Annotated in this window: 70 protein-coding genes and 1 pseudogene (1 of these 71 running past the window's edge); 49 read left to right on the forward strand and 22 right to left on the reverse strand. The window is 24.8% G+C overall.

What is annotated here, in order from left to right:
• Positions 1–75: 75 nt before the first annotated feature.
• The 10 genes and pseudogenes from AACL22_RS13295 (at position 76) to AACL22_RS13355 (ending at position 10024) form a co-directional block, all read left to right on the forward strand.
• Positions 76–789: an IS3 family transposase gene (locus AACL22_RS13295; protein ID WP_338992935.1), complete on the forward strand. Its 714-nt coding sequence runs from the start codon at positions 76–78 to the stop codon at positions 787–789.
• A 393-nt stretch (positions 790–1182) separates the two neighbouring features.
• Entirely contained in the window at positions 1183–1326 is a 144-nt protein-coding gene (locus AACL22_RS13300; protein ID WP_338992879.1) for a hypothetical protein, read from the forward strand.
• Between the two features lie 337 nt (positions 1327–1663).
• Positions 1664–2920, forward strand: a complete 1257-nt coding sequence (gene hisS, locus AACL22_RS13305; RefSeq protein ID WP_338992880.1) for a histidine--tRNA ligase — start codon at positions 1664–1666, stop codon at positions 2918–2920.
• Positions 2920–4653, forward strand: coding sequence for an aspartate--tRNA ligase (aspS, locus tag AACL22_RS13310; protein ID WP_338992882.1), 1734 nt, complete (start codon positions 2920–2922; stop codon positions 4651–4653). The genes hisS and aspS overlap by 1 nt, the downstream gene beginning before the upstream one ends.
• A gap of 535 nt (positions 4654–5188) precedes the next feature.
• Positions 5189–5479: a hypothetical protein gene (locus tag AACL22_RS13315; RefSeq protein WP_338992884.1), complete on the forward strand. Its 291-nt coding sequence runs from the start codon at positions 5189–5191 to the stop codon at positions 5477–5479.
• Between the two features lie 59 nt (positions 5480–5538).
• Positions 5539–5808 (forward strand): HNH endonuclease, encoded by a 270-nt coding sequence (locus tag AACL22_RS13320; protein WP_338992885.1) that lies wholly within the window; start codon positions 5539–5541, stop codon positions 5806–5808.
• Between the two features lie 95 nt (positions 5809–5903).
• Positions 5904–6119, forward strand: coding sequence for a YneF family protein (locus AACL22_RS13325; protein WP_114564239.1), 216 nt, complete (start codon positions 5904–5906; stop codon positions 6117–6119).
• Positions 6120–6357: 238 nt separating this feature from the next.
• A pseudogene (locus tag AACL22_RS13980) lies at positions 6358–8126 on the forward strand (PTS sugar transporter subunit IIC).
• A 7-nt stretch (positions 8127–8133) separates the two neighbouring features.
• Positions 8134–8616, forward strand: coding sequence for a ribulose-phosphate 3-epimerase (locus AACL22_RS13350; RefSeq protein ID WP_338992894.1), 483 nt, complete (start codon positions 8134–8136; stop codon positions 8614–8616).
• A 724-nt stretch (positions 8617–9340) separates the two neighbouring features.
• Entirely contained in the window at positions 9341–10024 is a 684-nt protein-coding gene (locus tag AACL22_RS13355) for a hypothetical protein (protein WP_338992895.1), read from the forward strand.
• Between the two features lie 268 nt (positions 10025–10292).
• Here the strand turns inward: AACL22_RS13355 and AACL22_RS13360 are convergent, their stop codons facing one another.
• A complete protein-coding gene (locus tag AACL22_RS13360) occupies positions 10293–10562 on the reverse strand; it encodes a hypothetical protein (RefSeq protein ID WP_338992896.1) in 270 nt (89 codons plus the stop codon).
• 324 nt (positions 10563–10886) lie between these two features.
• Here AACL22_RS13360 and AACL22_RS13365 point away from each other — a divergent pair, with 324 nt between their 5' ends.
• From AACL22_RS13365 to AACL22_RS13390, 6 genes are all read left to right on the forward strand, one after another.
• Complete coding sequence (locus tag AACL22_RS13365; protein WP_338992897.1) at positions 10887–11921, forward strand: hypothetical protein; 1035 nt, start codon at positions 10887–10889, stop codon at positions 11919–11921.
• A gap of 120 nt (positions 11922–12041) precedes the next feature.
• Positions 12042–12830, forward strand: coding sequence for a hypothetical protein (locus AACL22_RS13370; protein ID WP_338992898.1), 789 nt, complete (start codon positions 12042–12044; stop codon positions 12828–12830).
• 20 nt (positions 12831–12850) lie between these two features.
• Positions 12851–14122 carry a DNA polymerase IV gene (dinB, locus tag AACL22_RS13375; RefSeq protein ID WP_338992899.1) on the forward strand — a complete coding sequence of 424 codons (1272 nt, stop codon included), beginning with the start codon at positions 12851–12853 and terminating at the stop codon, positions 14120–14122.
• A gap of 50 nt (positions 14123–14172) precedes the next feature.
• Positions 14173–14334 (forward strand): hypothetical protein, encoded by a 162-nt coding sequence (locus AACL22_RS13380; RefSeq protein ID WP_338992900.1) that lies wholly within the window; start codon positions 14173–14175, stop codon positions 14332–14334.
• Complete coding sequence (locus AACL22_RS13385; protein ID WP_338992901.1) at positions 14307–14435, forward strand: hypothetical protein; 129 nt, start codon at positions 14307–14309, stop codon at positions 14433–14435. Before AACL22_RS13380 ends, AACL22_RS13385 begins: the two co-directional genes overlap by 28 nt.
• Before the next feature lie 140 nt (positions 14436–14575).
• The gene (locus AACL22_RS13390) at positions 14576–15250 is read left to right on the forward strand and encodes a DDE-type integrase/transposase/recombinase (protein WP_338993130.1); all 675 of its coding nucleotides are present in this window, start codon (positions 14576–14578) and stop codon (positions 15248–15250) included.
• A gap of 17 nt (positions 15251–15267) precedes the next feature.
• On the opposite strand, the gene AACL22_RS13395 is transcribed toward AACL22_RS13390, so the two are convergent.
• Positions 15268–16044, reverse strand: coding sequence for a hypothetical protein (locus AACL22_RS13395; protein ID WP_338992902.1), 777 nt, complete (start codon positions 16042–16044; stop codon positions 15268–15270).
• A 144-nt stretch (positions 16045–16188) separates the two neighbouring features.
• Here AACL22_RS13395 and AACL22_RS13400 point away from each other — a divergent pair, with 144 nt between their 5' ends.
• From AACL22_RS13400 to AACL22_RS13450, 11 genes are all read left to right on the forward strand, one after another.
• Positions 16189–17049 (forward strand): deoxyribodipyrimidine photo-lyase, encoded by an 861-nt coding sequence (locus tag AACL22_RS13400; protein ID WP_338992903.1) that lies wholly within the window; start codon positions 16189–16191, stop codon positions 17047–17049.
• 326 nt (positions 17050–17375) lie between these two features.
• The gene (locus AACL22_RS13405; protein WP_338991075.1) at positions 17376–17615 is read left to right on the forward strand and encodes a hypothetical protein; all 240 of its coding nucleotides are present in this window, start codon (positions 17376–17378) and stop codon (positions 17613–17615) included.
• Positions 17616–18131: 516 nt separating this feature from the next.
• Complete coding sequence (locus tag AACL22_RS13410) at positions 18132–18416, forward strand: hypothetical protein (protein ID WP_338991147.1); 285 nt, start codon at positions 18132–18134, stop codon at positions 18414–18416.
• Between the two features lie 9 nt (positions 18417–18425).
• Positions 18426–18593, forward strand: coding sequence for a hypothetical protein (locus tag AACL22_RS13415; RefSeq protein ID WP_338991069.1), 168 nt, complete (start codon positions 18426–18428; stop codon positions 18591–18593).
• A 13-nt stretch (positions 18594–18606) separates the two neighbouring features.
• Entirely contained in the window at positions 18607–18780 is a 174-nt protein-coding gene (locus AACL22_RS13420) for a hypothetical protein (RefSeq protein WP_338988935.1), read from the forward strand.
• A 1-nt stretch (position 18781) separates the two neighbouring features.
• Complete coding sequence (locus AACL22_RS13425; protein ID WP_338988699.1) at positions 18782–18919, forward strand: hypothetical protein; 138 nt, start codon at positions 18782–18784, stop codon at positions 18917–18919.
• Positions 18920–18921: 2 nt separating this feature from the next.
• The gene (locus AACL22_RS13430; protein ID WP_338988701.1) at positions 18922–19338 is read left to right on the forward strand and encodes a single-stranded DNA-binding protein; all 417 of its coding nucleotides are present in this window, start codon (positions 18922–18924) and stop codon (positions 19336–19338) included.
• Positions 19329–19982: a hypothetical protein gene (locus AACL22_RS13435; protein ID WP_338991149.1), complete on the forward strand. Its 654-nt coding sequence runs from the start codon at positions 19329–19331 to the stop codon at positions 19980–19982. The genes AACL22_RS13430 and AACL22_RS13435 overlap by 10 nt, the downstream gene beginning before the upstream one ends.
• Positions 19966–20634 (forward strand): ERF family protein, encoded by a 669-nt coding sequence (locus AACL22_RS13440; protein ID WP_338991151.1) that lies wholly within the window; start codon positions 19966–19968, stop codon positions 20632–20634. Before AACL22_RS13435 ends, AACL22_RS13440 begins: the two co-directional genes overlap by 17 nt.
• Positions 20634–21107 carry a hypothetical protein gene (locus tag AACL22_RS13445; protein ID WP_338988706.1) on the forward strand — a complete coding sequence of 158 codons (474 nt, stop codon included), beginning with the start codon at positions 20634–20636 and terminating at the stop codon, positions 21105–21107. The genes AACL22_RS13440 and AACL22_RS13445 overlap by 1 nt, the downstream gene beginning before the upstream one ends.
• Positions 21108–21113: 6 nt before the next feature.
• On the forward strand, positions 21114–21290 hold the full coding sequence (locus AACL22_RS13450) for a hypothetical protein (protein ID WP_338988709.1): 177 nt from the start codon (positions 21114–21116) through the stop codon (positions 21288–21290).
• Positions 21291–21315: 25 nt separating this feature from the next.
• Here the strand turns inward: AACL22_RS13450 and AACL22_RS13455 are convergent, their stop codons facing one another.
• The 6 genes from AACL22_RS13455 to AACL22_RS13480 form a co-directional block, all read right to left on the reverse strand.
• A complete protein-coding gene (locus tag AACL22_RS13455) occupies positions 21316–21651 on the reverse strand; it encodes a hypothetical protein (RefSeq protein ID WP_338989736.1) in 336 nt (111 codons plus the stop codon).
• A gap of 94 nt (positions 21652–21745) precedes the next feature.
• Positions 21746–22381 (reverse strand): hypothetical protein, encoded by a 636-nt coding sequence (locus tag AACL22_RS13460; protein ID WP_338988713.1) that lies wholly within the window; start codon positions 22379–22381, stop codon positions 21746–21748.
• Between the two features lie 23 nt (positions 22382–22404).
• Complete coding sequence (locus AACL22_RS13465; protein WP_338991062.1) at positions 22405–23865, reverse strand: hypothetical protein; 1461 nt, start codon at positions 23863–23865, stop codon at positions 22405–22407.
• Between the two features lie 34 nt (positions 23866–23899).
• Positions 23900–24793 carry a hypothetical protein gene (locus tag AACL22_RS13470; RefSeq protein WP_338991059.1) on the reverse strand — a complete coding sequence of 298 codons (894 nt, stop codon included), beginning with the start codon at positions 24791–24793 and terminating at the stop codon, positions 23900–23902.
• Between the two features lie 6 nt (positions 24794–24799).
• The gene (locus tag AACL22_RS13475) at positions 24800–25900 is read right to left on the reverse strand and encodes a hypothetical protein (RefSeq protein ID WP_338988719.1); all 1101 of its coding nucleotides are present in this window, start codon (positions 25898–25900) and stop codon (positions 24800–24802) included.
• A gap of 17 nt (positions 25901–25917) precedes the next feature.
• Entirely contained in the window at positions 25918–26379 is a 462-nt protein-coding gene (locus tag AACL22_RS13480) for a hypothetical protein (protein ID WP_338991158.1), read from the reverse strand.
• A 345-nt stretch (positions 26380–26724) separates the two neighbouring features.
• On the opposite strand from AACL22_RS13480, the gene AACL22_RS13485 reads away from it, so the two are divergent.
• The 5 genes from AACL22_RS13485 to AACL22_RS13505 all read left to right on the forward strand — a co-directional run bounded on the left by AACL22_RS13485 (position 26725) and on the right by AACL22_RS13505 (position 29560).
• Positions 26725–27093, forward strand: a complete 369-nt coding sequence (locus AACL22_RS13485) for a hypothetical protein (RefSeq protein ID WP_338992905.1) — start codon at positions 26725–26727, stop codon at positions 27091–27093.
• A gap of 68 nt (positions 27094–27161) precedes the next feature.
• Entirely contained in the window at positions 27162–27641 is a 480-nt protein-coding gene (locus AACL22_RS13490) for a hypothetical protein (protein WP_338992906.1), read from the forward strand.
• A gap of 7 nt (positions 27642–27648) precedes the next feature.
• Positions 27649–28203 (forward strand): lipoprotein, encoded by a 555-nt coding sequence (locus AACL22_RS13495; RefSeq protein WP_338992907.1) that lies wholly within the window; start codon positions 27649–27651, stop codon positions 28201–28203.
• 86 nt (positions 28204–28289) lie between these two features.
• Entirely contained in the window at positions 28290–28553 is a 264-nt protein-coding gene (locus AACL22_RS13500; RefSeq protein ID WP_338992908.1) for a hypothetical protein, read from the forward strand.
• Entirely contained in the window at positions 28544–29560 is a 1017-nt protein-coding gene (locus AACL22_RS13505; protein WP_338992909.1) for a DDE-type integrase/transposase/recombinase, read from the forward strand. Before AACL22_RS13500 ends, AACL22_RS13505 begins: the two co-directional genes overlap by 10 nt.
• Before the next feature lie 3084 nt (positions 29561–32644).
• On the opposite strand, the gene AACL22_RS13510 is transcribed toward AACL22_RS13505, so the two are convergent.
• From AACL22_RS13510 to AACL22_RS13525, 4 genes are read right to left on the reverse strand one after another with little or no spacing between them, the layout of a single operon-like run.
• Positions 32645–34036: a hypothetical protein gene (locus AACL22_RS13510; protein ID WP_338992910.1), complete on the reverse strand. Its 1392-nt coding sequence runs from the start codon at positions 34034–34036 to the stop codon at positions 32645–32647.
• Positions 34029–34307, reverse strand: a complete 279-nt coding sequence (locus tag AACL22_RS13515; protein WP_338991181.1) for a hypothetical protein — start codon at positions 34305–34307, stop codon at positions 34029–34031. Before AACL22_RS13515 ends, AACL22_RS13510 begins: the two co-directional genes overlap by 8 nt.
• Positions 34307–35767 (reverse strand): PBSX family phage terminase large subunit, encoded by a 1461-nt coding sequence (locus tag AACL22_RS13520; protein WP_338992912.1) that lies wholly within the window; start codon positions 35765–35767, stop codon positions 34307–34309. The genes AACL22_RS13515 and AACL22_RS13520 overlap by 1 nt, the downstream gene beginning before the upstream one ends.
• Positions 35760–36158: a hypothetical protein gene (locus AACL22_RS13525; protein WP_338991023.1), complete on the reverse strand. Its 399-nt coding sequence runs from the start codon at positions 36156–36158 to the stop codon at positions 35760–35762. Before AACL22_RS13525 ends, AACL22_RS13520 begins: the two co-directional genes overlap by 8 nt.
• A 265-nt stretch (positions 36159–36423) precedes the next feature.
• Here AACL22_RS13525 and AACL22_RS13530 point away from each other — a divergent pair, with 265 nt between their 5' ends.
• The 11 genes from AACL22_RS13530 to AACL22_RS13580 all read left to right on the forward strand — a co-directional run bounded on the left by AACL22_RS13530 (position 36424) and on the right by AACL22_RS13580 (position 42191).
• The gene (locus AACL22_RS13530) at positions 36424–37764 is read left to right on the forward strand and encodes an Mbov_0401 family ICE element transposase-like protein (RefSeq protein WP_338992913.1); all 1341 of its coding nucleotides are present in this window, start codon (positions 36424–36426) and stop codon (positions 37762–37764) included.
• Between the two features lie 512 nt (positions 37765–38276).
• On the forward strand, positions 38277–38516 hold the full coding sequence (locus tag AACL22_RS13535) for a hypothetical protein (protein ID WP_338991075.1): 240 nt from the start codon (positions 38277–38279) through the stop codon (positions 38514–38516).
• A gap of 516 nt (positions 38517–39032) precedes the next feature.
• Positions 39033–39317: a hypothetical protein gene (locus tag AACL22_RS13540; RefSeq protein ID WP_338991147.1), complete on the forward strand. Its 285-nt coding sequence runs from the start codon at positions 39033–39035 to the stop codon at positions 39315–39317.
• Between the two features lie 9 nt (positions 39318–39326).
• Complete coding sequence (locus AACL22_RS13545; protein WP_338991069.1) at positions 39327–39494, forward strand: hypothetical protein; 168 nt, start codon at positions 39327–39329, stop codon at positions 39492–39494.
• 13 nt (positions 39495–39507) lie between these two features.
• Positions 39508–39681: a hypothetical protein gene (locus tag AACL22_RS13550; protein WP_338988935.1), complete on the forward strand. Its 174-nt coding sequence runs from the start codon at positions 39508–39510 to the stop codon at positions 39679–39681.
• A gap of 1 nt (position 39682) precedes the next feature.
• On the forward strand, positions 39683–39820 hold the full coding sequence (locus AACL22_RS13555; RefSeq protein WP_338988699.1) for a hypothetical protein: 138 nt from the start codon (positions 39683–39685) through the stop codon (positions 39818–39820).
• A 2-nt stretch (positions 39821–39822) separates the two neighbouring features.
• Positions 39823–40239 (forward strand): single-stranded DNA-binding protein, encoded by a 417-nt coding sequence (locus tag AACL22_RS13560; RefSeq protein WP_338988701.1) that lies wholly within the window; start codon positions 39823–39825, stop codon positions 40237–40239.
• On the forward strand, positions 40230–40883 hold the full coding sequence (locus AACL22_RS13565) for a hypothetical protein (RefSeq protein ID WP_338991149.1): 654 nt from the start codon (positions 40230–40232) through the stop codon (positions 40881–40883). The genes AACL22_RS13560 and AACL22_RS13565 overlap by 10 nt, the downstream gene beginning before the upstream one ends.
• The gene (locus AACL22_RS13570) at positions 40867–41535 is read left to right on the forward strand and encodes an ERF family protein (protein ID WP_338991151.1); all 669 of its coding nucleotides are present in this window, start codon (positions 40867–40869) and stop codon (positions 41533–41535) included. The genes AACL22_RS13565 and AACL22_RS13570 overlap by 17 nt, the downstream gene beginning before the upstream one ends.
• On the forward strand, positions 41535–42008 hold the full coding sequence (locus AACL22_RS13575) for a hypothetical protein (RefSeq protein ID WP_338988706.1): 474 nt from the start codon (positions 41535–41537) through the stop codon (positions 42006–42008). The genes AACL22_RS13570 and AACL22_RS13575 overlap by 1 nt, the downstream gene beginning before the upstream one ends.
• A gap of 6 nt (positions 42009–42014) precedes the next feature.
• Positions 42015–42191 carry a hypothetical protein gene (locus AACL22_RS13580; RefSeq protein ID WP_338988709.1) on the forward strand — a complete coding sequence of 59 codons (177 nt, stop codon included), beginning with the start codon at positions 42015–42017 and terminating at the stop codon, positions 42189–42191.
• Between the two features lie 25 nt (positions 42192–42216).
• Here AACL22_RS13580 and AACL22_RS13585 read toward each other — a convergent pair whose 3' ends face one another.
• The 6 genes from AACL22_RS13585 to AACL22_RS13610 form a co-directional block, all read right to left on the reverse strand.
• Positions 42217–42552 (reverse strand): hypothetical protein, encoded by a 336-nt coding sequence (locus tag AACL22_RS13585; protein ID WP_338992914.1) that lies wholly within the window; start codon positions 42550–42552, stop codon positions 42217–42219.
• Between the two features lie 94 nt (positions 42553–42646).
• Positions 42647–43282, reverse strand: a complete 636-nt coding sequence (locus AACL22_RS13590; protein WP_338988713.1) for a hypothetical protein — start codon at positions 43280–43282, stop codon at positions 42647–42649.
• A 23-nt stretch (positions 43283–43305) separates the two neighbouring features.
• The gene (locus AACL22_RS13595; RefSeq protein ID WP_338992915.1) at positions 43306–44766 is read right to left on the reverse strand and encodes a hypothetical protein; all 1461 of its coding nucleotides are present in this window, start codon (positions 44764–44766) and stop codon (positions 43306–43308) included.
• A complete protein-coding gene (locus tag AACL22_RS13600; protein ID WP_338992916.1) occupies positions 44756–45694 on the reverse strand; it encodes a hypothetical protein in 939 nt (312 codons plus the stop codon). The genes AACL22_RS13595 and AACL22_RS13600 overlap by 11 nt, the downstream gene beginning before the upstream one ends.
• Before the next feature lie 6 nt (positions 45695–45700).
• Positions 45701–46801: a hypothetical protein gene (locus AACL22_RS13605; protein ID WP_338992917.1), complete on the reverse strand. Its 1101-nt coding sequence runs from the start codon at positions 46799–46801 to the stop codon at positions 45701–45703.
• A gap of 17 nt (positions 46802–46818) precedes the next feature.
• On the reverse strand, positions 46819–47280 hold the full coding sequence (locus tag AACL22_RS13610; protein WP_338992919.1) for a hypothetical protein: 462 nt from the start codon (positions 47278–47280) through the stop codon (positions 46819–46821).
• Positions 47281–47595: 315 nt separating this feature from the next.
• Here AACL22_RS13610 and AACL22_RS13615 point away from each other — a divergent pair, with 315 nt between their 5' ends.
• From AACL22_RS13615 to AACL22_RS13635, 5 genes are all read left to right on the forward strand, one after another.
• Positions 47596–47964 (forward strand): hypothetical protein, encoded by a 369-nt coding sequence (locus tag AACL22_RS13615; RefSeq protein ID WP_338992905.1) that lies wholly within the window; start codon positions 47596–47598, stop codon positions 47962–47964.
• 68 nt (positions 47965–48032) lie between these two features.
• Positions 48033–48512, forward strand: a complete 480-nt coding sequence (locus AACL22_RS13620; RefSeq protein WP_338992906.1) for a hypothetical protein — start codon at positions 48033–48035, stop codon at positions 48510–48512.
• Between the two features lie 7 nt (positions 48513–48519).
• A complete protein-coding gene (locus AACL22_RS13625; RefSeq protein WP_338992907.1) occupies positions 48520–49074 on the forward strand; it encodes a lipoprotein in 555 nt (184 codons plus the stop codon).
• A gap of 86 nt (positions 49075–49160) precedes the next feature.
• Complete coding sequence (locus AACL22_RS13630) at positions 49161–49424, forward strand: hypothetical protein (protein ID WP_338992908.1); 264 nt, start codon at positions 49161–49163, stop codon at positions 49422–49424.
• Positions 49415–50431, forward strand: a complete 1017-nt coding sequence (locus tag AACL22_RS13635; protein ID WP_338992909.1) for a DDE-type integrase/transposase/recombinase — start codon at positions 49415–49417, stop codon at positions 50429–50431. Before AACL22_RS13630 ends, AACL22_RS13635 begins: the two co-directional genes overlap by 10 nt.
• 3084 nt (positions 50432–53515) lie before the next feature.
• Here AACL22_RS13635 and AACL22_RS13640 read toward each other — a convergent pair.
• The 4 genes from AACL22_RS13640 to AACL22_RS13655 are packed head-to-tail and all read right to left on the reverse strand — an operon-like array spanning position 53516 to position 57029.
• Positions 53516–54907 (reverse strand): hypothetical protein, encoded by a 1392-nt coding sequence (locus tag AACL22_RS13640; protein WP_338992910.1) that lies wholly within the window; start codon positions 54905–54907, stop codon positions 53516–53518.
• On the reverse strand, positions 54900–55178 hold the full coding sequence (locus tag AACL22_RS13645) for a hypothetical protein (RefSeq protein WP_338991181.1): 279 nt from the start codon (positions 55176–55178) through the stop codon (positions 54900–54902). The genes AACL22_RS13640 and AACL22_RS13645 overlap by 8 nt, the downstream gene beginning before the upstream one ends.
• A complete protein-coding gene (locus AACL22_RS13650) occupies positions 55178–56638 on the reverse strand; it encodes a PBSX family phage terminase large subunit (protein WP_338992912.1) in 1461 nt (486 codons plus the stop codon). The genes AACL22_RS13645 and AACL22_RS13650 overlap by 1 nt, the downstream gene beginning before the upstream one ends.
• Positions 56631–57029 (reverse strand): hypothetical protein, encoded by a 399-nt coding sequence (locus AACL22_RS13655; RefSeq protein ID WP_338991023.1) that lies wholly within the window; start codon positions 57027–57029, stop codon positions 56631–56633. Before AACL22_RS13655 ends, AACL22_RS13650 begins: the two co-directional genes overlap by 8 nt.
• Positions 57030–57294: 265 nt before the next feature.
• On the opposite strand from AACL22_RS13655, the gene AACL22_RS13660 reads away from it, so the two are divergent.
• Positions 57295–57671, forward strand: the start of a protein-coding gene (locus AACL22_RS13660) for an Mbov_0401 family ICE element transposase-like protein (protein ID WP_338992913.1). Its footprint extends 964 nt past the window's final position; only the first 377 of its 1341 coding nucleotides appear in the window; it begins with the start codon at positions 57295–57297; its stop codon lies off the right edge, out of view.

The following is a 57671-nucleotide window of genomic DNA, read 5'->3' on the forward strand; positions in this document are numbered from 1 at the left end:
GAAGTAACAGGGTTAAAACGTAGTTATTGAGATAAATATAAAAATTATGACAGTAGCAAAAAAGATAAAAAAGCAATAAATGATATTGTAAAAGTCTATGAAGAAAATTTAAAACAATTTGGTTATCGAAGAATTACTAAATATTTAAAGGAAGATTATGGTATAAAATATAATTCAAAAAAAGTTTTAAGAATTATGCGTGATAATCAAATACAATCTGAATATGTAAGAAAAATGAGAAGAAAAATGAAATATAAACAGAATAAAGAAAAAAGCTTATTGCAATATCCTGATTTAATTAATCGTAAATTCAATGATATAAAAACAAGGTTTTCAGTACTATATACTGATGTAACATATTTAATTTGAAAAGGAGAAAGATATTATCAATCAACAATTATTGATGGATATACTAAAGAAATAGTTGATGTAAAGTGATCTAAATATAATGACAATAAATTAGTAATGGATAATTTAAATGATGCAATTAATAAAATAAAATTAATAAAAAAAGATCTGAATGGAATAATAATTCACTCAGATCACGGATATCAATATACATCCACTATTTATCACGATAAATGTTTATCTAACGGTATTACAATTTCAATGGGAAAAAATTACCACTGTGCAGATAATATTGTTATAGAAAGTTTTCATTCATTACTTAAGAAAGCTACAATCCATAATAAAATATATAATTCACATGAAGAATATATACAAGATGTTATAAAATGAAATACATGATATTCAAATCGTAAAGAAAAAGATATAATTAAAAAAAAGTAAATACTTTTTATTAGTACTTACTAAAATGGGTGCACTCTACCTCTTATCTTTTTTTTATTAAAAAATAGAATTTTGTTTAATATATATAATATATTAACTTTAAATATTATTGGATTTGTTTTGTTTAAAAAAAATAAGAAAAAATCAAAGTAATAATTTTTTAGATTTAAACGGTAGTTTTGTTTGTAATCCAATAACTAAAAGAAAGCTTATAATTCAATTAATTTTTACAATATTAAATATTTTTTTACTTTTTTTTGCATTTGCTTATATATGGTCATATAAATATTTCAAATATACATTAGTAGTAAAAAATGAATTAATATATTTATCTAATTATAATAAAATTTTATTTTGATATATATAATTAATATTTTAAAAATTCAATTTATTTTGATTGAATGATTAATTACGTTTAAATTATATAACGCAAAAGAACAAGTTTGATGGAGAGAAATAATGCTAAAAGATAGAAAAATAACAATTAAAGAGTTACAAACATTAGTATTAGGTGAATTGTATCAACGTGGGATTTAAAATTAACTAAGGGGAATAAAAACCAGAAATATTTTTAAAAGTCTATCAGGTCTTAAATATGAATGGTTTTTACAAGATAAATTGCTAATTTATTTTACTTTTCTAAAAAAATAGGTATAATTTTAATTGAAAGAAATTATTGTTGACAATAATTGAACAGAGAAATAGTGGCTGGTGGAAACTATTGGAATTTTAAAGCGTGATGACAACATGAAGATAAAATTTAATAGATTTTGACAAGTAAGCGCATTAACTAAAAGATAATGAAATAAGATGGCACAGCGATTTTTCGTTCCTAAACAATCTTTTAGTTTTTTATTTAGAAGGGAAGAAAGTTATGAATATCCAAAAACCACGAGGAACTGAAGATCTTTATTATGAAAAAGCAAGTGAATTAAGTGCCCTAGAATTAATGCTGCGTAGTCTTGCTATGCAATATAACTATCATGAAATTAGAACTCCAATTTTTGAAGCAAAAGATTTATTTGTGCGTTCAGTAGGAGCAGAAACCGATATTGTTAGCAAAGAAATGTTTGAATTATTAGATAAAAAAGAGCGAGCATTTGTTTTACGTCCAGAAGGAACCGCACCTGTTATTCGCAGTATTATTGAAGATAAACTATATGGGAAATATGAATTACCATTAAAATTATTTTACCTTGGGAATATGTTTCGTTATGAACGACCTCAACATGGTCGTTTACGTCAATTTAATCAGTTTGGAGTTGAAGTGGTCGGAGCTAAGAATTATTTATTAGATGTTGAAGTTATTTTACTTGGTTTTAATTTATTAAAAACACTTGGATTAACAAACTTAACATTAAAACTAAATTATTTAACAATTGGTGCAGCACGAACAAAGTATCTTGGTGTGTTAACAGCTTTCTTCCAAGAACAAACATTATGTGCTGATTGTCAAATTCGGGTACAAAAGAATCCATTACGAGTATTAGATTGTAGAATTGATCATGATAAATTTAGTAATGCACCAAAGATTTATGATTATTTAACCCCAACAGAAAATGAAGAATTTGTGGCAATTCAAAAGTTGTTAACTAAATTAGGAATTCCTTTTACCTTAGATGCACAATTAGTACGAGGATTAGATTATTATACTGGCGTTGTTTTTGAAATTGTGATTGAGGAAGTAGAACGAGAATTAACTTTACTAGGTGGTGGACGGTATGACCAATTAGTGCACACCTTTGAACCAAGTTTAGATTATCCAGCGGTAGGCTTTGCCTTAGGATTAGAACGATTGTTATTAACTTTAGCTGCGAATGATATTGCCCTAGCTGATGAGGCTTATCTTGATGCTTATTTAATTTGTTTATCTGATCATGCGCGTTATTTTGCTGCTTCGTTGTTGTTATTACTTCGAGCAAGTGGTTTTCGTGTTGATTGTAATTATTTAACACGTAGTGTTAAAGCTCAGTTTAAATCATTAGAGCGTTTGAAAGCAAAGAATGCTATTATTATTGGTGATGAAGAATTGAAAAAAAATGTTGTAAAAATTAAGAACCAACAAACAGGAAAAGAACAAGAAGTTAAGTTTGACAAGATTATTACAGTTTTAAGTAAGGAGAAGAAATAATGAAGAGAACACATACTTGTGGTGAATTAACATTAAAAAATGTTAAAGCAAAGGTTGTTTTAAGTGGTTGAGTGGCAAAGAATCGTCGGTTAGGGGGGATTATTTTCTTAGATTTACGTGATCGAACAGGGATTGCACAAGTTGTTGTCCAACCAGTGCATCCCCAATATGCGATGATTAATACAATTCGAAATGAATTTGTTATTAGTGTTGAAGGTGTTGTAATTGAACGAAAAAGTAAGAATTTAAAATTACCAACCGGGGCAATTGAAATTGCAGCTAAACAAGTCACAATTTTATCAAAAGCCGAAACGCTGCCATTAATTATTAATGATGTCACTGATGCGTTAGAAGATGTTCGAATGAAATATCGTTATTTAGATTTACGTCGACCAATAATGCAACAAAAAATTATGTTACGAAATCAATTAGTGCAAACAATTCGGCAATTTTGCCATGCTCATCAATTTATTGATATTGAAACACCAATTTTAAACAAATCAACACCAGAAGGTGCCCGTGATTTCTTAGTTCCCTCGCGTTTAAATCTCCATAATTTTTATGCGTTACCACAATCACCGCAATTGTTTAAACAGTTATTAATGTTAGCCGGATTTGATAAATATTTTCAAATTGCAAAGTGTTTTCGCGATGAAGACTTACGAAGTGATCGTCAACCAGAATTTACGCAATTAGATTTAGAAATGAGTTTTGTTGAGCGCGATGATATTATCCATTTTGTTGAAACATTATTTCAAACAATTATGCAAGATGTGATGAAAGTTAAAATTAAAACGCCCTTTCTTCGGATGGATTATAATGAAGCAATTGAAAAATATGGCACTGATAAACCAGATACGCGTTATGATTTACAGTTATTTGATGCAAAAGATATTTTTGCGAAAACTGAATTTAGAGTCTTTGCAACAGCGTTAAAAAAGGAGTTGAGTTTAAAAGGGATTTTTCTTCCCCAATTAGTCAGCAAAAAACAAGTTGAAGAATTAACGCGGATTGCCCAACAAAATAAAGCACAAGGGTTAGTATGAGTTAAACAAGAAAAGAATAATTGAGAAGGACCACTTGCAAAAGTACTTAGTGATGCTGAAAAAGCAAAATTATTACAAAAATGTAATAAACAAGCTGGAACATTCTTCTTTGTTAGTGATGAAAAAGCAGTTACTTGCCAAGCTTTAGGAGCAGTCCGAGTAGCATTAGCTAAAATGTTTGCTTTAATTCCATTGAATGAATATCACTTCTTATGAATTGTTAATTGACCATTATATGAATGATCAGATGAAAATCAACGTTATGAAGCAGCTCATCATCCTTTTACCGCGTCAACTAGTGAATTTATTGATAATTTTGAGCAGAAAATGGCAACTGCGCGTGCTGATGCTTATGACTTAGTTTTAAATGGTTATGAAATTGGGGGAGGAAGCATTCGTATTCACCAAAGTAAAGTTCAAACCCGAATGTTTAAATCATTACAATTATCAAACCAAGAAATTGAGAACAAATTTGGTTGATTTTTAAATGCTTTTAATTATGGTGTTCCACCCCATGGCGGAATTGCATTTGGACTTGATCGGTTAGCAATGATTTTAACGAATAGTGAATCAATTCGGGATGTGATTGCTTTTCCGAAGAATACAACAGGAACTGATCCAATGACAGCTTCGCCAAGTCCAGTTGAGGACAAACAGTTGGATGAATTAGGGATTAAGTTAAAATAATAAATATATAACAATAACTAACAATATGATTTTTATGAAATATTAAAACTATAGCAAAGGTAATATTCTTTATTGCCTTTTTTTATTTTGAGTGAAGAGATTTATTTTGTTTTTGATTATGGATATTTTTATATATAATTAAATTAAGAAAATAACTAGAAAAAGATATTAAATTATTGATTTAAGAAAAGGAAATAAATAATTTATAATTATGAGTGGATAAAGAACATTGATTAGGCAAATACAAGCAAATAATCAAAGATGAAGAAGAATAGAAAAACAAAAGTATCTTTTAAACAACAGCAAAAAATTTGTAAAAAAATCGAAGTTTAATATATAAATTAAAATGTTAAATAGGTAATAAGTGTGGAAAAATATGGAGCAAAAAATATTTCAAATTATATATTGAAATATTTTTATGATAAAGAATGTACAACTGATGAATTTGCAATGTTTTTATTAGAAATTAATAATTTAAAAATGCAAAAAATATTATATTTTTTTAACATGACAGTAATAAGGAGGATAATAACCTATGGCAAAAGTAGGTGGAAAATCAAGTATTGCATTACCAACAGTTTTTCAAGTTGGTGGTAATACTGCAACAGAAAAAGCAATTGGAGATGTTGCTGTTTTACAAATTAAAAAGATTTTAGAAGCAGATAGTGAATATATTGATGCTACTGAAATGATGATGTTAACTGCTCAACAAGTGTCTATGGCAGAAGGTTTTGAAGCAGGACAATATGTATTCCCAGAGCGTATAGTTTGAGGTAATGATTATGATAAAGATTCTGGAATGGAACAACAATCCGTTTATTACTAGAATTTATCAATATGAGCAGTGAACTTAAGTTTTATGAAAAAAAGGAGGTTTAATGAATTATGAATTTAGATGATAAAGCTATTATTGCATGAAATAATGCTGAGAACTGCAATTGTGATATTCAAGATTGTGCAGAAAATCATAAAATTTGTTATTTATGTGGTGATACAATAATATATGGTGCTTATGAAAGTGTAAAAAGTCAACGAAACAGCAAATTCAAATGGAATATTGATCATATTATACCTAAATCACAAGGTGGAACAAATTCAAATAATAATATCATTGTTGTCCATGTTAAATGTAATCGAAGAAAAGCAGATTCTTAAAAACCAGGAAAATAAGACTTATTTTTAAAAATATGTTAAAATATTATAGGAATTATGCTAATAATTACTTATTACAAAAAAGGAGGACAACAAGAATGCCTTGATGAGGAGGACTTATTATTGGGATTGGTTGTTTAGTTATTGGTGGGGTTTTAGGATTTTTAATTACCAAAAAAATTGTGCAAAAACAATTACGTGATAATCCCCCAATTACTGAAAAACAAATTCGGGCAATGTATATGCAAATGGGACGCAAACCGTCGGAAGCAGATATTAAAAAGGTGATGAATTCAATGAAACGTGCAAAATAAGATTGGATTTAATATCTTTTGCCAATAATGTAACACATGTTAGATTATTAATCTAACATGTGTTTTTGTTTTACCAAATAATTAACATTAGAAATACTTTTGCATAAATTTGCAAAAAATTTACAATTTTACTAGTTATTACCAAAAAGAAGAAAACAAATTGCAAAGAAGTAAGATGTTAGAAGAAACCTTCGTTATCTTAATACTACAAAGATGATAATTAGCAAGGAGGGAAAAAATGTCGAGTTTTTTATCTTTAACAACTGGCGATTATGTTTTAAATTTCTTTAAAGAATTTATTGGCACACCAGCAATCTTGATTGGTTTATTTGCTCTTGTTGGTTGTTTATTACAATGCAAGAACGGGTTTTTAATTATCGGTGGGGGAGCTGGGATTTTAGCTGGTGCAGTTGGTAAATTAGGAAATGCTTTTAATTTATTGTTTGGGATTAATGGGATTATTGCTAATAATGATGTTATTCCTGGGTTATTTTTAAATAGTTTACCAAAAATTGTGTTAGCTGGATCATTAATTATGATTTGTGCAATGTTATTAAATATTTTATTAGCACGGATTACCACTTATAAATATATTTATTTAACTGGCCATGTCTTATTTTACTTATCAGTAATGTTTGCTAGTGTTTTAAATTTAGTGGGGTTAAATTTAGCTGAAGATTTACCAATTATTGTTATTACTGGTGCATTATTGGTATCGCTATGAATGATTATTTCGCCAGCATTATTAAATAAATATGTCATTAAAATTACGAAATCCGATACCTTAGCAGTTGGCCATACCGGATCATTATCATACTTGTTTTCTGCTTGAATTGGAATTGTAATTGCAAAAATAAGTCGTAAACCACTTAAATCAACAGAAGAAATTAAGTTTCCAAAAGGATTAAGCTTCTTACGTAATACTAATATTGCAATTGCAATAACAATGTTTTTCTTATACTTAATTATTTACTTTACTGCATGGGGTGTGAAAGGCTATGATGCCTTAGTTAATGCTAACATTCTTAATACTGGTCAAGATGTTTTTGTCCAAGGATTATTACAATCATTTGTCTTTGCTGCTGGGGTTGAAGTATTACTATATTGGGGTTCGAATGTTTATTGCCGAAATTGTTCCTTCGTTTAAAGGAATTTCTCAAAAGTTAATACCAAATGCAAATGCAGCGTTAGACTGTCCAACAATGTTTCCATATGCCCAAAATGCGATCTTAATTGGTTTTATTGCCTCATTTCTTGGCGGAATCATTGGTATGGCAATTACAATTATTATTGTTCATCAAATTGATTGACAAGATCATAGTTTTATTGGCTGAGCAATTGTGATTCCAAGTATTGTTCCGCATTTCTTTTGTCGGAGCAACCGCTGGTGTCTTTGGGGATGCGTATGGAGGCGTATGAGGAGCAATCTTTGGTCCATTTCTAAATGGGGATTTTAATGACTTTTATTCCATTCTTATTTTTTGGTTTAAAATATATGCATACATTAACAAATGCTAATGGTAGTTTAAACGGTTTAACATGAGGAGATAGTGATTTTCTCTTAGGTTTACCAATTGCTGGGTTAGGACAGTTAGTTGAGCGAAAAGTTAGTTTATGATTGTTACCAGTTCTTGCCGTTATCCTGTGACTAATATTACCACTTCTTAATTTAATAACTTTTTTACGAACAAAAAAAAAACATTACCAAACAAACCCGCTTCCTATTAAAACTAACTTGTTGCTGTTTGCGGACAAGGATTAGGTTCATCATCATTAATTGAATTGAACATTAAAAAGATTGTACAAGAATTAAATTTACCGCACTTAGAAATAACTCATACTAATGTGAATGCTTTTGATGCTACTGATCAACAAATTTTAGCAGTTATTTGTGGTACTGATTTAGCAGATTCAATTCCATATCAGAATAAAATTATGTTAGATAATTTATTAGATGAAACAGAATTAAAAGAAAAACTACTACAATTTTTACAAGAATATGAATAAAACAGTATTGTTAACGCCCCCAATTTATTGTGGTGATATTGCTAATTTAAGTGGTGAAGTAAGAAAATTACAAGCAGTGGGGATTAATTGGATTCATTTTGATGTAATGGATGGTCATTTTGTTTCAAATTATGGGTTGGGTCCAAAAGAACTCAATGATTTAAAAAACCATTATCCGAATTTAACTGTTGATGTGCATATTATGGCCTTTAATATTATGAATCTTCTGCCATTATTTACAAAAGCTGATTATTTAACTTTTCATTGAAATAGTGTTAAAAGTAGGGGAAAAGGGGAGAGGTTAATTACTGCGATAAAACAACATCACCTTAAAGTTGGCGTTGCCTTAGATCTTAATAATGACATTAATGAAATTGTTCCGCTATTAGCTTCTATTAATTTAGTAACTTTAATGGCAATTAAGCCAGGTTTTACTGGACAACAATTTGACTCACTTGTTTGGAAGAAAATTAAAACGATTAGTAATTAAGAATGAGTGATTTAGACTTGGAAATAAAAGGAAAAATTAATATTAATGTTAAAATTAATATTAATTTTTTGTTTTTTTATGTTATTATAAAATTATAATGATGCATACTTATACGTTGAAATTACTTTGGAAAAACATAATAGGTAAAATATTTGATATTAAAGATAAGTAAAAATTTAGCAATTACTAATCTAATTATGAAATATAAAATAGTTGTATGATAAAGTATTGGTTTAACATAGGAACCATGATATTAACTATTAACAACGCATAGGAACGGTTTAGAATATTTAATTATCGTAAAAATTAAAAACAATAACATAAGTATGAAAGGCAACATTGATATATTACAAATAACATAGTAATTTTAAAAATAATAAAAAATAAGGCAAAGAATCTCATCTTCTTTGTCTTTTTTATGATTAAATAAAAAAAGGTATGGCTTTTAAAATAAATTTGTTAAAATATAAGCAATTAATTAAAGGAGAATATTTAGTTATTTATGAAAAAAATATTTTTTTGAAGTTTTATTAGTATTCCAATTGCGATGATAATTTTATTATTATCCTTATATTTTACGAATCTTTGAAAACCAACATTTTATTAATTATTGTTGGGATTTTTGCGTATTTTTATATTCGCAATAGTTATCTTAATTTTGAAAAAGATACTTCTGGGGAATTTCAGTATAATATTAAACAAAAGTTCTGAAAATTAGGAATCATTGGGTTTAGGTCATGCAATTCCAACTTGTTTACAAGCGATTATTTTTATTTCGTTAGTGAAAGTAGAATGATTAACGTTAGTATTATTAATTACAGCCGCAGCAATAGGAGCTTATGTTGGTGCGTTAATTGCTAATAAAATTAAATTAGGTTGAGCACAAATTTTATTAGGCATTGTCCTAATTATTATTTCAATAATTATTTTATTAGAACAAAAGGAAGTTAGTGTGATGTCAAGAGCTGGGACAAGTGATTCATTAGAAGTATGATGAAAATATCTTTTAGGAACCATGATCTTTTTTGGATTAGGAATTTTACAATCATTAGGGATTGGGATTTATGCTCCAGCAATGGCGGTAACTTATTTAATGGGTTTAAGTTCACTTTGTGCTTTTCCAATTATGATGGGGTCAGCAGCCTTTTTAATGCCTATTGGTGCCTTTCGTTTTATTAAAGATCAAAATTATGATATTAAAATTGCTACTAGTTTTACCTTAGGAGGTGGTTTTGGGGTTATTGTTTCTTATCTAATAGTTTTTGTTGGTATTCAAAATGGATTAGGACTAGATAAAACTATTTTTATTAATGTTTTAAATTGAATTATTATTGTGGTAATTTGATATACTGCTGGAATGATGTTTTATAATTATTATCAACAACATAAAAAAAGTTCCCATCGTTAATATGTTTAATATCTTATAAGCTTATAATAATTTAAAAAAGTTTACTTATATAAGTAAACTTTTTTAAATTATTTATTTTTAGTCATTTAATGACTTGAGATTTATTATTTATTGATGTGTTCAATAAATTTATTGTATGCGTTAGTACCAAGTGTGGTGCTAATGTTGTTGCTGATGAATTCATTGTCGTTATTTGCTCTGATAATATCATTGATATTTAAGATAGTGCTTTCATTTCGGAAGTATTGTGCGTTATCTTTAATTTGGTTTACGGTGTTTTATTTCACATTAGTGTATTACTGTATGTAATTGGTTCAGAACCGTTAGCAAATTGAACGATAGTATCATTATTTTCTGATTTCATTCATAAGACATCGTTTATGTTGATTGTAGCTGTATTATCAGATACAAAATTTTTCATTTTTAATACTTGATATTGAGTGATATTATTTGTTTTGTATGGGTTATTCCCTACAACACCAAGCATAATGCTGCTAGCAATTGTTGTGATCCCTAGTATGCTTATTAATTTTTTCATTTTGTTTTCCTTCTTTCATTTTCAATATTTAATATTTTAATATTTTGATATAAAAAAATGAAAATAAAGCACAGGGGTAGTTTTGGTACTCGAATTTAAACAACTTAAGATATTTGGTATGTAAAAAATTAATTCATAATATTATTATCAAATTAAAAAAATTTGATATAAGTTTAATAATATTCATAGTATAGCACTAATTAATGACTTAATCAATGATTATTTAAAAACCAGATATTTTATTAATCAGAGCTATCTGAACCCTTTTTTCACCTTAATTTTATAGTATAATAAATAGGTAAAAAAAGTATGGGGGTTTTAATAATGGAAAATAATAAAAAAGTAATTGATTATTGAGATGATTATGACCCAAATGATTTTGATCCAGCAAAACGACCAACTTCAATTTTGCAAGATAAAACGATATTAAATAATAATCAAAATTCTGTTGATAAAATTACTAGATTAACAAATGAATTTGAGACATATTCATATTACAATAATAAATTTAATGTTAAACAAAATAATGTTCAAAATGATGTTTTTGATCACAATGATAATTATGATGAATTAGATTATTCTGAATTTCAACCAATAGAAGGGGCAGAAATTAATCAAGCAACAGAATTAACTGATCTAGATGAGTTAAATTTAAATAATAAGAATCGATTTGTTCAATTTAATGAAAATGATATGGTTACTCCAGCACTTGATGTTAATCAAATTTATGATCGTTGGCAAAAATCAAAAGCTAATTTAATTACGCGTAAATTAGATGTTCTACGAAATCGAGTTCAAGAACCACGGATTAAAGGACGCCGAAAATATAGTTTTTATGCTCCTAAATCATTAGAAGAATTATTAAGTAAACCAGCTCAAGTTGTATTAGATGCGACTCCATGTGTTGGCGGCGATGAGGTTTATCCTGACCAAAAATATTTTAATAATCCAGTTTTACTTTCAAAAGTACAGGGTAAAAATAATGATAATTTGTCATTATCTAATAGTAATAATGGAATACCGCTAATTTCAGATGAAATCTTAGACAATGAACCATTAACAATGAGCAATATCTTAAAAAATGCTAAAATAAATATTGATGCAAGTAAAAAAGAAGCAATCTTTATTAATGATGAGGATGTGCTAGATCCCAATAATTTAAATTATGAACAACGTTTGCGTTTATTAAAATTAGCAGCTGACCCCAATAATGAAGAACGAAAAAAATTGTTACAAATGAAATTAAATAATGGTAGTTTACTATCCTTATCAGCAATAGTTAAAGAACGATTACAAAAAGTTAAAACTGGGGAGATTGAATTAATTGAGGAAACAACTCTTACAAAAGATAACAATTAGAGTAAAAGGAAAAGAAAAAAATATTTTTTTAGCACAATAACCTATTAATGTTTACACTTTCAAGTTATAATATAAGGAGTATCAGTTTATTTTATTATTTAATAGTAGAGGATGATTACGATGATATTAGGAAATAGTGAAATAGCCTTTATTTTAATTGGATTTTTTATTGCGATTAATATTATTATATTAATTTTTTTAATTCTATCTTACCGAAATATTTTAGTTCCGATTCCAAATTTAAATAATGCTCCAAGTCAATCAATGATTTCATTAGAAGTAATTGATCACTATTTAACGAAAAAGAAAATTACTGGTTTAAAAGTTGTTCGTAAACCGGGCCAAGTTTTAATTACACATTCTTATAAAAAGAAAACATTTTATATTAATGATTTACAATTATTTAATCAGTCTTATTTTTTATCAGGGATGGGATTAGATTATGTTTTAGGGCGAACATTTTTTGCAACCCAATTATATTTAAAAAATAAACATGTTCAAACAATGCATTTCTTATTATATTTGGCTCCATCATTATTATTGTTATTCTTTCTTATCGTCTCATTATTTACAATTATTTTTATTGCTATTCTAAAAACTAATCCCGCCTTGTTAGACCATAATAATTTCTTTTACTTTGTTAATCGCTATGGAGTCTTAAATTTATTATTAATTTTTATTATTGCAGCATATTTAATTTTATTAAGTTTTAATGGCCATTTTAAGCAAAATTTAGAAAATTGATATGAAACAGAAATGCGACCATTTGTTAAAAAACAGTTTCCGGAGTTATATGATGATTGAATTATTGCTCGTAGTTATTCACGGAGTATTCAGTTTACATATATTTTTGGTTATAATTTTATTTTTAAAAAAATTTATAAATATACAGGACCCTTTGGCCTTTAGTAAAATAGGGGAGAGAAAGAATGAAAGTTATTTTTCATATTGATATGAATAGTTTTTTTGCTAGTTGTCATCAAGTTGCTAATCTCCACTTTCAAGGAAAACCACTTGTTGTTGCTAATTCTTCACGGCGAGCAGTTGTAACAACAGCGAATTATGAAGCACGACAATTAGGCATTAATAGTCCAATGCCGTTATATAAGGCAAAAAAAATTTGCCAGGACCTTGAAATTGTTAAGCAAGATTTTGGTTTATACGTTGATTTTGCGCAAAAATTATTTGATTTTATTAGTATGCATTATACTGACAAAATTGAAGTGGCTTCAATTGATGAGTGTTATATTGATGTAACTGATATTTATTTAAAATATGGTTCGGCAATGCAATTAGCGCTTGATATGCAACAAAATGTTTTTCAACAAGTTGGATTACCAAATAGTATTGGTATTTCATATAATAAATCACTAGCAAAAATTGCTAGTGATATGAAAAAACCAATGGGAATTACGTTAATTCGGCCAGAAGATGTTACTGACTTAGTTCAACCATTACCGGTTAATAAAATATTTGGGATTGGTAAACAAGCAACTCATCGTTTAAATGAAATTGGAATTCATACAATTAAAGATTTAGCAGAGTTTGCTGATCTTGCAACATTAGAAACCATTTTAGGCAAACCAGCACATGCTTTTGTTGAACGGGCTAATGGTGATGGTGAACAACAATTAACTTTTGAACATAATCAATTAAAACAAATTGGTAATGAAACAACTTTTGAATATGACTTAATTGATTATGAAGATATTAAGAATAAAATTTATTTATTAGCAAAACATGTTAGTCAACGAGCAGAAAAACGAACAATGGTTGGCAATGTCATTTATGTTACATTTAAAAATGCTAATCGAAAACGTTTTACAAGACAACAAACAATTAAAAAGTATACTAACTTCCTAGATGATATTTATTCAGTGGCAATTATATTATTTGATCAATTTTGATCAGGTCAGCCAATTCGATTAATTGGTGTTGGTTTACGAGGAATTATTAGTAAATATGATTTAAGAGAACAAGTTTCATTTGAAACATTAGAAACCTTACAACCAGATACTGCAACAAATAAATTAATTAAGGAAATTAATAAAAAATACCGCCAAGATGTGTTATTAACTGGTCAAAAATTAGAAGAAATAAAATACTTATTACATAGCCAAACGAAATATATTCAATCAGATCAACGTATTTTAGATGAAACAAAATTAAAAGAAAAGGGTAGAGTGCACCCCAAAAAGTAAGTAAAATAAAAAAAGATTTTGCTAAATTTTTATAGGGGGTGCATTTTTATATGGCAAAAAAAGGACAAAAATATAACAAATATACATCAGAATTTAGAACAAAAATCATTGAGGAAATTAAACAAAAAAGTTGTTGAATAGTAGCAAAACAATATAATATAAATGCAAATACAGTAGAATCTTGATGAGCAAATCAAAAAAAGGAAAATTAAACAATCCTAAAGGACCTAAAATTTCTTTTGCCAAAAGAAATTTAGAATATTATAAAACAAGGTATGAATTATTAAAAAAGCTCCATGACTTTTACAATTAAGCAAACTAAGAATTGTCTCTTTTATTAAACAAAATTTTTGTGAATATTCAATAAAATTATTACTAGAAGTAACAGGGTTAAAACGTAGTTATTGAGATAAATATAAAAATTATGACAGTAGCAAAAAAGATAAAAAAGCAATAAATGATATTGTAAAAGTCTATGAAGAAAATTTAAAACAATTTGGTTATCGAAGAATTACTAAATATTTAAAGGAAGATTATGGTATAAAATATAATTCAAAAAAAGTTTTAAGAATTATGCGTGATAATCAAATACAACCTGAATATGTAAAAAAAATGAGAAGAAAAATGAAATATAAACAGAATACTGATGTAACATATTTAATTTGAAAAGGAGAAAGATATTATCAATCAACAATTATTGATGGATATACTAAAGAAATAGTTGATGTAAAGTGATCTAAATATAATGACAATAAATTAGTAATGGATAATTTAAATGATGCAATTAATAAAATAAAATTAATAAAAAAAGATCTGAATGGAATAATAATTCACTCAGATCATGGATATCAATATACATCCACTATTTATCACGATAAATGTTTATCTAACGGTATTACAATTTCAATGGGAAAAAATTACCACTGTGCAGATAATATTGTTATAGAAAGTTTTCAATCATTACTTAAGAAAGCTACAATCCATAATAAAATATATAATTCACATGAAGAATATATACAAGATGTTATAAAATGAAATACATGATATTCAAATCGTAAAGAAAAAGATATAATTAAAAAAATAGTAAATACTTTTTTATTAGTACTTACTAAAATGGGTGCACTCTAGGGGAAGTAAATCTTTTTTTATTCTCCCCTTTTCTTTTTATTATTTTTTTCTTTTGCGATTGCTTTAACAACAGCTTTTTCAATTAAAGCTTCAATTTCTGTTGCAGTTAAGATAATAGTTGGTTCAACTGGTTTATGACTTATTTTTTCCTTAGTAGTAGCTTTTTGTTTCTTTGTTTGTGCTGGATTAGGTTTATTATTATTATTGGTTGACTTTTTTTGTTTCGATGCGTTTAAAACGGTTTTTTTTCCTTGGTTAGTTTGCATTTCAACATTTAATTGATCTAAGTCATTATTATCAAAATCACTAATTGTTTCTAGCGGGTCTTCTTCAGATGAACTTTTGATGCGTTCAATGCCACGATTAACTCGATAAACATAATCGATTATTTCTTGCAAGCTAGGATCTTTTTTACTAGTACGAGTAGGGGAAGATAAATTATTATTATCGCTTTCACCTACTTCTTGTTGGTTGGTAACTGCAGCACGTAAACGAGCCATTTTTGCTTTAATATCATTTTCATCAACACCAATCGCTTTTTCATCTTCATTTGGAATTCCTAATTTGTGTTTAATGTTTTCATTATTTTTTTTAGCATTTTCTAAAATATATTGAATTGTTCCCTTTTCAACTACTGCTGGTTTAATAGGTTCATTATTAGTTGCAGTTGGATTTAGCATTCGATTCATTTTTGCTTTAATCTTATTTTCAGTTGCTCTTGAAATAGCTTTATTACTATTTTCTGAACATTCATGAATTTTTAAATGAATTGGACAAAATGTTGGTACTCCCATTCTAACTCCCCGCTTCTCTTTAATATCTATATATAATTATAACTTAAATTGAGGTAAATGTGTATTAGATTAAATTTAATCCTTTTTTATGTAACAGCATATTTATAGTATAATGATAAAAAAAATAGTAAGTGGTTGTAATTAATGAAAATTTTTATTTTTCATCGTGATTTTAGAATTGAAGATAATCTTGGTCTTGCTCAGTTGGCTAATAAAAAAGATAAAATTTATTTATTATTTATTTTTACAAAAGAACAAATAAAAGCAAATAATTATTTTTCATCTCGTAGTTTTCAAGCAATGGTTCATTGTTTAAAACAATTAAGGAAAAAGGTTCATGTTAATTTTCTAAAAAGTGAAAATGAACAAACCGGAATTAAATTTTTATTAGACCAAGGTTATAAAATTAATAAAATATATACAAACCGTGATTATACACCATTTGCTCTTAACCGAAGTAAAGCAATGCGTCAGTTATCAAAAGAATATAATTTTATTTATCGTGAATTTGATGATTATGTATTAATAGAACCATGAACAATAAAAACTACTCAAAATGGATATTATACTGTTTTTACACCATTTTGAAATAAATTAAAAGAACATTTTAACGTTAATAAGATTGTTCCTTATAAGGTTAAATCCTTTTCGCCCCAACAATTAAAAAATCTTGAGATTTTACAAGACATTACAAATGTTAAATCTAGTGATTTTAATTTACCATTAGTATCTGAAAAAGTTAAAACAGCAATTTTTCAGTTAGAACAAAACTATCATCAAACTCGTGATTTTGTTGATTTAGAAATTAGTACAGCAAAAATTAGTACTGCTTTAAAATTTGGTATTATTTCAATTCGGCAATGTTATCTTTGAAGCATTGAAAAATTTGGTGTTTTTGATAACGCTTTTGCGCGCCAATTAGCATGGCGAGATTTTTATTATCAAGTAACTTATAATGCGCAATTACATCAACAATGATCTTTTAGTGAAAATTGAAATAAATAGGTCGCATGGAAAAAAGAAGGGTTTTAACAAATACATAGAAATTGAATAGAAATAATAAATTAAACCATTTACTAAAATGGTTTTTTTATTTGTTAAACCAAAATTATTAATTGATTCAGAGAAAGGACAGCATCTTAAATTCTTAAAATAGAAACTTTTATTACAACTTTTTGATACCCTCTTTAAGTTGTTTACACATTTATTAAATATCTTAGAAATCTTTATAAAGTGTACCTGTTTTTTCTCCAATTTTAAGGTGTTGTCCTTTCTCTGTTTCAGTTAATTAATTTGCTAATAAAAAAACTTAATAAAGGAAGGAGTAGGTAATGAAAATTAATAAGCAACAAACAATATGTGATGTTGATAATTGCTATAAAGCAATATCATTCATTATCGAAGAATTTTTATCAAATAAAGTTTTATGAACTTGTGAAAAACATAAAGATTTATTGAATAAAGTAAAAGATAAAACACAAAAGCGGTTTTATAAACGCTTAGAAAATTCAAAAATTATCTTTGATTATGAAACTGGTTTATTAAAACTTAAATTTTATAAAACAACTTAATGCAGAGCGGAACGGTTATTTTAAATAACTAAGTGTTTTTATTCCACCGCCGGCCGAGGCAAGTACTGAAATAGTGTATGAGGAAAAATGTAAATCGGCGCTGGTTCATTAGAACTAAGCGATAGTCGTGATAAGTCCAAGGTTAATATCAAACGACAATAAAAATAGAGATAGTGACTTTACAATTAAATTTGCGAAAAGTGTGGTTGGTTGGAGTTTTATAGCATTTGGTCCTTTAAAATGCGAGTGAATTTTTAATTTAAAAACTGAACGTCAAATCCCAGAGCAAAAGCACAAATGGGCACGGATAAAGGAAGACATATATATGTCTGGCGTCAATATTAAAAAACAACTGTGGATTATTAAACATTCAAACAATTAACATATCGCCACCGCTCACCCCCAGTGAGGCGGATGGCGTAGTAAGTAAATAGATAAATACTTATATAACTAATTCTCGCTTGGCACTTTCACTTGGGAGTGAGTGCCAGCAAGTTAAAACTAGGAGGAATTATAATGACAGAATATAAAAGTAAATATATTAATAAAACTTGAAATGAAATAACAACATCATTTTATTGAGTTAATTGTCAACCTATTAATTGTCGTATTTCACATCATAAAAAACATTATGATTTGCAATGTTTAGAATGAGCCAAAATGTACTTAAATTTATTTAAAGATAAATGAGATGTTATTGCTTCTTATATGCAATATTACAAAATTAACGATATTTTAGATTTAGCTTCTGATGGTTGAAAAATATTGCAAATTGACCAAAAAATCAAAGGAATAATTTAGGAGGTATATATGAAAAAGTTAAATAAAACTTGTATTAAAAAAAGATATTGAGGTTATTGTTTTCATAAAGAATGCAATCAAGAAAATAAATTAAGTGAATTAATGCTTAAAAGTTATTCAGTATCATTTGAAGATATTGCAGATGAACATTGAGCATTAAATACTAAAAAGAATTAGGAGGAATTAAATTATGAATAAAAGATACTTATTGGTAATGAAAAGTAAATATAGTGATTTTAAAACGAGCTGTTTTTATACATTAGAAGAAGCAAAAACTACTGCTAATGTTGAAAATCAACAAGAATGATTAACAACTATTATTGATTTAGAAAATGAAAATATTAAATGACAAGGATGTGAATAATATGTGAAAAGATGAAAATGGCAAAGTTTATACCGAAGAAGATTTATTTAATGAAGCATTAGAAGAATGTCATTCAGAAGAAAGTGCTTATGAATATATTGATACTTTAATTATGGAAAAGAATTTGGAGGAAATTTAATAATGAATAAATTTATTGGAATTGGTATAACAACAAAAGATATTGAAATTAAGAAAACAAGTAATGGAAAAGAATATACTATTTTTAATTTAGCAATTACTCGCCCATATTCAAAACAAAAAGAAACTGATTTTATTCCTTGTCAAGTTTGAAATAAACAAGCAATTACTTTACAAAAATATTGTCAAAAAGGTAGTCAAATAGCAATTACTGGTGTTTTAAAATCTTTTAAAAATAAAGATAATAAAACTGAATGAATAGTTCAAGTATCTAATTATGAATTTTTACATACAAATAATGATTTAAAAAAATCTGATAAACCACAAGAAAAAATAGAATTTAATTCATCTGAGACAAAAGAATTATTTAATAATGATAATCAAAATATTGGTAATGATGAAACAATTTTATGAGATTAGATTTAAAACCTTTATATATTTTTAATGATGAATTACATAAGTATAGTATTTTAATACCTAGTGTAAGTAAAATTGTTAATATTTTAGTGCCAAAAGATTTTTCACAAATTGATGAGAATATTTTAAAATTAGCACAAAATCGTGGAATATGTTTACATAATATGATTGATGTTTGAATAAAAAATAATTTTGATGATGAATTAATTGAATTTATTGATTGTGAAATAAAATCACATCGTGAATTATTTAAAAATTTTACAAAACTATATCAAGAAACTTTAAAAGATATTAAATTTAAATATTATGAAACTGAAAAAACACTTTATAGTCCTTTAATGTGTGGGACAACTGATTTTATTGGAATAACAACTGATAATGAATATATAATATGTGATTGAAAAATTACTAGTTCTAATGAGAAAACAGATATTGAACGCTATATTTGGCAATTAAAACTTTATTATTTATTAGAAAAAGACTTTTGTATAGATAATAAAAAAATATTAATGATAATTATAAATCCAAAATTAAAAATAGTAATTAAAGAAAAAGTTGATATTACTAAACAAAATTTAGAACAAATTAAAGAAGCAATTTTAATATGACAAGAAAGAGAGGAATGAGAAAATGCCACAAGAAACTAAAAAAACATTAATAGCAAGTATTGGTGAAATACAACACGATTTATCATTATATTTAGAAAAAAACCAAACAATGCAAATGAATGGTAGAACAATTTATAACTATTTTGGTGAAGCACAAGTATTAGAATTAGTTAAAAAAGAATTTAAAAAGCATCATATTACATATATTTGGAGTTATGTGAAAGATACTTTAAAAGTAATTAATGATATACCATATTTTGAAATGGAATTAACTTTATGTAAAGAAACAGAAGAAATTAAAACTTATTGACCTTTTACAGGGAAAAATACTGACCCCGCTAAAAGTATTGGGTCAGCATTAACTTATGGAGTTAAATATGTTTTAAGCAAACTATTAGGTTTACCAACCGAAGAATTAGACCCCGATAATAGTGAAATAAGTAAAATTAATTCTAAACAAGAAAAAGAACAAACAGAAATTATTAACAACTCAAATCCAAATTGAATGAGTGAACAGCATTTCAATAATATTAAAAATTTTATTACAAATACAAAAATAGAACAAGATATTATTTCAAAAGGTAAAAATTGATTAAAAGAAGAATTAAATGTTGAAAAATTATCACCAGTTCTGATTAGAAAACAAAGCGAAGATTTTTATTATCAATTTAAAGAAAGATTTTTAAGATAATGATAAAAATAGGTATTGACCCATCAGGAACTGGTACTACCGCTATTGTTGTTTATGAAGATAATAAATTAAAGGAAAAATTAGAATTTACTAATTATTTATGAATAAAACAAGTTGATTTTATTAAAGATATATTATTTAAACACTGCAATAGTGTTTGTCTTGTAAACATTGAAAATTGCTTATATACAAATGCTAATGGTTCAAAAGACCGTGATGATTTATTAAAAATAATTGGAGTAATTAAATATGATACACACGAATTAAATAATGTTAATTGAATATCACCCCGTTATACTAAATCAGTGGTTAAAAATATGGAAAATTTAAGTAAATATAATGATAGTTATTTATGAAAATTTGATAAAGATACTAATTTAACTTATCAATATGGTAAGGGTTGATTTTATAATAATGATAAAATAAGTAATCATTTACGCGATGCAATTATTATTGCTCATTATGAGAGGTAATATATTATGAAACAATCATACAATCAAAAAACAAGAAAATATTATTCTTGTAAAATTCGTAATATAAATGTTTACTTAAATGAAAATGAAGAAAAAGTTTGAAATAAATTAAATTTTGATACTTATTCACAACGAATAGAACATCTTATTAATTTTTATATAAAACACAATAAAGAAAAATAAAAAATAACCAATTAAGGTTATTTTTTTAAATACTATTTGTTAGTTGTCTAATAGCATCTTTTTGTTCTTGTTTTTTGTTGTTTACTTTAACTTGTTTTTTAACATTTTTAATTTGACCTGTTTTAAGTGCTAATTCTGTTGCATATTCAGGTCCTCGTAAATGTTTTTCGTGTGCAATAACAGCTGTTCTTAATTCTCTAATTTCTGCTTTATATTTTTTAATTTTCTTAGCAGATAATCCAAGAATACCAAGACTACCCATTCCACCAGCACCCGCTAATACAAGTAAAGCAATCATTAATGTATCATTTAACATTTTTTTACTTCCTTTCTCATCCTTACTCAAACAGTGGCCATCCATCCTTTCAGAACAAAATAATTTATAAATTAAACTATATAACCACCCAAAAATATCAACCACCCCTATAAATATAGTCTATTTTAATAAAATTTAATTATTTGTTTATATTTAATTCTTGTTTATTTTCTTCTTGTTTTTGTTTTTTAATATTTTCATTTTGTATATTTTTTAATTTTTCTTCTGTTATGCCATCTAAATTATTTCATTGTTTAGCTATTCGTGGTTGAACGACACGCGGATTAATACGGCAGTCAAAACAATGTCTTAAATGGTCTTTTTTTCATTTTGATTTATCAATTCAAATAATAATTAAAGAAATTATTAAAGTAATTAAAGGTAATATTGTAAATACTAATCCCATTTTAGATATTTTTAATCTTGGTATATCAATTTTCATATCTACTTTTGGTTTACTACTAGCAACAAATATACCTTGAATTCCGTGTGTAAATAAAGGTGTTATCAAAATAGCAATTCCATTACCTCAATATTGTCCATAATTATACCAATTAATTTGGTCTTTAATGCCATTAATCATCCCATACTCTAATCAACAATTTAATGCTAAAAATATCAATGTATAAAAACTAACTACTCAACTACGAATTTTATATTTTCTTTCTCATTCTCTAATATCTTTATGAGTTCAATTATAAGTCGGAATAGGGTCTTTTTTAAATCAATTTCAAGGTAAGGCACCCTTTAATCAAGTTGTTTTATCTTGTTTCATAATTATTTACCTCATTTAATTTTTTATTCATTTTTATTTAATTCTAATCATTTTTTATTGAATAATTCTTTAATATCATTTCTATTATTTGAAATAATTCTTCATATTGGATGTTTTTCAAATAAATTTAATTCATTAATAGTTGTTGCACTATTTATTTTTCTTATCACTATATCATAAGAGTCCGATGTTTCTTCTTGATACTTAAGTAAATCAATATCCATATCACGATTATAAATAGAATGTGGTTCATTTGACATTAATTCGCTATTATTTATTAATTTTCTTTTAATTGTTAAATCTTTAATAACAATATTATTTGTTTCATTTTTAATTGATCCATCTTGCTTAATTATTATGCTTTCATAAGAATTAGCTGCTAAAAATGAAAAAATTGATTTTTGTGATATTGTTTCAAAATAATGTGTTACAAATTTATTAGCAGATGCATAATCTGTTATTGAAATTGATATTTTATAGTAATATTTTGTTAAATCATAATCTGGAATTTTAAATGTTAATTTTTCGTTTGCTTCTGGATAATTAATTAATTCTCAATCATTGCCACCACTAATAGATATATCACCACTGCCTAATAATGAAGAACCATTAATAGTTTTAATATTTGTACCGCTTACTAATTTATCTTGTTTAGTATTAATATCTTGTGATGTTTTTACAATATATTTATCATCAACTTTTTCAATATAATTTTTATTTAAATAACTATCTTTAATAACATCCGATGGAATTTCATTACTTTGTTTTGCTTTTCAAACACCATTTTCTTCATAAATAGTATCATTATCAAACGGAACGACTAATTTAATATATTCATTATAATCAATTTTACTAAAATCATTTTTTGTAGGATAACTAATATTAATACTATTATCTTTAACAATTCTATCTTTTAATCAAAATAATAATGTTGGATAAAAAGTTTTTTTACTAATATGTTTATATTCTTCTTCTCATGGATGAGCATAATTATCTAAACTATAATTATAAGGTCTAGATACTGTTTTACTAGATATAATATCAATTATTTCACCGGCTAATTTTAAAGCATTTTTAACATCACGAGTAATATTTTCATTTGCCTCAGGATCATTAGTTTGTGAATAAGCAACACCACCTTGTGAAAATGAAGCACTACCAGTTAAATCATTAACTCCTTTTGGTAAATATCAATTTATAACTGCTAATAAACAAGCAGATTGAATATAACTTAATCATTTATCATTTTCAATTAAACCAGTATTATCTTTTTTTACTCATGGAAATAAATCTTTTTTATTTATTTTATTGGAAATTGTCCCACCTGATAATCTATCCATTCATAAACTAGTTTTTAAAATAGCATTATAAATTAAATTATCATTATAAGCAGATTGTTTTCTATCATTAATAGGCTGTCAAAGTTTACTTTCTTTAACATCTTCAACTGTTATAAATAACAAATTACTTAAATTATTTTCCATATAAAACACCTCTTAATTGATTACGATATTTTTTTTAAAAATTACTTGGCTTATAACTATTAACTCTTGTTTTTGTTTTCTTAATTGTTTTAATAGTTTGATTAGTTTTGTAAAACATATTTTTAACTGGTGTTTTATATAAATTCTTAATATTTTTAACATCACTTCGGCGTTCACAATATCATTTTTTATTATTAATTTCACCAGCAAAATTAAAATTAAAATGTCCAATTTTAAAATTATTAATAAACTTTTTAATTTGTTGTAATTTTTGAACTGTTGGTAATGTTAATTTAGTAGTTCCTTTGGGATATTTTTCTTTTAATGCTTGTGGTAATCGTTTTTTAATATAATTTCTTAAATGACTAGGTAATCATTTTCTTAATCAATAACGCCAAAATAAAGTTCCTGCATTAGATACAGCATTACTTAATAATTTTCAAATTTCAACTGGAACACTAGGATAAACATATGGACCATAAAATTTCGGATGTTTTGCTGTTTTTGTATATATTAAAATAGTTAAATTACCTGTTAAAGTTAACTTATTTGTAATATTAAACATACCACTATCAAGCCAACTACTATTTAAAGGTTGTCAATTAGTATTTAAATAATTTTCATTTTTAAATTGTTCTCTATTTTTAATATTATTATCTTTTTCTAATTGACTTAATATTTGTTGTATTTCTTTTTTATGACCTTTTTTAATTAAATCTAAATAAGTAAATGGATTTAATCACTGATAAATATCTTCAACTTTATTTGTAATTTTATTATATTTATCACTAATATAATTAATTGGCTTTAATATTTTATTTTTAACTTGATTAACTCTATTAATTAAATTTACAAATTTACTTATTAAAGGTTTATTTTCTAAATTAGATACTAATAAAGTTAAAACGCGTAATATTAGTAAATTCATTTTATATTAACCTTGATTATTTGGTTTTGATTCTGGTTTTGTTGCTGAAATTAGATAATCAACTGGAACTCTAAAAGTTTTATTTAGATTACTTTTAGCGGCAGTAATTTCATCTTGGCTTGGTTGTTTTTCCAAAATAATTTTACATGTTTTTGGATATAAAATAGTTGGTGTTGCATATTGAACTTTACCAATTCATTTAGGGTTAGCAGTATCATTATCTAAAACTTGTTGAATAGTATCCATATTAATTGGATATGCTCATACTTGTTTATTTAAAAATAAACCATTTACATTAGTAAAATTATAACCTTTATCACGGTTAACTTGTCCTTTTGTATATGTTTTTTCTAAATGAAAACTTTTTGATACAGGAATACCCATTGCAGTATTTTCATATAATTCACCATTAACCATTGCTTTTAATTGAGCTTGTGAACCAATTACTTTTAAATAAGCAGGTGTTAATCCTAAATACGCCCTACGACCTAAAACCATAAACATTTTATCAGTTGGCAAACCAAAATATAAATTACTAATTTGATTTGTTAATTCAATCAAAGTTTCATTTAATGTAAAGAATGCTCTATTTGCATCATCAGCATTTTCAGCTGTATAACTACGAAATGGAATTACTTCATATTGACCATCTGCTAAACAATAATCATAAATAGCCTGAATTAATTCACATTCTAAATTAACAAATTTATTCTGTACAACACTAGAAATAGCATCAGCAATAACGCCATTTTTAATATTTTGTTCTATTAATGCTAAGTCAAAAGCTTCATTCATTAATTTTAAATTAAATCTTTTATCAATAGGAACTGGAATTCTTGTTAATCCCATTGTTTGAGTTGTCCCACCATTTGGTAATGAATAATCATCTTGTCATACCACACGATGAGTTAAATTATATAGTGCTTGACCAGCATTTGGTAATCAAGCAACTTGTTCTGCGGTTGCAGTAGCATACTGCATAATACTTGCATATTCATTATATAAAGGTCCACGCAATAAAGCATTAACCATATCAACATACGCTTTTTGGTCTGTTGTATTACCTTGTAATATAAAAGGTACTTGTGGCAAATTAATTGTTGCCATAATATTTCACTCCCTTATTATCTAAGGTTTTTAAGTGTATAATCAGTTATTTTTTTAATTTCATCAGGAGTATATGCTCCTTTTTCTTTAATAGTTTCAATTTCATCATTCTTATTTTCAGTAGACTTTTCAATCATATCTTTAATAAAATTAGTTGGTGAAACTGCTGGTTGTTCTTGTACAAACAAATCAGGTTTTAATTCTTTTAAAGTTTGCATTTTTTCAGATAAAGAACTACCACTAACTTTTTCTAAATTAGTTTTAATATCTTCAATTTTAGTAGATGGAACATCTTTAAATGCTTTTAATTCATCTAATTCATTAGCAACTTTTAAATAATCTTCTTTTGAAATAGTATCTTTTCGTTTTTGTATACCTTCAATAATTTGTTTTGTTTCATTATGAAATTCATTTAAAATATTATCTACAATTTCTTCACTTAAACCTTGTTCGATTAATTGTTCTTTTGTAAGTGCCATTTTATAAACCTCTCTTTTTTTATTCTTGTTCGAATAACAAGTCAGCATAAGTCTTTTTAAGGCGGAAAGCATAAACCGTAAATTACTTTTTTGTTAAAAGGATAAACCGTTAACATTATTTTACACTATTATTTTAATAAATACAACTATTAATATAGAGAAGAAGAAAATATAACTTAATATATTTTACTGCTAATTTAGCCCTTAAAACGCGTAATTAAGAGTATTTTAAAAGATAAATTTATTAAAATAATCGCTAATTTTGCTTGTATATATATATATATATATATAATACTGGTAAATCTTGATAAAAGGTTTCAAGATAAAAAAAGGAGAAAAACAAGTATGAAAAAATTACTTAGTTTATTAAGTGTATTAACAATTAGTGGCACTGCTGTATCAACAACAATTGCCGCTAGTCCTTATCAAAAAGAAGAAACTAAATTAGAAAATAATGAAATTAGTTATTTACAAACAAATAATTTAAAAAATTTAAATAGAGTTAAAAGACAAGAAATAACATATCCAATATTAGAAGATGTGTTAATTGATTTAAGAAAAACTAGCATGAAAAAACCAATGCAATTTCAAATAGCTAATTTATGATGTGTTATTGCAATTTTAAAAAATATATTTGATAATAATATTCTTAATAATAAAGATCTTAAAGAAATGGAACAAGAAGAAATTACAAGTTTTTTTCAGACAGCATAAATGAAAAAGGTGTTTCGTTTTCAAATGTAATTGAATTATTTAACACAAACCCGATAATTAAGGAAAGTTTGGGATATAATTTAAAGGAAATTGATTTAACTCGATTATTTTGAAATAGATTAAATGATATAGAAAAAAGAATGTGGATAAGACATTTAATATGGGAATCTCTTTCTAGACAAGTCCCTGTTATTTTTGGTGGTTTTTTTGATTTAGAATATTATGGCCAAATATTTAATAACGCTTCTCATTCTGCATTAATTGTTGGAATCAAGCCAAATAAAGAAAATATACTTGAAGATACTTATTATGTTAGAGATCCATGAAGAGACAGTGAAGGTGAATTTATTCTAGATCAAACTACAGAAATTTCAATGACGGGGGAACAAATTTTTAATATTTTATTTAATCAAATAGAAAACGGTAGCGTATTAATACATGAAGATGTTTTTCAATTATTTTGTGAAAAAGCTATTAGTATTTTTTCATCAATTTGAGAAATAACAGAACCAGAATTAATGGCAGCTATAGGCTATAGTATAATATAATTAAAATATGAAAAAAATATTAAGTCTTTTGGGAACAATCACTTTAATTGGAACAAGTACAACAAGTTTAGTTGCTTGTAATAACATAGCAGAATACACACCAGAAGAATTAAAATATTTAAAAAAAGAAAACCAAATAAATACAACGAATAAAAATATTAAAAACAATTTAGAGTGAATAGCGCCACAAGAAAAATCATTTAATAATGTAGATAATAAATATTATTATGTAGTATGACACAGTAATTCAAGTGAAAATTGAAGAATTACAAAATTTAAAAATGATACAAAAACATCAAAAGAAAATGGAAAAAGAATAATTGTTAATGAAAATGGTGTAGAAAAATTATTTATATTGAAAGAAACAAAAGGATTTATTGGAAATAAAGAAATAGAATTTCCAAAAGATATAACAGTTCAATGAAACTCATCATTTACTTGAAAATTTAGTCAACCTGCTAGTAAAAAAGTTTTTAAATCAGTTTATCGTTGAAATTTAGATACTAATGAACCTGATTTAATTTTAGACGAAAATGACAATGTAATAGTTAACGGTGAATAAAAAAAGAGATTATTTAGAGTGCACCCCAAAAAGTAAGTAAAATAAAAAAAGATTTTGCTAAATTTTTATAGGGGGTGCATTTTTATATGGCAAAAAAAGGACAAAAATATAACAAATATACATCAGAATTTAGAACAAAAATCATTGAGGAAATTAAACAAAAAAGTTGTTGAATAGTAGCAAAACAATATAATATAAATGCAAATACAGTAGAATCTTGATGAGCAAATCATAAAAAAGGAAAATTAAACAATCCTAAAGGACCTAAAATTTCTTTTGGCAAAAGAAATTTAGAATATTATAAAACAAGGTATGAATTATTAAAAAAGCTCCATGACTTTTGCAATTAAGCAAACTAAGAATTGTCTTTTTTATTAAACAAAATTTTTGTGAATATTCAATAAAATTATTACTAGAAGTAACAGGGTTAAAACGTAGTTATTGAGATAAATATAAAAATTATGAAAGTAGCAAAAAAGATAAAAAAGCAATAAATGATATTGTAAAAGTCTATGAAGAAAATTTAAAACAATTTGGTTATCGAAGAATTACTAAATATTTAAAGGAAGATTATGGTATAAAATATAATTCAAAAAAAGTTTTAAGAATTATGCGTGATAATCAAATACAACCTGAATATGTAAGAAAAATGAGAAGAAAAATGAAATATAAACAGAATAAAGAAAAAAGCTTATTGCAATATCCTGATTTAATTAATCGTAAATTCAATGATATAAAAACAAGGTTTTCAGTACTATATACTGATGTAACATATTTAATTTGAAAAGGAGAAAGATATTATCAATCAACAATTATTGATGGATATACTAAAGAAATAGTTGATGTAAAGTGATCTAAATATAATGACAATAAATTAGTAATGGATAATTTAAATGATGCAATTAATAAAATAAAATTAATAAAAAAAGATCTGAATGGAATAATAATTCACTCAGATCACGGATATCAATATACATCTACTATTTATCACGATAAATGTTTATCTAACGGTATTACAATTTCAATGGGAAAAAATTACCACTGTAAAATATATAATTCACATGAAGAATATATACAAGATGTTATAAAATGAAATACATGATATTCAAATCGTAAAGAAAAAGATATAATTAAAAAAATAGTAAATACTTTTTTATTAGTACTTACTAAAATGGGTGCACTCTATATTAAATCTCTTTTATTTTTATCTTGGTTTTATTGTAATTTTAACTGGATTATCACTTTTATTTTTAATACCTACTACATTGGGATTATTAACATTTATTGTAATATTTTGATTATTACCAAAATATTTATAAAAATTCATAGTATTATAATTAAGATAAAATGGCGATAATTCTAAATATAATACTTTTGAAAATCTAATTTTTAATTTTAAATCATTAGTATAATATGCTTGTAAATAAGTTTCTTTGATTTTATCATTAACTTTATTAGACAGTGATGTTATTTGTAATAAAAATAATAAAGTTGCACCATAAAGTTTATAGGTACTTTCATACAAATTCTTTTTTAAACCATTAGTATAACCGATAGCGAATGTTTGAATATCATTTACTTTTATATTATCAGTATATAAAGTTATTGTATTCTCAAAATTAACATTATCACTTTGTGAGAGACCTGCGGAACGTAAACTTACATCGGTTAATGTTTTAAAATTATTTTTACAACTATCAACACCACCTAAAATATTAACATTTCTATTAGGAATAAAATTTTCTATAGCAGATTGTCCACATTTAACTTGTAAATTAGTAAGATTATTTATTTCTATTGTTTTATAAACATCTTGAAATTTACTAATACTTTCAATTGTTGGGTCAATTTGTTTTAAATCAATTTCTATTTCATAATATCCATTAAAATAATTATTATTAAATAAATTATAAAAATTATTTCCTCTAATTATTGAAAGAGTATTAGAACACTGTGTTGGTATAGTAATTTTAGTTAATAATGGTTTTGCTGTATTAGCATCTCATATATTTTTTGTATATTCTTTGTAATTATATGGAACTGGTGGTAATACATATTGTGGGTAATTAAATGTTGGTATTTCATAGTCATGTGGTAGTAAGAAACTAGTTTTATAGTTAGTTGTCATATCTCGTAAATAATTATTTAAAACACTTTTTGTTTTACCTCTGAAACTCCATACAGATAAGCGTAAATAATCTTCTTCATTATTAGTATATGGGTTATCAGCATAAAAGATAATTTCAAAATTACCTTTATATAAGGCTTGAATTGAAAACATATCAATTATATAACTACAATTTGTACCATCTGGTGTTTGTAAGAATTCGCAATCATTATCTTTTTCACTATCACTAACTGGTGTTTGAGCATCAACTGCTCTTACTAATTCATTAATTAAATATATGCGATTAGTTTTAGGATTTAATTGTTTTAAATTATAAGTTGAATAAATTATTCGTTCTGTTGGTTTACCATCTTTTTCAAAAACATTGCCTTGTATTTTATCAGTTAATAAAGTAGTAAAACTAAAACTAGTAGCATTAGCACCAATCATAGCACCAATTTTATCATTTCCTTGTTCTCTAAATATTTCAAATGGTAAATAACCTTTACCAGCAGCCTTATCACCTCAAAAGGCATCATTATAAAAACTATAAACATTAGCACTCATAAAACCATTAAGTCATGGAAAATTAGGTCATTTATCATCTTGTGTAATTGTTAAATTACCAATTCAGTCCCAAGGAATACCAAACGAAACAAAGTTTAAAAACTTTCCAATAGCAGGTATCGTAAAAGGATTAAATACTAATTTTTGCGTATAGTTTAAAGGTAATACTGTAATTTGACGATTAATAAAATTATTCATATTTAAGATATCTCAAACATTACATGCACCCATTTTATTATATTCAATTTGAACTTGACCAACAGTATTACCAAATTCATCTTTTCTTCTAAAATATGATGATGCTTGGGTACTAATAATGTTATTAATAGTTCCACTATTTACTTTTACTTTATCTGGTGGAGTAATCATTCAATTTTTAGACCAATAAGGCTTAGAATTTGAATTTTCTTCCTTAATAGTTGTTCCAACAGTTGGATTAGTTGCTGTTGAACTTGCTTTATCTGTTATTATCATACCCTCATTATTTTTTTCAATTCAAAAATCAGACATTGATTGAATATGTTCTTTTCAATCTTTATATCCAGTAATAATAGTTGGTTGTATTCCTTGAATGTTATATCAACTTACTTCGGGTGAAGCATAAGTATTTATTTTATCAGGTGGTGCAGGAAACATGTTATACATTAATAAATCTCTTGAATTCATTACTTTTTTATTAAATTCACCTTTAATAATTGGTCGCCCAATAACAGGCATATCAAAAAAGATAGGATTACCATAAAATTTAACTGCCATTGCTCTAACACCTGGGTCTTTTAATAAAATTTCATCTAATTCAACAATACCTTTATTTAGTTTTTCATCATAAGTTATTTTAGGAAAACAATAGCCTTCACCTGGGGCACTTGTTTGAATAAATTGTCGTACTGATAAACCACTATTACTAATTTTGTCATTAATACTTGAAAAGGTAATTTCTTGTCATAAAAAACTACCATCATATGGTGAATAATAATTAATCACATTTGATGGATATAATCATTGTCTATCTTGGGGAGCAGAATTAATATCACCACCACCAATATTTAAACCACGGTCATTAAATACAGTATAAAAATTATAATAATCATTAATATTTAATTTTTCAGCATCTTCATCTAAAATTAATAAAGTATATTGTCTTTCTGTTGATTGCTGAGTAAATACTTGTTCAAATTTAGCATCACCAAATTGAATTGAACTTCTATCATCAATCATATAAGCATCTCAATATTTACCAACTTTAACTTCTTTTGTATAAAAATTATCGGCTTTATTATCATTATTAATAAAATAACTTAATTTATATTGTTTTAAGTATTCTAACATTCTATTAATATCATAAATGTTTTCACCATCAATTAATTTTCAATAAACATTATTATTTTCATCTTTTAATTTTATCGCAAAAGGTGTTTCATTATTGGCTCATATAGTTGAGTTAATTGGTTGTTTATTAAAATCATCAATTGTTAAAATATTAATTTCTTCACCTTTATATTTTTGAACTATTTTTAAACTACCTTGTCATTGTGCAATAGTACTTTCCATGTTATCAAATATTCGTGAATAGCTACCATAATCACTAGGTTTTGCATTATTAGGTTTTCAACCAGTTTCAGTATCAGGTATATATGAACTATAAACATTAAAAGGAAATACCATTCAATGTCTATTATCTCTTATATTTTCTCTAATATCTATTAAAGTATCATGGGCTTGTCTTCTTAATTCTTCCATAACCCCTGGGTTAATTCTACTCATTTTTTAATTCTCCTTAATTTCTGTTCTACCTTGTAAGGCATTTTGATTATTACCAGTTTCATCATATTCCATTAATTTATTATTATGGTCTATTTCTTTGGCTTGCATTTTATCTTGTCATTTTTCTATTTTTTCAAAATATTTGGTTGCTTCTAATTCATCAATATTATCATATTCAGTAATTGCTCTTATTGGTTCCATTGTGCCATTATCTAATCTAGCAGTAATTAATTCATTTTGTCGCATTTGGTCAACTAAACTAGCACTAACAAAATCAAAACCATAAGGTCGTTCACCAACACCATCTCATAAACCATAATATTTTAAAACAGTATCAAACATCTTAGTATAATATTGTTTACGATATGCTTGTAAATATGCTTGTTTTTCTAAGTCTTTTGTTTTTTTTATTAATGATTGGGTTTTATTTTCTTCACTATCTGAGGCATCACCAAAAGGACTAGAAAAATTACATGCTATATATACTTGTTCAATAATTGCTTTTTGGTCTTGTGTATATGTTTCTAAGGTTGGTGTCCCTTGTACTACTTGTAAAGATTGAGATAATTGACCATCTACTGTTGATGAACTTGATTGAACAAAAATATCATCGAATACATCTTGCAGTACTTTTTTATTACCTTTGTTATAAGCAGTCATTAAATCATCACTTAGTATTCCATATCAATGTGTACGATTTGCATATCTTTCTTTTGATTTAATATTAAAACTATCTTCTAAATCAAATTGTAATTTATAACAATTTGCCATTGTAGGTCATGGGTTTAATGTAGTTGATGTTGATAAAAATAAAGGATTAGGTTCATTTATCATTTCTCAAAAAGGTACTATACCTAATTTATTTTTAAATTCTTGTACTAAAACAGGTTTAACATCATCTTTAATTTGTGTTTTACTTTGCCCAACAACTACTTCATTATTTTTAGGTCAACCTTTAATAACTATTTTATCTTTGGTACAAATTAAATTTAAAATAAAACCACTATCTGATTGATGATAATTTAATCAAATATCGGCACCTTGTTCAATTTCGTTTATTTTACTTACGCGTGATGTAAAGTTAAAAGGGTTAATTCATAAATCAATATTTCCATCACTAGTTTCTAATAAACCAAAGATAGTTTTACCCATTAAACTTGCTGTTAATTCATTTTTATCTAATTTTTCTTTTATTTTATAAGTTTCATATCATCAATTTAATTTTTCTAAAATATCTTTACGATGCGACTTAAATAAAATATCTTTACCATTTATTAATCGCATTTGATGACGAGCGATAATATTTGCTAAATTAATAGTTCAATCATAATTATAAAATTTTAAAACACTATTAATATCATTTAAGTTTGGTAAACTAGGGAAAGTATTATTCATTGTTATTTTGCTCCTTTAATTTTAAAATAAGTGCATAATTAATTATATTTACAGTTAATAAATTTGGTTCATTTGATAAAACTTGAACACATACTTTAACTTTTTGATATCTTTTAATATATTCGTTATATAAATTTAATTTACATATTGCAATATTATCTTTTTTTAATTCTTGACAAAGTCTTTTTTTAACTTGTCCACAAACAGACATATAAGGTCTTTTTGCATTTATTACACGCTCATCATGTATTACATAAATATCTTTTTTCATTAAGTTAATCACTCCCTTTGTTGTCATAATTTATAATCTGCTGTACTATTATGTTTAACCATTGGTACTAATTCAAAGTGTAAAGCATAAAAATCACTATCAAATGTATCATCGTATAAGTCCAACATTCGTTCTTCTCTGGCATCTGGTTTATCTTCTCATTGAATTAATTCATATTGAGTTTTACTTACAGGACATTTTTCTCATAATCATTTTAATTGATTAGTATTTATTAACATTGTGAATGCTTCAATACGATGCTTTATTTTAAATTTCTGCTTTTGTGCTGGTTTTAAATGCATATATTGACCAAAAGAATAATTATATTTTTCTCGGTTTAAACTTTCTAATGTTGCATAAGCACTATCATCAACATTGATTGATATACCTTGCTGTATTAAATTAAAATATTGATTTAATTGATTGTTGTAAAACTCTAAAATATCTTTTACTTGTTCTAATGGTCCTTTAAATTGTTGTGTAGCATTTGAGTGTGTATATTCTGCTACTTTATATGCTTTTTTATCAAATGAATTATATATTCAAAAACTCGCTGCTGTTGTATGTCCCTTAGGACTAGTAGAGTTTGCTAAATCAACTCCACCTAATAATTTAGTTGGTTGAATAATATCTGTTGCTTGCATAATATCAATATATCTTGCAAATATTGACCCACTAGTATTGCCTGGTAAACCTCAACTCCATACTCTTGCTCTTTCAATATCTAACTGTTCTAATCTTAATTGTTCATTAACTTTATCTTGTGGTAATTCATAATTTAATCTTCAACTAGAATAATGAATAATAATTTTCATATTTCATTTTTCAATATACTTAATTTGCTCATATTTACTACGCATTATTTTTTCATCAAAAGGCATTAATTCATTACAATAACCAACAATATATCTTTTTAAACTTTCAGGATTACATGTATTAATTGTTATTTTATTTTGATAACCACGAATAGCAAATTCTAAATCACTTAAATCTTTTTGTTGAAATTGATCACATTCTTCTCTTCAATCAATAACTAATTTATATTTATTTAAATCAGCAAAGGCTTTTAATTTTTCTTTTCGACTTGGTGAATGTAAACCTTTACAATATATTTTGCTACCATTTGATAAAGTAAAAGTAAAATTTGATAAATTAATAGTATAAGGAATATGATTTTCATCTAACATATTTCATATATTTTGAAATACACTATCTTTTAAATCTTTACTCCAATACATACTAGCAATAATACAAATTGGTTCTTTAATTAATAAACTAATTTTTAATAATTCACCAAACATTTTAATATTTGATATAGTTTTACCACTATATCGTGTTCCAATTTGATTAATTTCATTCACTAACTCAAACTTTTTAGCAAAGGGATATTTATTACCAATACTACTATTTTGTAATAACCAATAAGAAGCTTCTAACAAATAAGTAAAATGATTAAGCATTATTATCACTTTCTTTTTTAATATCTCTAATATCCGTTTGTAAATTAACTATTATTGGTTGTTGATTATTTAAGTTTAATTCTTGTTCTAACTGTTTTTCTTGTATTGAATATTTATAATTAAATGCTCGTTGTCAATATAATTTAGCACCATTTGGTGATTTCATCATAAAATTAATTATTTCACTTTCAATTCTATCAACTTGTTTTTCAAGTAAAGGAACTATCTTCTCGCTCGCATAAGTATCATATCTTCACTTGCGAGAAAGATTGAATTCATTGGTTAAATCGTTCAAAGTATATGGTTTATTAGGTGATTTATTTTGCCAAAATTCATCTATTTTACGATAGAATGTTCGTAAACTTGCTGTTTTTGGATTAAATTCTTTCATTTTTTACTCCTTTATATGGTTAAATATAAGTAGAGAAAAACATGTACAGAAGAACTTGACACGGTTCTTTTTTTATTATCTATATTTTACATCAAAATAAAAAAAGTAAATTACTTTACTTTTTTCAGTTAAATTAATTTGCTAATAATTAACAATTAAATTATAACACAATAAATAAAAAATAATATCTTTTTTTTTTTTTTTTTTTTTTGCATTTTTATTATTTTTGTGTTAATGTGTAGAACTAAGGAAAGAGGGTAAAAAAATGATAAATATTGATAACAACTTTTTTAAGAATTTTAATAATTTGTTATATATACAAAGTATTGAAATTATTCAACAAAATTTAGAAAATTCTGATGAATGAATTTTTAAAAATTATAAAATTGATGAAACTTTAAAAGAATTTAAAGATTATAAAGTAAAAGAAATAAAACCAAGAACATTAACTATTTTAAATGGGAAAATAACTTTTAAAAGAAGAAAATATTATAAAATTAATCCAGAAACAGGTAAAGAAGAATATATTTTTCCTTTGGATAAACTTTTAGGAATTAAAAAATGACAAAGAATAAATAATTCTGTTAAAGAAAAAATATTATCATTTATTGGCAAGAAAAAAACATATCAAGATATTTTAGATACTATGGAACATGTAAAAATTTGTATAAAAACAATTTCAAATATTATGAAAAATGCAAAAACTGATAAAGAATATTATCTTAATAAAACTGATAAAAAAGTAAAGATACCTCATACTTTATATATTCAAATTGATGGAACTTATTTAAAAATGTGAAATGAAAAGAAAAAAGGAAAAGAAAAAATAAAAAAACATAGTATATTTTCAACTGTTCATACTGGTTTTGATAAGGTAAAATCAACGAAAAAAAGACCTATAATTGCAAATAAATTAGGTGTTATAGAACTTGATAATATTCCAGAATATATTAAAAAAAATAGTAAATTAACTAATTTTGTTAATAAATTATTTACATTAATTACCAGTTATTATGATATTAATGACAATATTGAATTTATGGTATTAGGCGATGGCGCACCTTGAATTAAAAATATTGTAAAATTTATTCAAGAATATTTTCCTAAAAATAAAGTACATTACACGATAGATAAATTCCACCTTACAAGTAGATTTAAAAAATTATATCCTTATCAAAGTAAAAACAAAGAAAACAGAGAAACGTACCATAAAGCAATCGATTATTTTTTTAATGCTAAATATGAAGAATTATTAGAATGTTTAAAAAACAGTGCTTCTTTTATAAAAGAATCAAAAATGAAATTCTTAAAAGAGACAATTAAATTAATTAAAAATAATGAAGAAGGTGTCAGAAATCAAACATTATGAAATAATATTGGTTGTCATATTGAGGGTGATATATCACATTACTGTAAAGGTGTTTTGGTTAAAAAAGCAACTTATCATGAAAAAACTCTTAAAAATAAATTAAATACTAGTATGATGAATTTTAAAAATAAAATTAATTTATTTAATACTAATGAACCATTAGAAGAAAAAAGAATTAATTATTCAGTTAATAATTTTGTAAATAATAATTTACAACCAAACTTATATTTTTATTAATTTTATCTAATAAATTAAATAACTTTAATAAACATGTATTTTTGTCGTAGAAAAATTTAAAAAATGTTAAAATATTGTTGACAATAAAATTAAAAGTAATATAATTTAGATAAGTAAGTGGTATTTTTATTCCACAATTTCTAAGATATTAATTAAAACCCTTAAATAATACATACAGCCAAAAGGGTCGCATGGAAAAAAGAAGGGTTTTAACAAATACATAGAAATTGAATAGAAATAATAAATTAAACCATTTACTAAAATGGTTTTTTTATTTGTTAAACCAAAATTATTAATTGATTCAGAGAAAGGACAGCATCTTAAATTCTTAAAATAGAAACTTTTATTACAACTTTTTGATACCCTCTTTAAGTTGTTTACACATTTATTAAATATCTTAGAAATCTTTATAAAGTGTACCTGTTTTTTCTCCAATTTTAAGGTGTTGTCCTTTCTCTGTTTCAGTTAATTAATTTGCTAATAAAAAAACTTAATAAAGGAAGGAGTAGGTAATGAAAATTAATAAGCAACAAACAATATGTGATGTTGATAATTGCTATAAAGCAATATCATTCATTATCGAAGAATTTTTATCAAATAAAGTTTTATGAACTTGTGAAAAACATAAAGATTTATTGAATAAAGTAAAAGATAAAACACAAAAGCGGTTTTATAAACGCTTAGAAAATTCAAAAATTATCTTTGATTATGAAACTGGTTTATTAAAACTTAAATTTTATAAAACAACTTAATGCAGAGCGGAACGGTTATTTTAAATAACTAAGTGTTTTTATTCCACCGCCGGCCGAGGCAAGTACTGAAATAGTGTATGAGGAAAAATGTAAATCGGCGCTGGTTCATTAGAACTAAGCGATAGTCGTGATAAGTCCAAGGTTAATATCAAACGACAATAAAAATAGAGATAGTGACTTTACAATTAAATTTGCGAAAAGTGTGGTTGGTTGGAGTTTTATAGCATTTGGTCCTTTAAAATGCGAGTGAATTTTTAATTTAAAAACTGAACGTCAAATCCCAGAGCAAAAGCACAAATGGGCACGGATAAAGGAAGACATATATATGTCTGGCGTCAATATTAAAAAACAACTGTGGATTATTAAACATTCAAACAATTAACATATCGCCACCGCTCACCCCCAGTGAGGCGGATGGCGTAGTAAGTAAATAGATAAATACTTATATAACTAATTCTCGCTTGGCACTTTCACTTGGGAGTGAGTGCCAGCAAGTTAAAACTAGGAGGAATTATAATGACAGAATATAAAAGTAAATATATTAATAAAACTTGAAATGAAATAACAACATCATTTTATTGAGTTAATTGTCAACCTATTAATTGTCGTATTTCACATCATAAAAAACATTATGATTTGCAATGTTTAGAATGAGCCAAAATGTACTTAAATTTATTTAAAGATAAATGAGATGTTATTGCTTCTTATATGCAATATTACAAAATTAACGATATTTTAGATTTAGCTTCTGATGGTTGAAAAATATTGCAAATTGACCAAAAAATCAAAGGAATAATTTAGGAGGTATATATGAAAAAGTTAAATAAAACTTGTATTAAAAAAAGATATTGAGGTTATTGTTTTCATAAAGAATGCAATCAAGAAAATAAATTAAGTGAATTAATGCTTAAAAGTTATTCAGTATCATTTGAAGATATTGCAGATGAACATTGAGCATTAAATACTAAAAAGAATTAGGAGGAATTAAATTATGAATAAAAGATACTTATTGGTAATGAAAAGTAAATATAGTGATTTTAAAACGAGCTGTTTTTATACATTAGAAGAAGCAAAAACTACTGCTAATGTTGAAAATCAACAAGAATGATTAACAACTATTATTGATTTAGAAAATGAAAATATTAAATGACAAGGATGTGAATAATATGTGAAAAGATGAAAATGGCAAAGTTTATACCGAAGAAGATTTATTTAATGAAGCATTAGAAGAATGTCATTCAGAAGAAAGTGCTTATGAATATATTGATACTTTAATTATGGAAAAGAATTTGGAGGAAATTTAATAATGAATAAATTTATTGGAATTGGTATAACAACAAAAGATATTGAAATTAAGAAAACAAGTAATGGAAAAGAATATACTATTTTTAATTTAGCAATTACTCGCCCATATTCAAAACAAAAAGAAACTGATTTTATTCCTTGTCAAGTTTGAAATAAACAAGCAATTACTTTACAAAAATATTGTCAAAAAGGTAGTCAAATAGCAATTACTGGTGTTTTAAAATCTTTTAAAAATAAAGATAATAAAACTGAATGAATAGTTCAAGTATCTAATTATGAATTTTTACATACAAATAATGATTTAAAAAAATCTGATAAACCACAAGAAAAAATAGAATTTAATTCATCTGAGACAAAAGAATTATTTAATAATGATAATCAAAATATTGGTAATGATGAAACAATTTTATGAGATTAGATTTAAAACCTTTATATATTTTTAATGATGAATTACATAAGTATAGTATTTTAATACCTAGTGTAAGTAAAATTGTTAATATTTTAGTGCCAAAAGATTTTTCACAAATTGATGAGAATATTTTAAAATTAGCACAAAATCGTGGAATATGTTTACATAATATGATTGATGTTTGAATAAAAAATAATTTTGATGATGAATTAATTGAATTTATTGATTGTGAAATAAAATCACATCGTGAATTATTTAAAAATTTTACAAAACTATATCAAGAAACTTTAAAAGATATTAAATTTAAATATTATGAAACTGAAAAAACACTTTATAGTCCTTTAATGTGTGGGACAACTGATTTTATTGGAATAACAACTGATAATGAATATATAATATGTGATTGAAAAATTACTAGTTCTAATGAGAAAACAGATATTGAACGCTATATTTGGCAATTAAAACTTTATTATTTATTAGAAAAAGACTTTTGTATAGATAATAAAAAAATATTAATGATAATTATAAATCCAAAATTAAAAATAGTAATTAAAGAAAAAGTTGATATTACTAAACAAAATTTAGAACAAATTAAAGAAGCAATTTTAATATGACAAGAAAGAGAGGAATGAGAAAATGCCACAAGAAACTAAAAAAACATTAATAGCAAGTATTGGTGAAATACAACACGATTTATCATTATATTTAGAAAAAAACCAAACAATGCAAATGAATGGTAGAACAATTTATAACTATTTTGGTGAAGCACAAGTATTAGAATTAGTTAAAAAAGAATTTAAAAAGCATCATATTACATATATTTGGAGTTATGTGAAAGATACTTTAAAAGTAATTAATGATATACCATATTTTGAAATGGAATTAACTTTATGTAAAGAAACAGAAGAAATTAAAACTTATTGACCTTTTACAGGGAAAAATACTGACCCCGCTAAAAGTATTGGGTCAGCATTAACTTATGGAGTTAAATATGTTTTAAGCAAACTATTAGGTTTACCAACCGAAGAATTAGACCCCGATAATAGTGAAATAAGTAAAATTAATTCTAAACAAGAAAAAGAACAAACAGAAATTATTAACAACTCAAATCCAAATTGAATGAGTGAACAGCATTTCAATAATATTAAAAATTTTATTACAAATACAAAAATAGAACAAGATATTATTTCAAAAGGTAAAAATTGATTAAAAGAAGAATTAAATGTTGAAAAATTATCACCAGTTCTGATTAGAAAACAAAGCGAAGATTTTTATTATCAATTTAAAGAAAGATTTTTAAGATAATGATAAAAATAGGTATTGACCCATCAGGAACTGGTACTACCGCTATTGTTGTTTATGAAGATAATAAATTAAAGGAAAAATTAGAATTTACTAATTATTTATGAATAAAACAAGTTGATTTTATTAAAGATATATTATTTAAACACTGCAATAGTGTTTGTCTTGTAAACATTGAAAATTGCTTATATACAAATGCTAATGGTTCAAAAGACCGTGATGATTTATTAAAAATAATTGGAGTAATTAAATATGATACACACGAATTAAATAATGTTAATTGAATATCACCCCGTTATACTAAATCAGTGGTTAAAAATATGGAAAATTTAAGTAAATATAATGATAGTTATTTATGAAAATTTGATAAAGATACTAATTTAACTTATCAATATGGTAAGGGTTGATTTTATAATAATGATAAAATAAGTAATCATTTACGCGATGCAATTATTATTGCTCATTATGAGAGGTAATATATTATGAAACAATCATACAATCAAAAAACAAGAAAATATTATTCTTGTAAAATTCGTAATATAAATGTTTACTTAAATGAAAATGAAGAAAAAGTTTGAAATAAATTAAATTTTGATACTTATTCACAACGAATAGAACATCTTATTAATTTTTATATAAAACACAATAAAGAAAAATAAAAAATAACCAATTAAGGTTATTTTTTTAAATACTATTTGTTAGTTGTCTAATAGCATCTTTTTGTTCTTGTTTTTTGTTGTTTATTTTAACTTGTTTTTTAACATTTTTAATTTGACCTGTTTTAAGTGCTAATTCTGTTGCATATTCAGGTCCTCGTAAATGTTTTTCGTGTGCAATAACAGCTGTTCTTAATTCTCTAATTTCTGCTTTATATTTTTTAATTTTCTTAGCAGATAATCCAAGAATACCAAGACTACCCATTCCACCAGCACCCGCTAATACAAGTAAAGCAATCATTAATGTATCATTTAACATTTTTTTACTTCCTTTCTCATCCTTACTCAAACAGTGGCCATCCATCCTTTCAGAACAAAATAATTTATAAATTAAACTATATAACCACCCAAAAATATCAACCACCCCTATAAATATAGTCTATTTTAATAAAATTTAATTATTTGTTTATATTTAATTCTTGTTTATTTTCTTCTTGTTTTTGTTTTTTAATATTTTCATTTTGTATATTTTTTAATTTTTCTTCTGTTATGCCATCTAAATTATTTCATTGTTTAGCTATTCGTGGTTGAACGACACGCGGATTAATACGGCAGTCAAAACAATGTCTTAAATGGTCTTTTTTTCATTTTGATTTATCAATTCAAATAATAATTAAAGAAATTATTAAAGTAATTAAAGGTAATATTGTAAATACTAATCCCATTTTAGATATTTTTAATCTTGGTATATCAATTTTCATATCTACTTTTGGTTTACTACTAGCAACAAATATACCTTGAATTCCGTGTGTAAATAAAGGTGTTATCAAAATAGCAATTCCATTACCTCAATATTGTCCATAATTATACCAATTAATTTGGTCTTTAATGCCATTAATCATCCCATACTCTAATCAACAATTTAATGCTAAAAATATCAATGTATAAAAACTAACTACTCAACTACGAATTTTATATTTTCTTTCTCATTCTCTAATATCTTTATGAGTTCAATTATAAGTCGGAATAGGGTCTTTTTTAAATCAATTTCAAGGTAAGGCACCCTTTAATCAAGTTGTTTTATCTTGTTTCATAATTATTTACCTCATTTAATTTTTTATTCATTTTTATTTAATTCTAATCATTTTTTATTGAATAATTCTTTAATATCATTTCTATTATTTGAAATAATTCTTCATATTGGATGTTTTTCAAATAAATTTAATTCATTAATAGTTGTTGCACTATTTATTTTTCTTATCACTATATCATAAGAGTCCGATGTTTCTTCTTGATACTTGGGTAAATCAATATCCATATCACGATTATAAATAGAATGTGGTTCATTTGACATTAATTCGCTATTATTTATTAATTTTCTTTTAATTGTTAAATCTTTAATAACAATATTATTTGTTTCATTTTTAATTGATCCATCTTGCTTAATTATTATGCTTTCATAAGAATTAGCTGTTAAAAATGAAAAAATTGATTTTTGTGATATTGTTTCAAAATAATGTGTTACAAATTTATTAGCAGATGCATAATCTGTTATTGAAATTGATATTTTATAGTAATATTTTGTTAAATCATAATCTGGAATTTTAAATGTTAATTTTTCGTTTGCTTCTGGATAATTAATTAATTCTCAATCATTGCCACCACTAATAGATATATCACCACTGCCTAATAATGAAGAACCATTAATAGTTTTAATATTTGTACCGCTTACTAATTTATCTTGTTTATTATTAATATCTTGTGATGTTTTTACAATATATTTATCATCAACTTTTTCAATATAATTTTTATTTAAATAACTATCTTTAATAACATCCGATGGAATTTCATTACTTTGTTTTGCTTTTCAAACACCATTTTCTTCATAAATAGTATCATTATCAAACGGAACGACTAATTTAATATATTCATTATAATCAATTTTACTAAAATCATTTTTTATAGGATAACTAATATTAATACTATTATCTTTAACAATTCTATCTTTTAATCAAAATAATAATGTTGGATAAAAAGTTTTTTTACTAATATGTTTATATTCTTCTTCTCATGGATGAGCATAATTATCTAAACTATAATTATATGGCCTAGATACTGTTTTACTAGATATAATATCAATTATTTCACCTGCTAATTTTAAAGCATTTTTAACATCACGAGTAATATTTTCATTTGCTTCAGGGTCATTAGTTTGTGAATAAGCAACACCACCTTGTGAAAATGATGCACTACCAGTTAAATCATTAACTCCTTTTGGTAAATATCAATTAATAACTGCTAATAAACAAGCAGATTGAATATAACTTAATCATTTATCATATTCAATTAAACCAGTATTATCTTTTTTTACTCATGGAAATAATTCTTTTTTATTAATCTTATCGGAAATTGTCCCGCCTGATAATCTATCCATTCATAAACTAGTTTTTAAAATAGCATTATAAATTAAATTATCATTATAAGCAGATTGTTTTCTTTCATTAATAGGTTGTCAAAGTTTACTTTCTTTAACATCTTCAACTGTTATAAATAATAAATTACTTAAATTATTTTCCATATAATACACCTCTTAATTGATTACGATATTTATTTTTTAAATTACTTGGCTTATAACTATTAATTCTTGTTCTTGTTTTCTTAATTGTTTTAATAGTTTGATTAGTTTTGTAAAATATATTTTTAACTGGTGTTTTATATAAATTCTTAATATTTTTAACATCACTTCGACGTTCACGATACCATTTTTTATTATTAATTTCACCAGCAAAATTAAAATTAAAATGTCCAATCTTTAAATTATTAATAAAGTTTTTAATTTGTTGTAATTTTTGAACTGTTGGTAATGTTAATTTAGTAGTTCCTTTTGGGTATTTTTCTTTTAATGCTTGCGGTAATCGTTTTTTAATATAATTTCTTAAATGACTAGGTAATCATTTTCTTAATCAATAACGTCAAAATAAAGTTCCTGCATTAGATACAGCATTACTTAATAATTTTCAAATTTCAACTGGAACACTAGGATAAACATATGGACCATAAAATTTCGGATGTTTTGCTGTTTTTGTATATATTAAAATAGTTAAATTACCTGTTAAAGTTAACTTATTTGTAATATTAAACATACCACTATCAAGCCAACTACTATTTAAAGGTTGTCAATTAGTATTTAAATAATTTTCATTTTTAAATTGTTCTCTATTTTTAATATTATTATCTTTTTCTAATTGACTTAATATTTGTTGTATTTCTTTTTTATGACCTTTTTTAATTAAATCTAAATAAGTAAATGGATTTAATCACTGATAAATATCTTCAACTTTATTTGTAATTTTATTATATTTATCACTAATATAATTAATTGGCTTTAATATTTTATTTTTAACTTGATTAACTCTATTAATTAAATTTACAAATTTACTTATTAAAGGTTTATTTTCTAAATTAGATACTAATAAAGTTAAAACGCGTAATATTAGTAAATTCATTTTATATTAACCTTGATTATTTGGTTTTGATTCTGGTTTTGTTGCTGAAATTAGATAATCAACTGGAACTCTAAAAGTTTTATTTAGATTACTTTTAGCGGCAGTAATTTCATCTTGGCTTGGTTGTTTTTCCAAAATAATTTTACATGTTTTTGGATATAAAATTGTTGGTGTTGCATATTGCACTTTACCAATTCATTTAGGGTTAGCAGTATCATTATCTAAAACTTGTTGAATAGTATCCATATTAATTGGATAAGCTCATACTTGTTTATTAATAATTAAACCATTTACATTAGTAAAATTATAACCTTTATCACGGTTAACTTGTCCTTTTGTATATGTTTTTTCTAAATGAAAGCTTTTTGATACTGGAATACCCATTGCTGTATTTTCATATAATTCACCATTAACCATCGATTTTAATTGTGCTTGTGAACCAATTACTTTTAAATAAGCAGGTGTTAATCCTAAATACGCCCTACGACCTAAAACCATAAACATTTTATCAGTTGGCAAACCAAAATATAAATTACTAATTTGATTTGTTAATTCAATCAAAGTTTCATTTAATGTAAAGAATGCTCTATTTGCATCATCAGCATTTTCAGCTGTATAACTACGAAATGGAATTACTTCATATTGACCATCTGCTAAACAATAATCATAAATAGCCTGAATTAATTCACATTCTAAATTAACAAATTTATTCTGTACAACACTAGAAATAGCATCAGCAATAACGCCATTTTTAATATTTTGTTCTATTAATGCTAAGTCAAAAGCTTCATTCATTAATTTTAAATTAAATCTTTTATCAATAGGAACTGGAATTCTTGTTAATCCCATTGTTTGAGTTGTCCCACCATTTGGTAATGAATAATCATCTTGTCATACCACACGATGAGTTAAATTATATAGTGCTTGACCAGCATTTGGTAATCAAGCAACTTGTTCTGCGGTTGCAGTAGCATACTGCATAATACTTGCATATTCATTATATAAAGGTCCACGCAATAAAGCATTAACCATATCAACATACGCTTTTTGGTCTGTTGTATTACCTTGTAATATAAAAGGTACTTGTGGCAAATTAATTGTTGCCATAATATTTCACTCCCTTATTATCTAAGGTTTTTAAGTGTATAATCAGTTATTTTTTTAATTTCATCAGGAGTATATGCTCCTTTTTCTTTAATAGTTTCAATTTCATCATTCTTATTTTCAGTTGATTTTTCAATCATATCTTTAATAAAATTAGTTGGTGAAACTGATGGTTGTTCTTCAACAAACAAATCAGGTTTTAATTCTTTTAAAGTTTGCATTTTTTCAATTAAAGAACTACCACTAACTTTTTCTAAATTAGTTTTAATATCTTCAATTTTAGTAGATGGAACATCTTTAAATGCTTTTAATTCATCTAATTCATTAGATAATTTAATAAAGTCTTCTTTTGATATAACATCTTCGCGTTTTTGCACACTTTCTCTAATTTGCTTTGCTTCATTATTAAACTGATTTAAGATATTTTCTGCAATCTCTTCACTTAAACCTTGTTCGATTAATTGTTCTTTTGTAAGTGCCATTTTATAAACCTCTCTTTTTTTATTCTTGTCCGATTAACAAGTCAGCATAAACTCTTTTTTACGGAAAAAGATTAAACCTATATTTTTAATTATATACCAATAGTTCACAATTACAATATATTTTGTATACAAATACTAAACAAATAATAATATATTTTACTGCTAATTTAGCCCTTAAAACGCGTAATTAAGAGTATTTTAAAAGATAAATTTATTAAAATAATCGCTAATTTTGCTTGTATATATATATATATATATATAATACTGGTAAATCTTGATAAAAGGTTTCAAGATAAAAAAAGGAGAAAAACAAGTATGAAAAAATTACTTAGTTTATTAAGTGTATTAACAATTAGTGGCACTGCTGTATCAACAACAATTGCCGCTAGTCCTTATCAAAAAGAAGAAACTAAATTAGAAAATAATGAAATTAGTTATTTACAAACAAATAATTTAAAAAATTTAAATAGAGTTAAAAGACAAGAAATAACATATCCAATATTAGAAGATGTGTTAATTGATTTAAGAAAAACTAGCATGAAAAAACCAATGCAATTTCAAATAGCTAATTTATGATGTGTTATTGCAATTTTAAAAAATATATTTGATAATAATATTCTTAATAATAAAGATCTTAAAGAAATGGAACAAGAAGAAATTACAAGTTTTTTTCAGACAGCATAAATGAAAAAGGTGTTTCGTTTTCAAATGTAATTGAATTATTTAACACAAACCCGATAATTAAGGAAAGTTTGGGATATAATTTAAAGGAAATTGATTTAACTCGATTATTTTGAAATAGATTAAATGATATAGAAAAAAGAATGTGGATAAGACATTTAATATGGGAATCTCTTTCTAGACAAGTCCCTGTTATTTTTGGTGGTTTTTTTGATTTAGAATATTATGGCCAAATATTTAATAACGCTTCTCATTCTGCATTAATTGTTGGAATCAAGCCAAATAAAGAAAATATACTTGAAGATACTTATTATGTTAGAGATCCATGAAGAGACAGTGAAGGTGAATTTATTCTAGATCAAACTACAGAAATTTCAATGACGGGGGAACAAATTTTTAATATTTTATTTAATCAAATAGAAAACGGTAGCGTATTAATACATGAAGATGTTTTTCAATTATTTTGTGAAAAAGCTATTAGTATTTTTTCATCAATTTGAGAAATAACAGAACCAGAATTAATGGCAGCTATAGGCTATAGTATAATATAATTAAAATATGAAAAAAATATTAAGTCTTTTGGGAACAATCACTTTAATTGGAACAAGTACAACAAGTTTAGTTGCTTGTAATAACATAGCAGAATACACACCAGAAGAATTAAAATATTTAAAAAAAGAAAACCAAATAAATACAACGAATAAAAATATTAAAAACAATTTAGAGTGAATAGCGCCACAAGAAAAATCATTTAATAATGTAGATAATAAATATTATTATGTAGTATGACACAGTAATTCAAGTGAAAATTGAAGAATTACAAAATTTAAAAATGATACAAAAACATCAAAAGAAAATGGAAAAAGAATAATTGTTAATGAAAATGGTGTAGAAAAATTATTTATATTGAAAGAAACAAAAGGATTTATTGGAAATAAAGAAATAGAATTTCCAAAAGATATAACAGTTCAATGAAACTCATCATTTACTTGAAAATTTAGTCAACCTGCTAGTAAAAAAGTTTTTAAATCAGTTTATCGTTGAAATTTAGATACTAATGAACCTGATTTAATTTTAGACGAAAATGACAATGTAATAGTTAACGGTGAATAAAAAAAGAGATTATTTAGAGTGCACCCCAAAAAGTAAGTAAAATAAAAAAAGATTTTGCTAAATTTTTATAGGGGGTGCATTTTTATATGGCAAAAAAAGGACAAAAATATAACAAATATACATCAGAATTTAGAACAAAAATCATTGAGGAAATTAAACAAAAAAGTTGTTGAATAGTAGCAAAACAATATAATATAAATGCAAATACAGTAGAATCTTGATGAGCAAATCATAAAAAAGGAAAATTAAACAATCCTAAAGGACCTAAAATTTCTTTTGGCAAAAGAAATTTAGAATATTATAAAACAAGGTATGAATTATTAAAAAAGCTCCATGACTTTTGCAATTAAGCAAACTAAGAATTGTCTTTTTTATTAAACAAAATTTTTGTGAATATTCAATAAAATTATTACTAGAAGTAACAGGGTTAAAACGTAGTTATTGAGATAAATATAAAAATTATGAAAGTAGCAAAAAAGATAAAAAAGCAATAAATGATATTGTAAAAGTCTATGAAGAAAATTTAAAACAATTTGGTTATCGAAGAATTACTAAATATTTAAAGGAAGATTATGGTATAAAATATAATTCAAAAAAAGTTTTAAGAATTATGCGTGATAATCAAATACAACCTGAATATGTAAGAAAAATGAGAAGAAAAATGAAATATAAACAGAATAAAGAAAAAAGCTTATTGCAATATCCTGATTTAATTAATCGTAAATTCAATGATATAAAAACAAGGTTTTCAGTACTATATACTGATGTAACATATTTAATTTGAAAAGGAGAAAGATATTATCAATCAACAATTATTGATGGATATACTAAAGAAATAGTTGATGTAAAGTGATCTAAATATAATGACAATAAATTAGTAATGGATAATTTAAATGATGCAATTAATAAAATAAAATTAATAAAAAAAGATCTGAATGGAATAATAATTCACTCAGATCACGGATATCAATATACATCTACTATTTATCACGATAAATGTTTATCTAACGGTATTACAATTTCAATGGGAAAAAATTACCACTGTAAAATATATAATTCACATGAAGAATATATACAAGATGTTATAAAATGAAATACATGATATTCAAATCGTAAAGAAAAAGATATAATTAAAAAAATAGTAAATACTTTTTTATTAGTACTTACTAAAATGGGTGCACTCTATATTAAATCTCTTTTATTTTTATCTTGGTTTTATTGTAATTTTAACTGGATTATCACTTTTATTTTTAATACCTACTACATTGGGATTATTAACATTTATTGTAATATTTTGATTATTACCAAAATATTTATAAAAATTCATAGTATTATAATTAAGATAAAATGGCGATAATTCTAAATATAATACTTTTGAAAATCTAATTTTTAATTTTAAATCATTAGTATAATATGCTTGTAAATAAGTTTCTTTGATTTTATCATTAACTTTATTAGACAGTGATGTTATTTGTAATAAAAATAATAAAGTTGCACCATAAAGTTTATAGGTACTTTCATACAAATTCTTTTTTAAACCATTAGTATAACCGATAGCGAATGTTTGAATATCATTTACTTTTATATTATCAGTATATAAAGTTATTGTATTCTCAAAATTAACATTATCACTTTGTGAGAGACCTGCGGAACGTAAACTTACATCGGTTAATGTTTTAAAATTATTTTTACAACTATCAACACCACCTAAAATATTAACATTTCTATTAGGAATAAAATTTTCTATAGCAGATTGTCCACATTTAACTTGTAAATTAGTAAGATTATTTATTTCTATTGTTTTATAAACATCTTGAAATTTACTAATACTTTCAATTGTTGGGTCAATTTGTTTTAAATCAATTTCTATTTCATAATATCCATTAAAATAATTATTATTAAATAAATTATAAAAATTATTTCCTCTAATTATTGAAAGAGTATTAGAACACTGTGTTGGTATAGTAATTTTAGTTAATAATGGTTTTGCTGTATTAGCATCTCATATATTTTTTGTATATTCTTTGTAATTATATGGAACTGGTGGTAATACATATTGTGGGTAATTAAATGTTGGTATTTCATAGTCATGTGGTAGTAAGAAACTAGTTTTATAGTTAGTTGTCATATCTCGTAAATAATTATTTAAAACACTTTTTGTTTTACCTCTGAAACTCCATACAGATAAGCGTAAATAATCTTCTTCATTATTAGTATATGGGTTATCAGCATAAAAGATAATTTCAAAATTACCTTTATATAAGGCTTGAATTGAAAACATATCAATTATATAACTACAATTTGTACCATCTGGTGTTTGTAAGAATTCGCAATCATTATCTTTTTCACTATCACTAACTGGTGTTTGAGCATCAACTGCTCTTACTAATTCATTAATTAAATATATGCGATTAGTTTTAGGATTTAATTGTTTTAAATTATAAGTTGAATAAATTATTCGTTCTGTTGGTTTACCATCTTTTTCAAAAACATTGCCTTGTATTTTATCAGTTAATAAAGTAGTAAAACTAAAACTAGTAGCATTAGCACCAATCATAGCACCAATTTTATCATTTCCTTGTTCTCTAAATATTTCAAATGGTAAATAACCTTTACCAGCAGCCTTATCACCTCAAAAGGCATCATTATAAAAACTATAAACATTAGCACTCATAAAACCATTAAGTCATGGAAAATTAGGTCATTTATCATCTTGTGTAATTGTTAAATTACCAATTCAGTCCCAAGGAATACCAAACGAAACAAAGTTTAAAAACTTTCCAATAGCAGGTATCGTAAAAGGATTAAATACTAATTTTTGCGTATAGTTTAAAGGTAATACTGTAATTTGACGATTAATAAAATTATTCATATTTAAGATATCTCAAACATTACATGCACCCATTTTATTATATTCAATTTGAACTTGACCAACAGTATTACCAAATTCATCTTTTCTTCTAAAATATGATGATGCTTGGGTACTAATAATGTTATTAATAGTTCCACTATTTACTTTTACTTTATCTGGTGGAGTAATCATTCAATTTTTAGACCAATAAGGCTTAGAATTTGAATTTTCTTCCTTAATAGTTGTTCCAACAGTTGGATTAGTTGCTGTTGAACTTGCTTTATCTGTTATTATCATACCCTCATTATTTTTTTCAATTCAAAAATCAGACATTGATTGAATATGTTCTTTTCAATCTTTATATCCAGTAATAATAGTTGGTTGTATTCCTTGAATGTTATATCAACTTACTTCGGGTGAAGCATAAGTATTTATTTTATCAGGTGGTGCAGGAAACATGTTATACATTAATAAATCTCTTGAATTCATTACTTTTTTATTAAATTCACCTTTAATAATTGGTCGCCCAATAACAGGCATATCAAAAAAGATAGGATTACCATAAAATTTAACTGCCATTGCTCTAACACCTGGGTCTTTTAATAAAATTTCATCTAATTCAACAATACCTTTATTTAGTTTTTCATCATAAGTTATTTTAGGAAAACAATAGCCTTCACCTGGGGCACTTGTTTGAATAAATTGTCGTACTGATAAACCACTATTACTAATTTTGTCATTAATACTTGAAAAGGTAATTTCTTGTCATAAAAAACTACCATCATATGGTGAATAATAATTAATCACATTTGATGGATATAATCATTGTCTATCTTGGGGAGCAGAATTAATATCACCACCACCAATATTTAAACCACGGTCATTAAATACAGTATAAAAATTATAATAATCATTAATATTTAATTTTTCAGCATCTTCATCTAAAATTAATAAAGTATATTGTCTTTCTGTTGATTGCTGAGTAAATACTTGTTCAAATTTAGCATCACCAAATTGAATTGAACTTCTATCATCAATCATATAAGCATCTCAATATTTACCAACTTTAACTTCTTTTGTATAAAAATTATCGGCTTTATTATCATTATTAATAAAATAACTTAATTTATATTGTTTTAAGTATTCTAACATTCTATTAATATCATAAATGTTTTCACCATCAATTAATTTTCAATAAACATTATTATTTTCATCTTTTAATTTTATCGCAAAAGGTGTTTCATTATTGGCTCATATAGTTGAGTTAATTGGTTGTTTATTAAAATCATCAATTGTTAAAATATTAATTTCTTCACCTTTATATTTTTGAACTATTTTTAAACTACCTTGTCATTGTGCAATAGTACTTTCCATGTTATCAAATATTCGTGAATAGCTACCATAATCACTAGGTTTTGCATTATTAGGTTTTCAACCAGTTTCAGTATCAGGTATATATGAACTATAAACATTAAAAGGAAATACCATTCAATGTCTATTATCTCTTATATTTTCTCTAATATCTATTAAAGTATCATGGGCTTGTCTTCTTAATTCTTCCATAACCCCTGGGTTAATTCTACTCATTTTTTAATTCTCCTTAATTTCTGTTCTACCTTGTAAGGCATTTTGATTATTACCAGTTTCATCATATTCCATTAATTTATTATTATGGTCTATTTCTTTGGCTTGCATTTTATCTTGTCATTTTTCTATTTTTTCAAAATATTTGGTTGCTTCTAATTCATCAATATTATCATATTCAGTAATTGCTCTTATTGGTTCCATTGTGCCATTATCTAATCTAGCAGTAATTAATTCATTTTGTCGCATTTGGTCAACTAAACTAGCACTAACAAAATCAAAACCATAAGGTCGTTCACCAACACCATCTCATAAACCATAATATTTTAAAACAGTATCAAACATCTTAGTATAATATTGTTTACGATATGCTTGTAAATATGCTTGTTTTTCTAAGTCTTTTGTTTTTTTTATTAATGATTGGGTTTTATTTTCTTCACTATCTGAGGCATCACCAAAAGGACTAGAAAAATTACATGCTATATATACTTGTTCAATAATTGCTTTTTGGTCTTGTGTATATGTTTCTAAGGTTGGTGTCCCTTGTACTACTTGTAAAGATTGAGATAATTGACCATCTACTGTTGATGAACTTGATTGAACAAAAATATCATCGAATACATCTTGCAGTACTTTTTTATTACCTTTGTTATAAGCAGTCATTAAATCATCACTTAGTATTCCATATCAATGTGTACGATTTGCATATCTTTCTTTTGATTTAATATTAAAACTATCTTCTAAATCAAATTGTAATTTATAACAATTTGCCATTGTAGGTCATGGGTTTAATGTAGTTGATGTTGATAAAAATAAAGGATTAGGTTCATTTATCATTTCTCAAAAAGGTACTATACCTAATTTATTTTTAAATTCTTGTACTAAAACAGGTTTAACATCATCTTTAATTTGTGTTTTACTTTGCCCAACAACTACTTCATTATTTTTAGGTCAACCTTTAATAACTATTTTATCTTTGGTACAAATTAAATTTAAAATAAAACCACTATCTGATTGATGATAATTTAATCAAATATCGGCACCTTGTTCAATTTCGTTTATTTTACTTACGCGTGATGTAAAGTTAAAAGGGTTAATTCATAAATCAATATTTCCATCACTAGTTTCTAATAAACCAAAGATAGTTTTACCCATTAAACTTGCTGTTAATTCATTTTTATCTAATTTTTCTTTTATTTTATAAGTTTCATATCATCAATTTAATTTTTCTAAAATATCTTTACGATGCGACTTAAATAAAATATCTTTACCATTTATTAATCGCATTTGATGACGAGCGATAATATTTGCTAAATTAATAGTTCAATCATAATTATAAAATTTTAAAACACTATTAATATCATTTAAGTTTGGTAAACTAGGGAAAGTATTATTCATTGTTATTTTGCTCCTTTAATTTTAAAATAAGTGCATAATTAATTATATTTACAGTTAATAAATTTGGTTCATTTGATAAAACTTGAACACATACTTTAACTTTTTGATATCTTTTAATATATTCGTTATATAAATTTAATTTACATATTGCAATATTATCTTTTTTTAATTCTTGACAAAGTCTTTTTTTAACTTGTCCACAAACAGACATATAAGGTCTTTTTGCATTTATTACACGCTCATCATGTATTACATAAATATCTTTTTTCATTAAGTTAATCACTCCCTTTGTTGTCATAATTTATAATCTGCTGTACTATTATGTTTAACCATTGGTACTAATTCAAAGTGTAAAGCATAAAAATCACTATCAAATGTATCATCGTATAAGTCCAACATTCGTTCTTCTCTGGCATCTGGTTTATCTTCTCATTGAATTAATTCATATTGAGTTTTACTTACAGGACATTTTTCTCATAATCATTTTAATTGATTAGTATTTATTAACATTGTGAATGCTTCAATACGATGCTTTATTTTAAATTTCTGCTTTTGTGCTGGTTTTAAATGCATATATTGACCAAAAGAATAATTATATTTTTCTCGGTTTAAACTTTCTAATGTTGCATAAGCACTATCATCAACATTGATTGATATACCTTGCTGTATTAAATTAAAATATTGATTTAATTGATTGTTGTAAAACTCTAAAATATCTTTTACTTGTTCTAATGGTCCTTTAAATTGTTGTGTAGCATTTGAGTGTGTATATTCTGCTACTTTATATGCTTTTTTATCAAATGAATTATATATTCAAAAACTCGCTGCTGTTGTATGTCCCTTAGGACTAGTAGAGTTTGCTAAATCAACTCCACCTAATAATTTAGTTGGTTGAATAATATCTGTTGCTTGCATAATATCAATATATCTTGCAAATATTGACCCACTAGTATTGCCTGGTAAACCTCAACTCCATACTCTTGCTCTTTCAATATCTAACTGTTCTAATCTTAATTGTTCATTAACTTTATCTTGTGGTAATTCATAATTTAATCTTCAACTAGAATAATGAATAATAATTTTCATATTTCATTTTTCAATATACTTAATTTGCTCATATTTACTACGCATTATTTTTTCATCAAAAGGCATTAATTCATTACAATAACCAACAATATATCTTTTTAAACTTTCAGGATTACATGTATTAATTGTTATTTTATTTTGATAACCACGAATAGCAAATTCTAAATCACTTAAATCTTTTTGTTGAAATTGATCACATTCTTCTCTTCAATCAATAACTAATTTATATTTATTTAAATCAGCAAAGGCTTTTAATTTTTCTTTTCGACTTGGTGAATGTAAACCTTTACAATATATTTTGCTACCATTTGATAAAGTAAAAGTAAAATTTGATAAATTAATAGTATAAGGAATATGATTTTCATCTAACATATTTCATATATTTTGAAATACACTATCTTTTAAATCTTTACTCCAATACATACTAGCAATAATACAAATTGGTTCTTTAATTAATAAACTAATTTTTAATAATTCACCAAACATTTTAATATTTGATATAGTTTTACCACTATATCGTGTTCCAATTTGATTAATTTCATTCACTAACTCAAACTTTTTAGCAAAGGGATATTTATTACCAATACTACTATTTTGTAATAACCAATAAGAAGCTTCTAACAAATAAGTAAAATGATTAAGCATTATTATCACTTTCTTTTTTAATATCTCTAATATCCGTTTGTAAATTAACTATTATTGGTTGTTGATTATTTAAGTTTAATTCTTGTTCTAACTGTTTTTCTTGTATTGAATATTTATAATTAAATGCTCGTTGTCAATATAATTTAGCACCATTTGGTGATTTCATCATAAAATTAATTATTTCACTTTCAATTCTATCAACTTGTTTTTCAAGTAAAGGAACTATCTTCTCGCTCGCATAAGTATCATATCTTCACTTGCGAGAAAGATTGAATTCATTGGTTAAATCGTTCAAAGTATATGGTTTATTAGGTGATTTATTTTGCCAAAATTCATCTATTTTACGATAGAATGTTCGTAAACTTGCTGTTTTTGGATTAAATTCTTTCATTTTTTACTCCTTTATATGGTTAAATATAAGTAGAGAAAAACATGTACAGAAGAACTTGACACGGTTCTTTTTTTATTATCTATATTTTACATCAAAATAAAAAAAGTAAATTACTTTACTTTTTTCAGTTAAATTAATTTGCTAATAATTAACAATTAAATTATAACACAATAAATAAAAAATAATATCTTTTTTTTTTTTTTTTTTTTTTGCATTTTTATTATTTTTGTGTTAATGTGTAGAACTAAGGAAAGAGGGTAAAAAAATGATAAATATTGATAACAACTTTTTTAAGAATTTTAATAATTTGTTATATATACAAAGTATTGAAATTATTCAACAAAATTTAGAAAATTCTGATGAATGAATTTTTAAAAATTATAAAATTGATGAAACTTTAAAAGAATTTAAAGATTATAAAGTAAAAGAAATAAAACCAAGAACATTAACTATTTTAAATGGGAAAATAACTTTTAAAAGAAGAAAATATTATAAAATTAATCCAGAAACAGGTAAAGAAGAATATATTTTTCCTTTGGATAAACTTTTAGGAATTAAAAAATGACAAAGAATAAATAATTCTGTTAAAGAAAAAATATTATCATTTATTGGCAAGAAAAAAACATATCAAGATATTTTAGA

This window comes from Spiroplasma endosymbiont of Seladonia tumulorum (genome assembly GCF_964020235.1).
Classification (GTDB): Bacteria; Bacillota_I; Bacilli_A; order Mycoplasmatales; family Mycoplasmataceae; genus Spiroplasma.